Source organism: Bradyrhizobium sp., assembly GCF_035484855.1.
Classification (GTDB): domain Bacteria; phylum Pseudomonadota; class Alphaproteobacteria; order Rhizobiales; family Xanthobacteraceae; genus Bradyrhizobium.
Genome location: NZ_DATHOP010000154.1, coordinates 1 through 57,243, shown reverse-complemented (window position 1 = coordinate 57,243; position 57,243 = coordinate 1). Strand labels below are relative to the sequence as shown.

At 63.9% G+C, this 57,243-nt stretch carries 50 protein-coding genes and 1 tRNA gene (1 of these 51 only partly in view); 22 read left to right on the top strand and 29 right to left on the bottom strand.

All coding sequences use genetic code 11. The features are described 5' to 3' along the window. The 4 genes from VK804_RS17115 to VK804_RS17100 all read right to left on the bottom strand — a co-directional run. Positions 1–279, bottom strand: partial view of a hypothetical protein gene (locus VK804_RS17115; RefSeq protein WP_325372332.1) — the 5' portion only. Its footprint begins 99 nt before the window's first position; 279 of the gene's 378 nt are visible here — the first part of the coding sequence; it begins with the start codon at positions 277–279; its stop codon lies off the left edge, out of view. A gap of 96 nt (positions 280–375) precedes the next feature. Next, positions 376–451: transfer RNA gene (locus tag VK804_RS17110), tRNA-Lys, on the bottom strand. Positions 452–602: 151 nt separating this feature from the next. Continuing rightward, complete coding sequence (locus VK804_RS17105; RefSeq protein WP_325372330.1) at positions 603–3,275, bottom strand: glycosyltransferase; 2,673 nt, start codon at positions 3,273–3,275, stop codon at positions 603–605. A 183-nt stretch (positions 3,276–3,458) separates the two neighbouring features. Then, entirely contained in the window at positions 3,459–4,049 is a 591-nt protein-coding gene (locus tag VK804_RS17100) for a beta-1-3, beta-1-6-glucan biosynthesis protein (protein WP_325372502.1), read from the bottom strand. A 251-nt stretch (positions 4,050–4,300) separates the two neighbouring features. Between VK804_RS17100 and VK804_RS17095 the strand changes: the two genes are divergently transcribed. Further along, positions 4,301–5,926 carry a glycosyl hydrolase family 17 protein gene (locus VK804_RS17095; RefSeq protein WP_325372328.1) on the top strand — a complete coding sequence of 542 codons (1,626 nt, stop codon included), beginning with the start codon at positions 4,301–4,303 and terminating at the stop codon, positions 5,924–5,926. On the opposite strand, the gene VK804_RS17090 is transcribed toward VK804_RS17095, so the two are convergent. After that, the gene (locus tag VK804_RS17090; RefSeq protein WP_325372327.1) at positions 5,886–6,266 is read right to left on the bottom strand and encodes a hypothetical protein; all 381 of its coding nucleotides are present in this window, start codon (positions 6,264–6,266) and stop codon (positions 5,886–5,888) included. The two genes, VK804_RS17095 and VK804_RS17090, sit on opposite strands and share 41 nt — an antisense overlap. Before the next feature lie 173 nt (positions 6,267–6,439). Next, positions 6,440–7,774: a hypothetical protein gene (locus VK804_RS17085; protein WP_325372325.1), complete on the bottom strand. Its 1,335-nt coding sequence runs from the start codon at positions 7,772–7,774 to the stop codon at positions 6,440–6,442. A gap of 177 nt (positions 7,775–7,951) precedes the next feature. On the opposite strand from VK804_RS17085, the gene glmU reads away from it, so the two are divergent. Next, a complete protein-coding gene (gene glmU / locus VK804_RS17080; protein ID WP_325372323.1) occupies positions 7,952–9,307 on the top strand; it encodes a bifunctional UDP-N-acetylglucosamine diphosphorylase/glucosamine-1-phosphate N-acetyltransferase GlmU in 1,356 nt (451 codons plus the stop codon). On the opposite strand, the gene VK804_RS17075 is transcribed toward glmU, so the two are convergent. Continuing rightward, positions 9,308–10,489, bottom strand: a complete 1,182-nt coding sequence (locus VK804_RS17075) for a peptidase M15 (protein WP_325372321.1) — start codon at positions 10,487–10,489, stop codon at positions 9,308–9,310. A gap of 26 nt (positions 10,490–10,515) precedes the next feature. Between VK804_RS17075 and VK804_RS17070 the strand changes: the two genes are divergently transcribed. The 5 genes from VK804_RS17070 (at position 10,516) to VK804_RS33035 (ending at position 14,141) form a co-directional block, all read left to right on the top strand. After that, positions 10,516–10,689, top strand: coding sequence for a hypothetical protein (locus VK804_RS17070; protein WP_325372319.1), 174 nt, complete (start codon positions 10,516–10,518; stop codon positions 10,687–10,689). Positions 10,690–10,882: 193 nt separating this feature from the next. Further along, positions 10,883–12,709 (top strand): glutamine--fructose-6-phosphate transaminase (isomerizing), encoded by a 1,827-nt coding sequence (gene glmS, locus VK804_RS17065; RefSeq protein ID WP_325372317.1) that lies wholly within the window; start codon positions 10,883–10,885, stop codon positions 12,707–12,709. A 99-nt stretch (positions 12,710–12,808) separates the two neighbouring features. Continuing rightward, a complete protein-coding gene (locus tag VK804_RS17060; RefSeq protein ID WP_325372315.1) occupies positions 12,809–13,582 on the top strand; it encodes a DUF502 domain-containing protein in 774 nt (257 codons plus the stop codon). A 32-nt stretch (positions 13,583–13,614) separates the two neighbouring features. Further along, the gene (locus VK804_RS17055) at positions 13,615–13,854 is read left to right on the top strand and encodes a hypothetical protein (protein ID WP_325372314.1); all 240 of its coding nucleotides are present in this window, start codon (positions 13,615–13,617) and stop codon (positions 13,852–13,854) included. Next, positions 13,851–14,141 (top strand): type II toxin-antitoxin system RelE/ParE family toxin, encoded by a 291-nt coding sequence (locus tag VK804_RS33035; RefSeq protein ID WP_414642804.1) that lies wholly within the window; start codon positions 13,851–13,853, stop codon positions 14,139–14,141. The genes VK804_RS17055 and VK804_RS33035 overlap by 4 nt, the downstream gene beginning before the upstream one ends. A gap of 133 nt (positions 14,142–14,274) precedes the next feature. Here VK804_RS33035 and recG read toward each other — a convergent pair whose 3' ends face one another. Next, entirely contained in the window at positions 14,275–16,383 is a 2,109-nt protein-coding gene (recG, locus tag VK804_RS17050; protein WP_325372312.1) for an ATP-dependent DNA helicase RecG, read from the bottom strand. Between the two features lie 854 nt (positions 16,384–17,237). Between recG and VK804_RS17045 the strand changes: the two genes are divergently transcribed. Both VK804_RS17045 and mfd read left to right on the top strand, forming a co-directional pair. Further along, positions 17,238–17,525, top strand: coding sequence for a succinate dehydrogenase assembly factor 2 (locus tag VK804_RS17045; RefSeq protein WP_325372310.1), 288 nt, complete (start codon positions 17,238–17,240; stop codon positions 17,523–17,525). Beyond that, positions 17,522–21,040, top strand: a complete 3,519-nt coding sequence (gene mfd / locus VK804_RS17040; protein WP_325372308.1) for a transcription-repair coupling factor — start codon at positions 17,522–17,524, stop codon at positions 21,038–21,040. The genes VK804_RS17045 and mfd overlap by 4 nt, the downstream gene beginning before the upstream one ends. A 111-nt stretch (positions 21,041–21,151) precedes the next feature. Here mfd and VK804_RS17035 read toward each other — a convergent pair whose 3' ends face one another. From VK804_RS17035 to VK804_RS17025, 3 genes are all read right to left on the bottom strand, one after another. Further along, on the bottom strand, positions 21,152–22,384 hold the full coding sequence (locus tag VK804_RS17035; protein ID WP_325372306.1) for a GGDEF domain-containing protein: 1,233 nt from the start codon (positions 22,382–22,384) through the stop codon (positions 21,152–21,154). 91 nt (positions 22,385–22,475) lie between these two features. Continuing rightward, the gene (locus VK804_RS17030; RefSeq protein WP_325372304.1) at positions 22,476–23,978 is read right to left on the bottom strand and encodes a class I adenylate-forming enzyme family protein; all 1,503 of its coding nucleotides are present in this window, start codon (positions 23,976–23,978) and stop codon (positions 22,476–22,478) included. A gap of 19 nt (positions 23,979–23,997) precedes the next feature. Continuing rightward, a complete protein-coding gene (locus VK804_RS17025) occupies positions 23,998–25,884 on the bottom strand; it encodes an extracellular solute-binding protein (RefSeq protein WP_414642803.1) in 1,887 nt (628 codons plus the stop codon). 224 nt (positions 25,885–26,108) lie between these two features. On the opposite strand from VK804_RS17025, the gene VK804_RS17020 reads away from it, so the two are divergent. Then, complete coding sequence (locus VK804_RS17020) at positions 26,109–26,966, top strand: invasion associated locus B family protein (RefSeq protein ID WP_325372302.1); 858 nt, start codon at positions 26,109–26,111, stop codon at positions 26,964–26,966. A 189-nt stretch (positions 26,967–27,155) separates the two neighbouring features. Here the strand turns inward: VK804_RS17020 and hspQ are convergent, their stop codons facing one another. Together hspQ and VK804_RS17010 are read right to left on the bottom strand one after the other, a co-directional pair. Then, positions 27,156–27,488, bottom strand: a complete 333-nt coding sequence (gene hspQ, locus VK804_RS17015) for a heat shock protein HspQ (RefSeq protein ID WP_325372300.1) — start codon at positions 27,486–27,488, stop codon at positions 27,156–27,158. Positions 27,489–27,609: 121 nt separating this feature from the next. Then, a complete protein-coding gene (locus VK804_RS17010) occupies positions 27,610–28,809 on the bottom strand; it encodes a UbiH/UbiF family hydroxylase (RefSeq protein ID WP_325372298.1) in 1,200 nt (399 codons plus the stop codon). Positions 28,810–28,942: 133 nt separating this feature from the next. Between VK804_RS17010 and pcsA the strand changes: the two genes are divergently transcribed. The 3 genes from pcsA to VK804_RS16995 all read left to right on the top strand — a co-directional run bounded on the left by pcsA (position 28,943) and on the right by VK804_RS16995 (position 31,466). Beyond that, positions 28,943–29,677: a phosphatidylcholine synthase gene (gene pcsA, locus VK804_RS17005; RefSeq protein ID WP_325372296.1), complete on the top strand. Its 735-nt coding sequence runs from the start codon at positions 28,943–28,945 to the stop codon at positions 29,675–29,677. Beyond that, complete coding sequence (locus tag VK804_RS17000) at positions 29,674–30,396, top strand: TerC family protein (protein WP_325372294.1); 723 nt, start codon at positions 29,674–29,676, stop codon at positions 30,394–30,396. Before pcsA ends, VK804_RS17000 begins: the two co-directional genes overlap by 4 nt. 95 nt (positions 30,397–30,491) lie before the next feature. Further along, the gene (locus VK804_RS16995; RefSeq protein ID WP_325372292.1) at positions 30,492–31,466 is read left to right on the top strand and encodes a quinone oxidoreductase; all 975 of its coding nucleotides are present in this window, start codon (positions 30,492–30,494) and stop codon (positions 31,464–31,466) included. 131 nt (positions 31,467–31,597) lie between these two features. Here the strand turns inward: VK804_RS16995 and VK804_RS16990 are convergent, their stop codons facing one another. Beyond that, positions 31,598–32,794, bottom strand: coding sequence for an acetylornithine transaminase (locus VK804_RS16990; protein WP_325372290.1), 1,197 nt, complete (start codon positions 32,792–32,794; stop codon positions 31,598–31,600). Positions 32,795–33,028: 234 nt separating this feature from the next. Continuing rightward, the gene (rimO, locus tag VK804_RS16985) at positions 33,029–34,354 is read right to left on the bottom strand and encodes a 30S ribosomal protein S12 methylthiotransferase RimO (RefSeq protein ID WP_325372288.1); all 1,326 of its coding nucleotides are present in this window, start codon (positions 34,352–34,354) and stop codon (positions 33,029–33,031) included. A gap of 111 nt (positions 34,355–34,465) precedes the next feature. Between rimO and VK804_RS16980 the strand changes: the two genes are divergently transcribed. From VK804_RS16980 to VK804_RS16960, 5 genes are all read left to right on the top strand, one after another. Next, a complete protein-coding gene (locus tag VK804_RS16980; RefSeq protein ID WP_325372286.1) occupies positions 34,466–35,053 on the top strand; it encodes an ANTAR domain-containing response regulator in 588 nt (195 codons plus the stop codon). Then, positions 35,050–36,213: a CmpA/NrtA family ABC transporter substrate-binding protein gene (locus VK804_RS16975; protein ID WP_325372284.1), complete on the top strand. Its 1,164-nt coding sequence runs from the start codon at positions 35,050–35,052 to the stop codon at positions 36,211–36,213. Before VK804_RS16980 ends, VK804_RS16975 begins: the two co-directional genes overlap by 4 nt. A 329-nt stretch (positions 36,214–36,542) precedes the next feature. Further along, positions 36,543–38,327, top strand: coding sequence for a NirA family protein (locus VK804_RS16970; RefSeq protein WP_325372282.1), 1,785 nt, complete (start codon positions 36,543–36,545; stop codon positions 38,325–38,327). Then, positions 38,324–39,919: a sulfite reductase subunit alpha gene (locus VK804_RS16965; RefSeq protein ID WP_325372280.1), complete on the top strand. Its 1,596-nt coding sequence runs from the start codon at positions 38,324–38,326 to the stop codon at positions 39,917–39,919. Before VK804_RS16970 ends, VK804_RS16965 begins: the two co-directional genes overlap by 4 nt. Positions 39,920–40,103: 184 nt before the next feature. After that, positions 40,104–40,256, top strand: coding sequence for a hypothetical protein (locus VK804_RS16960; protein WP_325372278.1), 153 nt, complete (start codon positions 40,104–40,106; stop codon positions 40,254–40,256). Positions 40,257–40,307: 51 nt separating this feature from the next. Here VK804_RS16960 and VK804_RS16955 read toward each other — a convergent pair whose 3' ends face one another. From VK804_RS16955 to pxpB, 4 genes are all read right to left on the bottom strand, one after another. Continuing rightward, positions 40,308–41,114, bottom strand: a complete 807-nt coding sequence (locus VK804_RS16955) for a hypothetical protein (protein WP_325372276.1) — start codon at positions 41,112–41,114, stop codon at positions 40,308–40,310. 130 nt (positions 41,115–41,244) lie between these two features. Then, positions 41,245–42,012, bottom strand: coding sequence for a 5-oxoprolinase subunit PxpA (locus tag VK804_RS16950; protein WP_325372274.1), 768 nt, complete (start codon positions 42,010–42,012; stop codon positions 41,245–41,247). Positions 42,013–42,051: 39 nt separating this feature from the next. Next, entirely contained in the window at positions 42,052–43,104 is a 1,053-nt protein-coding gene (locus VK804_RS16945; RefSeq protein WP_325372272.1) for a biotin-dependent carboxyltransferase family protein, read from the bottom strand. Then, entirely contained in the window at positions 43,101–43,832 is a 732-nt protein-coding gene (gene pxpB / locus VK804_RS16940; protein ID WP_325372270.1) for a 5-oxoprolinase subunit PxpB, read from the bottom strand. Before pxpB ends, VK804_RS16945 begins: the two co-directional genes overlap by 4 nt. 144 nt (positions 43,833–43,976) lie before the next feature. On the opposite strand from pxpB, the gene VK804_RS16935 reads away from it, so the two are divergent. Then, on the top strand, positions 43,977–44,675 hold the full coding sequence (locus VK804_RS16935; protein ID WP_325372268.1) for a ribonuclease activity regulator RraA: 699 nt from the start codon (positions 43,977–43,979) through the stop codon (positions 44,673–44,675). Positions 44,676–44,707: 32 nt separating this feature from the next. After that, on the top strand, positions 44,708–45,118 hold the full coding sequence (locus VK804_RS16930; RefSeq protein ID WP_325372266.1) for a (R)-mandelonitrile lyase: 411 nt from the start codon (positions 44,708–44,710) through the stop codon (positions 45,116–45,118). A gap of 103 nt (positions 45,119–45,221) precedes the next feature. On the opposite strand, the gene VK804_RS16925 is transcribed toward VK804_RS16930, so the two are convergent. From VK804_RS16925 to VK804_RS16915, 3 genes are all read right to left on the bottom strand, one after another. Then, positions 45,222–45,725: a hypothetical protein gene (locus tag VK804_RS16925; protein WP_325372498.1), complete on the bottom strand. Its 504-nt coding sequence runs from the start codon at positions 45,723–45,725 to the stop codon at positions 45,222–45,224. A 61-nt stretch (positions 45,726–45,786) separates the two neighbouring features. Beyond that, on the bottom strand, positions 45,787–46,593 hold the full coding sequence (locus tag VK804_RS16920) for a DUF2147 domain-containing protein (RefSeq protein ID WP_325372264.1): 807 nt from the start codon (positions 46,591–46,593) through the stop codon (positions 45,787–45,789). Between the two features lie 195 nt (positions 46,594–46,788). Continuing rightward, positions 46,789–47,559 carry a transporter substrate-binding domain-containing protein gene (locus VK804_RS16915; protein WP_414642807.1) on the bottom strand — a complete coding sequence of 257 codons (771 nt, stop codon included), beginning with the start codon at positions 47,557–47,559 and terminating at the stop codon, positions 46,789–46,791. 174 nt (positions 47,560–47,733) lie between these two features. On the opposite strand from VK804_RS16915, the gene VK804_RS16910 reads away from it, so the two are divergent. Further along, positions 47,734–48,243: a DUF1993 domain-containing protein gene (locus VK804_RS16910; RefSeq protein ID WP_325372496.1), complete on the top strand. Its 510-nt coding sequence runs from the start codon at positions 47,734–47,736 to the stop codon at positions 48,241–48,243. A 6-nt stretch (positions 48,244–48,249) separates the two neighbouring features. Here the strand turns inward: VK804_RS16910 and VK804_RS16905 are convergent, their stop codons facing one another. From VK804_RS16905 to VK804_RS16875, 7 genes are all read right to left on the bottom strand, one after another. After that, entirely contained in the window at positions 48,250–48,654 is a 405-nt protein-coding gene (locus VK804_RS16905; protein WP_325372260.1) for a hypothetical protein, read from the bottom strand. Positions 48,655–48,752: 98 nt separating this feature from the next. Continuing rightward, complete coding sequence (locus VK804_RS16900) at positions 48,753–50,177, bottom strand: amidase (protein ID WP_325372258.1); 1,425 nt, start codon at positions 50,175–50,177, stop codon at positions 48,753–48,755. A gap of 64 nt (positions 50,178–50,241) precedes the next feature. After that, positions 50,242–51,231, bottom strand: a complete 990-nt coding sequence (locus tag VK804_RS16895) for a hydroxyacid dehydrogenase (RefSeq protein WP_325372256.1) — start codon at positions 51,229–51,231, stop codon at positions 50,242–50,244. A gap of 40 nt (positions 51,232–51,271) precedes the next feature. Further along, positions 51,272–52,372, bottom strand: a complete 1,101-nt coding sequence (locus VK804_RS16890; protein WP_325372254.1) for a sn-glycerol-3-phosphate ABC transporter ATP-binding protein UgpC — start codon at positions 52,370–52,372, stop codon at positions 51,272–51,274. 4 nt (positions 52,373–52,376) lie between these two features. Beyond that, positions 52,377–53,291 (bottom strand): carbohydrate ABC transporter permease, encoded by a 915-nt coding sequence (locus tag VK804_RS16885; protein WP_325372252.1) that lies wholly within the window; start codon positions 53,289–53,291, stop codon positions 52,377–52,379. Next, positions 53,291–54,229 carry a sugar ABC transporter permease gene (locus VK804_RS16880; RefSeq protein ID WP_325372250.1) on the bottom strand — a complete coding sequence of 313 codons (939 nt, stop codon included), beginning with the start codon at positions 54,227–54,229 and terminating at the stop codon, positions 53,291–53,293. The genes VK804_RS16885 and VK804_RS16880 overlap by 1 nt, the downstream gene beginning before the upstream one ends. 154 nt (positions 54,230–54,383) lie before the next feature. Next, on the bottom strand, positions 54,384–55,724 hold the full coding sequence (locus VK804_RS16875) for an ABC transporter substrate-binding protein (protein ID WP_325372248.1): 1,341 nt from the start codon (positions 55,722–55,724) through the stop codon (positions 54,384–54,386). Between the two features lie 485 nt (positions 55,725–56,209). Here VK804_RS16875 and VK804_RS16870 point away from each other — a divergent pair, with 485 nt between their 5' ends. Further along, entirely contained in the window at positions 56,210–56,923 is a 714-nt protein-coding gene (locus tag VK804_RS16870) for a Spy/CpxP family protein refolding chaperone (RefSeq protein WP_325372246.1), read from the top strand. Positions 56,924–57,243: the final 320 nt, after the last annotated feature.

Here is a 57,243-nt window from a genome sequence, read left to right as displayed (position 1 = left end):
CTCAGCAGCGGTCTGCTTGTCGCCGCCGACGAAGAATGCCGCCGGCCAGAACACCACGATCGCTGCAGCGGTAGCTAAGCCGTCATTTGTGCGTTGGTGATCTTGAGCACCAGAGAGTGCCGCGGCGCGGGTCGATATCGCCTGCGCCTCAAGCGCCAATTGCTGGCAGGTATATGATTGATACGCGACCGGCGAGACGTACGCGGGTGCAATGTCAGAAGAAGAAGACGCGCAGCCGCCCAACGCGGCGCCTAGCGCCACGATTCCCAATATACGCATTGTTAGTGATCCCCCGACCGAAGGTCACTGTTTAACAACCAGCACGCGAGAGCAAGAGCAATCAGCACAAACTCTTAGCGAAGTTATTGATTTACTTGGTGAGCGCGGAGGGACTCGAACCCTCGACCCCATGATTAAAAGTCACGTGCTCTACCGCCTGAGCTACGCGCTCACGTGAGGCGCTGTGTAGGGGGCGGCTTGGTGTGGGTCAATAGCGTGGCCCAAGGCCGGGAAGTCGTCGGAAAAACCCGGATTCGCCAAATACCGCCGTCCGTTAGCGCTGACTCTTCATGCTCGTAGGGCTACGGCAACGCGATTGCCCGTCAACGGGTTTCGCGGGGAATTTCTGACGCCACCGGCTGGGAGGTGCCGATCACCGTCGGCAGCGACACCGGGCGCAGGCCGATCAGTTCCGCAGTGCGGATGGCGGTGTTGCGCCAGAAGGCAAACGCGTTCATCCGGGAGTCTTCCAGGATCGCGATCGCGACTGCGGACAAAAACGGCAGGCTCTGCAGCACCAGGACGGCTGCGAACACATAGATTTCGCGCACCTGCTTGAAACTGTTGGTGGCCACCAGCACGGCCGCGCCGACCAGGAGCAGCACGCCGATCACGGCTTCCCAGAACGCCTGAAACTCGACCGAGACCAGCGAGAAGCCGCCCTTCGAGGTCCGCGAGAACGCCAAATGCTCGGTGATCAGCCCGTTGGCGACCGCGCGCGACACCGTCCATTGCACCGACATCGCCGCCACCATCGCGCCCAGCGTCTGGCCCCATTTCACGGGCACGCGCAGGCGATACAGCACCACGAAGTGCGTGAGCGAGACGATGAAGGCGGCCATGATCGGCAGCGTGAGGATCTTGTCGGGAATGGCGATGTCGGCAAAGGCCACGATCGGCACCCAGATCAGGTTGAGGATGGCGACCAGCACGCCGAGGCTTTCGGCCCCTAGCCAGTTCAGCCAGCCCAATGCGAATTCGCGCCGCTGGTCCGGCGACAGCCGGCTGCCTTGCGGCAGGAAGCGCCGCCAATGCTTCTTGACGATCTGGAAGCCGCCATAGGCCCAGCGGTGGCGCTGCTTCTTGAAGGCCTCGAAGGTGTCGGGCAGCAGGCCATGGCCGTAGCGGTGGTTGGTGTAATGCGTCAGCCAGCCGTGCTCGATGATGGCAAGGCCGAGATCGGAATCCTCGCAGATGGTGTCGCTCGACCAGCCGCCGGCCATGTCCATCGCCGCGCGGCGCAACAGGCACATGGTGCCGTGGACGATGATGGCGTTTTCCTCGTTGCGCTGGACCATGCCGATGTCGAAGAACCCGGCATATTCGCCGTTCATGATGTAGTGCATCAGCGAACGGTCGCCGTCGCGATGGTCCTGCGGCGCCTGCACCAGGCCGACGCGGGGATCGGCGAATACCGGCACGAGGTCCTTCAGCCAGTCGGGCTCGACCGCGTAATCGGCGTCGATGATGCCGATGATCTCGGCATCGACAGCGGTGCGTTCCATGGCGATGCGCAGCGCGCCGGCCTTGAAACCTTCGACCTTTTCGGCGTTGACGAATTTGAAGCGTTCGCCGAGCGCGCGGCAATGATCCTGGATCGGCTGCCAGAACGCCGGGTCCGGCGTGTTGTTGATGATGACCACGCACTCGAAGTTCGGGTAGTCGAGCCGCGAGACCGCATCGAGCGTTTGCTTGAGCATGTCCACCGGCTCGAAATAGGCCGGCACATGGATCGAGACCTTTGGAAACGCGATGTCCTCCCCGATGGTGGCGGGCGCCAGCGGCGCGGTCTTGGCGATCAGGCGACGCGGCTTCTGGCCGAAGGCAATCGCCGCCATTTCCTCGATCCGCGCCATCGCGATTAACACCAAGGGCACCAGCAGGATCAATCCCAGCGTCAGCGCAAACGCCGAGCCGAACACGAAGTAATGCCCGGCCCAATAGGCGAACACGGTCGCGGCCCAGGCGCCGACGCCGTTGGCCGCCAGCGACAGCATCAGCGCCTGCATCACCGTGGGCTGCGCCAGCCGCAGGATCGGCAGCGACATCAGGATGCCGACCAGGACGGCAATGGTCGCGAGCTTCCAGTAGTCCGGATTGACGATCGGTCCGGTCCAGGAGAATTTCGGCTCCCGCGCGGCATTGAGGATGCCCCAATAGGGGCCGACGCCGCCTTCGAAGAATTTCCAGGGCTGATCGATCGCCTCGACGATGTTGTATTCCATGCCGATGGCCTCGGCGCGGGTGACGAAGGTGCGCAGCACCTTTGCCTGCTGGAACGGGCCGGGTTCGGCATTGCGCAGATTGTAGCCCGCGCTCGGCCAGCCGAACTCGGCGATCATGATCCGCTTGCCGGGGAACTGATCGCGCAACAGCTGGTACATCGAGACCGCCTGGTCCACCGCCTGATCGGAGGTGAAGTTCTCCCAGTACGGCAGGACGTGGGCGGCGATGAAATCGACGGAGTAGCCGAGCTGCGGATTGTCGCGCCAGATATTCCAGATTTCACCAGTAGTTACAGGGACATTGACTGACTTCTTGACTCGCTTGATCAGCTCTATGAGGTCGTCGACCTTTTGCTCGCCGCGGTAGACGGTTTCGTTGCCGACGACGACTCCGATGACGTTGCTGTTGTGCCGGGCAAGCTCGATGGCGGCTGCGATCTCGCGATCGTTGCGCTCGGTGTTCTTGTCGATCCAGGCGCCGACGGTGACCTTGAGGCCGAATTCGGCGGCGATCGGCGGCACCAGTTCGGCGCCTTCGGTCGAGGAATAAAGCCTGACCGCCCGGGTCAGCGACGACAGCTTCTTCAGGTCGGCGCGTACCTTCTCGCTGTCGACGGCGATGTCGACGGTGTGCCCGGGTTCGAAGGGCGCATAGGAGGTGCTGGGCAAAATGCCGTTGAAGTCGGGGGCCTGCTCACGATCCCGCAGCGCGCCCCACATCGCAGCGTGAACCGCGGTCACGAACAAGAGTACAGCGACGACGGCACGCATCGCGACGGAACCATGAGGGGCAAGAGTGGCAGGGAAGCGGACCCGTCCCCGAGATCCGACCAAATCAGCGGCGAGCTATTACATAACTCTGCCACGCGATTTAACAACTGTTATGACGCGATGGTATTTTAAAGGCGCAAGCGGCGCCAACCGCAGCAATCCCGGTCGTTTCGCCGGAACCGATTATTTGGCGGGCGCAGGTGGGGGCGGTGCGGCCGCAGCGGGGGGAGCCGGCGAAGGCGCCGGCGCCGGTGCGGCGCTGCCTGCGGTGGTTGGCGCCGAAGGCGCCGGCGTGGCGGCCGCGGCCGCCTGCGGTTGCGCGGCCGGATTGATCCAGCAGGCATGGACACGGCTATCGAGCGTTGAAGCCACCTTCGGATCGATCTGGGCACCAAACCGGGTCAGGCAGCGGAACGTTGCCTGGACGTGACCGCCGGGGCAACCAAAGCGGTCGTAGAGATCGAGATGGCGAAGTGCGGTGTCGATATCGTCGAGAAACATCAGGCGGACTACGCGGCGGCCGAACCAGACGCATTCCGGGTTGCCGGCCGGGCCATTGATGGCCTGGGCTGCTTCGGCGAATTCGTCGGTCTTGCGCTGATTGTCCTTGGCGGCATCGGCCGGCTGGGTGCCATTGGCGGCCGGCTTGTCCTGCGCCTTGGTGTCGCCGCCGCTCTGGGCGAAGGCGCTTCCAACACCGATCAGCAGGATGAGCCCGGGGACGGCGAGGTGGCGCAAAACCTTGTTTTGAAGCTCCAGCACCCGTCGACGCATGAATTCCCCGATTTTGTTCCCGCCCGCGTCCAGCCAGGGCGCGCCGGTTTGATTGCCGTCCAAATGGGTCCCCAATGCGGCGGAGACTTCCAGCGGATTCCCATGGCGGACATTTCGAATTTTGTCCAGCAAACTCACAACTTTATCGTGTTGTGGTAAAGCCTGTGCCTCACCACCCCCGAGTTGCCGCCCGGCCTGCTCTTGGCAGACGGGCACTGACCGGCTAATCGACGATCCCGGCCGTTTCAAGGATGGAACCGATTTCGCTTCGTACGCCGCTGGCGCTTCTCCTGTTGTCCCTTGGTGCGATTGCCGCGGTCTGGTGGTGGCTGGCCACGCCGATCACGCTGTCGCGCGCGCCGATCGATCCCAACGACAAATTGCAATGCGTCTCCTACGCGCCATTCCGCGGCGCCCAGACGCCGCTGCTTCTGACCACGCATATTTCCCAGGAACAGATCGCCCAGGACCTAGCGCAGCTCGCAAAAATCACCGATTGCGTGCGCACCTATTCGATCGAGCACGGGCTGGATCAGGTGCCGGAACAGGCGGCCAAGGTCGGGCTGAAGGTGATCCAGGGCATCTGGCTCGGCAGCGACCGGCTGAAGAACCTCGCGCAGATTTCGACCGTGGTTGGTCTCACCAAACAATTCCCCGCGGTCATCACCGCCGTCGTCGTCGGCAACGAGGTACTGCTACGCGGCGAGATGACCACCGCCGACCTCGTCGCCACCATCCGTTCGGTCAAGGCGCAGGTCACCGTTCCCGTCACCTATGCCGATGTCTGGGAATACTGGCTGCGCAGCCGCGAGGTCTATGACGCCGTCGACTTCGTCACCATCCATATTCTGCCCTATTGGGAGGATTTTCCGATCCGCGCCAAATTCGCCGCCGATCATGTCGACGCCATCCGCAAGCGGATGGCGGTGGCGTTTCCGGGCAAGGAGATACTGGTCGGCGAGACCGGCTGGCCGAGCGAGGGGCGGATGCGCGACGGCGCGCTGCCGTCGCGGACCAATCAGGCCCGCGTCGTCTCCGAAATCCTCGATCGGGCGAAGGGGGAGGGTTTTCGGGTCAACCTGATCGAGGCCTACGACCAGCCGTGGAAGCGCGAGCTTGAGGGCACTGTCGGCGGCTATTGGGGCCTGTTCGATTCCGTCCACCGCATGCTGAAATATCCGCCCGGCGAGCCCATTAGCAACTATCCGCTGTGGAAGCTGCAGATGGGCGGCGGAATGGGTTTGAGCTTTATGGTGTTCGCGGTGGCGTTCCTGTCGCTGCGGCGGCGGCCCTGGACGCCGCGGTCGGCCGCGTGGATTGCGGTCGCACTCTGCGCGACCACGGCCGGAATCCTGTTCGGGGTCGCCGCCGACAAGCTGTATTATGAGAGCTACGGTTTCGGCGGCTGGCTGTTGTGGGGCGCGCTGCTGGCGGCCGCCATCGCCTCGCCCTTGCTTGCCGCCAACGCCCTGGTATCGGGACAGCCGCTGCCGACTTTCCTGGAACTGCTCGGTCCGCGCGAGGGAAGGACCCGCTCCGCCATTGCCATCGGCCTCGGCGTGGCGCTGGCCGTAACCACCCTGATCGGATCGCAGACCGCGCTCGGCTTCGTGTTCGACCCGCGCTACAAGGATTTCCCGTTTGCCGCACTGACCATGGCCACGGTGCCGTTTGCGGCCCTGATGCTGCTCAACCGCCCGCAGGCGGGTGCGCGGCCGATCACGGAGGCGGTATTTGCAGGACTCCTGGCGGTGTCGGCGATCTATACCGGCTTCAACGAAGGTTCTGACAACTGGCAGTCGCTCTGGACCTGCGCGATGTATCTTTTGCTCGCGGTCACGCTGTGGCAGGCGCGGGTCGCGCAAATCCCAAAATGAGCAGGCCTATCGCGATCCCCGACAGCACGACATTGTAGAGCACAATGCCGAAGCCGGCGGCGATCAGCCCGAGCGTCAACAGCACGATCGACGGCCGGATCACATGCAGCGCGGCGATGACCAGCGCGACCGCGCCGAACACCGAATTGCGGAACAGCGAGGTCGCGAGCGCCCGCGTCTTGCACAGTATGGTCGGCAGGCCGGCATCGCAGGCCAGCGCCACCGGGGAAAACTCGATCGCGAGATAGCGCAGGTAGAGCGCATAACCGACGGTCACGAAGCCGACCACCAGCAGCCACTGCACCTGATAGGGCGTCAGCCGAAACGGGTTCTTTTTCACAACAGCATTTTCCGGCTAAGTGGACCCCGGTTAGCCGCAAGAAAATGCGTCTAGCCCGGAGTCAATATGGTCGGGAACGACGACCGGGACAACCCGGCGCATTCAAATGAAACCGCGACCGCGACCAAACGACATGAGAGTCTGAATTCAAGATATTGGGATCACTGGTTTTTTTAATGCTTGCCGCCGCTGAAGAACGACGACAGCGTGGAAACAGTATCGGGTTTCTTGGCCGCGTCATCATTGGACGCCCGCTTGGCGCTGAAACGCCTGTGCAGGATGGGTTTGGCCTCCGGGGCAGGCTTGGCCGCGGCCGCCCCGGGTTCGCCGATCTGATGTTCGTCGGGCCTCATCGCCAGGCGCTGGCCGTCGAACACGGCGGTTTCGCAGGGACGTTTGTTTTCCATCAGGCCGGCACAGATTTTTGCCGCCGCCGCGGCGTCGCCGAGCGGACCTGCGACCAGCCGCAGCTGCATGCCGAGCCCGTTATTGCCTTCGCGGATCACGATGATCGGACGCAGCGTCGTCAGCGCCGCGTTCGATCGCGATTTGAGGAGACCACGCCACAGCGCGCGCAGGCCGGGAACCGAATTGGCGCCGCCGATATCGACGCCGAATTCGGTCTTCTGCACCGCGACGTCGGCGGCGGGCGCCTCGGGTGCCGCGGCTGGCGTGTCCTCTTCCGCCTTCTCGGCGGGCGGCGCCGACGCCACGACGTCCGCCATCGGTGCGGCAATGATGGCCTTCGCGGGCTGTTCGGGCTCGATCAGTTTGGTCGCGGCCGGATCGGGCGGGGCCATCATCGATTTCGCTGATACCAATGGGGCGGGCGGCGGCGGCGGTTGGGGTGGATCGGCCGCCTTTGGCACAACGGCTACGACCGCAGCCGAAGCCTGCTCGGCTGCGGCCGGCGGCTGTGGCTTGTCGACCGGTTTGGCGGGCAGCATGGCCATCGTCGTCGCGACCGGCGCCGCCACTGGCGGGGGAGCAGCCGGGGACGGAGAAGGCGTGGGGGCGGGAGCGGGGTTTTGCGCCGCCACCTTAGGCTCGGGTGCCGTCGGGGACGCGGCCGGAGACGGCGTCGCGGCGGCTTGAGGCTGGGGCGGCGCCGCCGGGGCCTTTTGCCGGGCAATCGCGCCGGTCACGGAATCCAGCCCCTGTTCCAGCACGGTGACGCGCGAATACAGCCGGTCGCGATCGCCGTTCAGCGTATCGACGGCGGAAGCGAGCCTGTGGGTCTCGTTGGTGGTCTCCTTGGCGAAGGATTGCAGCCGCTCGGCTTGGCGCGTCAGGTCGGCGGCGGCGACCTGTTCGCGCCGCATCGACAGCTGCGACTGGTTGGCGAGCACGGCAAGCACCACGGCGCCGACTGCGCCCACGCCCCACGAGCCGATCCGCCACAGCGCGCGGCGGTCGAAGACATCCTCTTCGGCCAACAGCCCGGACATCACCCCGCCGGTATTCCCGGTCTCGAAGTGGCCTGCGAGCTGGTCGCTATTCCTTGCCATACGAACGCCTTCGGCCCCCTGCGGCCCACCCGAATCATGTGGCAAACATTAACAGGAAATGCGTCGTCATCCTGAATTCGGGGCCCCAAAGCCTGCCAAACGGGGTTTCCATGCACGGCGAAAACGCTTTATGACGGCGGCGGCGGTGCTTCCGCCCGCAACGCCCCGGGGATTCGGATGACCGCTCGATCCAGCCTCACGATCGTGCTCGCGGCCGGCGAGGGCACGCGCATGCGCTCCAAACTGCCGAAGGTGCTGCATCCGGTGGCGGGCCAGTCGCTGCTGGCGCATGTGCTCGCCGCTAGTCCAAAGGGCAAGAACGATGCGCTGGCGGTGGTAATCGGGCCGGACCACACAGCGGTCGCCGACGAGATCAAGCGCCTGCGTACGGATGCGCGCATATTCATCCAGCGCGAACGGCTCGGCACCGCGCACGCGGTGCTGGCGGCGCGCGACGCGATTGTCAGCGGCGCCGACGATCTGCTGGTCGTATTCGGCGATACGCCGCTGATTTCGGCCGCGACGTTTGAGCGGCTGCGCGCCGCGTTGAAAGACGGCGCGGCGCTGGCGGTACTCGGCTTTCGCGCCGAAGACCCGACCGGCTACGGCCGGCTGCTGCTCGAAGGTGACCGGCTGATTGCGATCCGCGAGCATGCCGACTGCAGCGAGGCCGAGCGCGGGATCGATCTGTGCAATGCCGGCGTGATGGCCTTCGACGGCCGCAAGGCGCTCGAAATCATCGAAAAAATCGGATGTGCCAACAGCAAGGGCGAGTATTATCTGGTCGATGCGGTGGCCGTCGTCCGCGAGCTTGGATGGGAGGCGGTCGTGATCGAAACCAGCGAGGATGAAGTGCGCGGTATCAACACCAAGGCGCAGCTTGCCGAAGCGGAAAGCGTGATGCAGGCGCGGCTGCGCAAGCAAGCGATGGAAGCCGGCGTTACCCTGATCGCGCCGGAGACGGTTTTCCTTGCCGCCGACACCACATTCGGGAGCGACGTCATCATCGAACCGTTCGTGGTGATCGGCCCCGGCGTCTCGATATCGGACGGCGCGGTGATCCATTCCTTCTCGCATCTCGTGCAGGCCAGGATCGGCAAGAATGCTTCCGTCGGACCCTATGCACGGCTGCGGCCGGGCACCTCGCTCGGCGACGGTGCGCGGATCGGCAATTTCGTTGAGACCAAGGCGGCGACGCTCGATGCCGGCGTCAAGGTCAACCATCTCTCCTACATCGGCGACGCCCATATCGGCGCCAATGCCAATATCGGCGCCGGCACCATCACCTGCAATTACGACGGCTTTGCCAAGCACAGGACCGAGATCGGCGAGGGCGCCTTCGTCGGCACCAATTCCTCGCTGGTGGCGCCGGTGAAGATCGGCGCCGGCGCCTATGTCGGCTCGGGCTCGGTCATCACCAAGGACGTGCCGGCGGACGCGCTGGCAGTCGAGCGCAGCCCCCAGACCAACCGCGAGGGCGGCGCCAAGCGAATCCGCGAGATGAAGATGCGGGACAAGACGCCGAAGGCTTGATCAGCGCACCGCGTTCGCTGTTCTCACGCGTTTCGCCGCGCTCTGATCGGCGTGAGCGCGAGCGACGGCCGCGTGGCGTGGCTTCGCGGCAGCTTGCCGGGCACTGCTTGCACCACGGCGACTGACATATTCCGAGCCGTCGATCGGTCCGACATGCGGGGGATCGTGGTCGCGATAGGGCCGTCCGATCCCGAACTCTTGGCCATGCTTGTCGACCCAGTTCCATATCGTTTCGCTGGAGGCGTGTCGCTCGTCGCGCGTGGCACCCTTGACGCTGACGATGTCGGCCGCGAGCCCATGACCATAGCCGCCACGGAAACTGCCGCCATGATAGGAGCGGTCGTTGGCCGCCTTGAGGCCGCTGGCGATCGATTGGCGATAGTCGTCGCGGAAGGCGCTGGTGATGCCGGGCGACAGGCCGGCCTGTTCGGCAGCGTAAAGCAGATGAAACAGTCTCAGCTTGAAATTCCGGTCCATGCCGTCGATCACGTAGTCCGTCATCGACATGCCCATGTGCTCGGCGGCCTTCGGATCCTTCCACGCAAAGTCCTCATCGACCACCTGCGAAATGGTTCGTGTCACCGTCACCATCTTGCCCTTGCGCTTGACGGTTACCTCGCGCTGCGTTTGCTCCTTGACGGTGTCTTCCTTGGGCGTGCGCTGGTAGAGCGCCCACAAATAGCGGTCGACGCAGGCGTCGACGACGAAGCACTCGTCGAGGATTTCGGTTGAGCCGATGGACGGTTTGGTATCGGCAAGCGTCGTGTCGGCAGGCTTGACGCCGGCAGGCTCGGCGTCGGCGGGCTGCGCATTCGCCGGGCTCACGCTGGCGACCTCTGCGGGAGATGGTCCGGACGGCAGTGTTTCCGATGTGTCCGTCAACGCGGCCGTCACAATCGGCTTCGGCTGCGGTTCCGGCTCCTGCGCGGCCGTCGGCTCGGCGAGCGCCTCCGTCACTGGCGCGCTGGCGGCCACGACATCGGTCTTGTCAACGGCGAGCGGCTGTCTCTTGTCGGCGGAATTGACATCGGCGGTCAGGGCCGGGGCGAGGCGGCTGACGATTGGTGCTGTGCCGGTTTTCCCGCTTCCGGCAGAACCGAACGCAGCGAGCGACGCCAGAACCAAAACCGGTACTGTGAGTTCTCGGCACCAGGCGGCCATCGTTGCCAGTCGCGGGTTCATGGATCATCGTCCCCGATCGAGACGCCTTGCACGATCGCGCGCTTAACCACGACGGCCGTGGCATCACGCTGTCAACGCGCAAAGGCAAAAACCCCAAGCACTGGATTTTTAAGGGGATTGTCGCCCGAACGCAACGCGGCGCCCTCGAAAAGTTGCGCGATCCAGGCGAATACGAGGGGAAAATCGGCGGAACTCAGTGAAATCCTTCGTCCTGACCGATGCTATACTGGCCCTGGCAGCCGCTTCGAGGGGCTTGCCGCAAGCGTTAAGCCTTCCGTTTAACGCTGTTTCAATCCGCAATAATTATTGAGTATCTGGGAAGCTTCGATTCTCGTTAAGACGAACAGGCGCAGATTTGGACGATCTTTCGACGATTTGGGGATATTGATCCGCATGTGCGGCATTGTCGGCATTTTGGGGCGCGGACCGGTCGCCGATCAGATCGTGGACTCGCTGAAGCGGCTGGAATACCGCGGCTATGATTCCGCCGGCGTCGCCACGCTCGAAGGCGATCATCTCGAGCGCCGCCGCGCCGAAGGCAAGCTGAAAAATCTCGAGATCCGCCTGAAGGCCGAGCCGCTGGCCGGCCATACCGGCATCGGACACACCCGCTGGGCTACCCACGGCAAGCCGACCGAGAGCAACGCGCACCCGCATGCGACCGCGCGCGTCGCCGTCGTCCACAACGGCATCATCGAGAATTTCCGCGAATTGCGCGAGGCGCTGCAGAAGAAGGGCACGGTTTTCAAGACCGAGACCGACACCGAGATCGTGCTGCATCTGGTCGACGACTATCTGGTTCAAGGCCTCAAACCGGCCGACGCGGTGAAGGCGGCATTGACAAAACTTCGCGGCGCGTTCGCGCTCGGCTTCATCTTCGCCGGCGACGATAATCTGATGATCGGCGCCCGCAACGGCCCGCCGCTGGCGATCGGCTATGGCGAGGGCGAGATGTATCTCGGCTCCGACGCCATTGCGCTCGGCCCCTTTACCGACACCGTCAGCTATCTCGAGGACGGCGACTGGGCTGTCCTGACGCGCAGCGGCGCCGTGATCCACGACAAGGACAATGCGGTGGTGCATCGCGACACCCTCAAGCACAGCGCCGCGACGCTGCTGGCCGACAAGGCCAATTATCGCCACTTCATGGCCAAGGAAATCCACGAGCAGCCCGAAGTGGTCGGCCACACGCTGGCGCGCTATGTCGACATGGCCACCGAGCGCGTGGCGCTGCCGATCAAACTGCCGTTCGACTTCAAGGATATTCAGCGCATCTCGATCGTGGCCTGCGGCACGGCGAGCTATGCCGGCTTCGTCGCCAAATACTGGTTCGAGCGGCTCGCCCGCGTGCCGGTCGAACTCGATGTCGCCTCCGAGTTCCGCTATCGCGAGGCGCCCCTGCGCAAGGGCGATCTTGCGATCTTCGTGTCGCAGTCCGGCGAGACCGCAGACACCCTGGCCGCGCTGCGCTATGCCAAGGCGCAGGGTGTGCATACGCTGTCGGTGGTCAATGTGCCGAGTTCGACGATAGCGCGCGAAAGCGAGACCGTGCTGCCGACGCTGGCCGGCCCGGAAATCGGGGTCGCCTCCACCAAAGCCTTCACCTGCCAGTTGATGGTGCTGGCCGCGTTGGCGGTCGCCGCCGGCAAGGCGCGCGGCGAGTTGTCGGACGCGGACGAGGCAAAACTCGTTCATGGCCTGGTCGAAATTCCGCGTTTGATGTCGGCGGCGCTCGCAACCGAACCGCAGATCGAAAAGCTCGCCCGCGAGATCGCAAAATCCAGGGACGTGCTCTATCTCGGCCGCGGCACCAGCTATCCGCTGGCGCTGGAGGGCGCGTTAAAACTGAAGGAAATCTCCTACATCCACGCCGAAGGCTATGCCGCCGGCGAGCTCAAGCACGGACCGATCGCGCTGATCGACGAGAACATGCCGGTGGTGGTGATCGCGCCGTATGACCGGGTGTTCGAAAAGACCGTCTCCAACATGCAGGAAGTCGCCGCCCGCGGCGGCAACATCATCCTGATGACGGACGCCAAGGGGGCAACGGAGGCGACCATCGAGTCGCTGGTGACGATCGTGCTGCCCGACATGGGGTCGACCTTCACGCCGATGGTTTACGCCATCCCCGTGCAGCTTCTGGCCTATCACACCGCCGTGGTGATGGGCACCGACGTCGATCAGCCGCGCAACCTGGCGAAATCGGTGACCGTCGAATAGGCCGGGCAAACCGCCGCATGGTCGCTTCAGGTCTTCAAAAACCTGCTAAAAGACCCTAGCTGGCTAATGAGAAACCCGCCGGACCGACTTGGAACCCCCATGAACCGCGACAACACGCCTCCGCCCGTGCTCCCGGCCGAACTCCCACCGGATGCGCCTCGGGGCTTCATGGCCCGCTTCCGGAACTATTTCCTGACCGGCTTGGTCGTCGCCGGCCCGATCGCCATCACCTTCTATCTGACCTGGTGGTTTGTGACCTGGGTCGATGGCCTGGTGCGGCCGTTCGTGCCGATCGCCTATCGGCCGGAGACCTACCTGCCGTTCGGGCTGCCGGGCTCCGGCCTGATCGTCGCGGTGATCGCGCTGACGCTGTTGGGCTTCCTCACCGCCAATCTGATCGGGCGGACGCTGGTTGATCTCGGCGAGAAACTGCTGGGGCGGATTCCGGCGGTGCGCGCGATCTATCGCGGCCTGAAACAGGTGTTCGAGACACTGTTTTCCGGGCAGGGATCGAGTTTCCGCCGCGTTGGCCTGGTCGAGTTTCCCTCGCCGGGCATGTGGTCGATCGTGCTGATCTCGCAGGCGCCGAGCGAGGAGGTCGCCAACAACCTGCCGGGCCAGGAGGAGCACATCTCGGTGTTCCTGCCGTGTGCGCCGAATCCGACCACGGGCTTCTTCTTCTATGTGCCCAGAAGCAAGATCATCGAAGTCGACATGAGCGCCGAGGACGCCGCCACCCTGATCATGTCCTGCGGCGTGGTGCAGCCCGGCTCCGACGGCCAGAAGAAAGTCGCCGCGTTGGCCGGCATGGCCGAGGCCGCAAGGGTGGCGAATTCAGGCACGCTGCAGCCGGAAGCGGCGAAGGTGGAGTGAGAGCTTAGCGAAATCGGAAAAGCAGTGGTAGGTTGAACGCCATGAGTCCGGGGACAAAAACATTACTGGAGCGGGTCCAATCCTGGCCGGAAGAGGATCAGGAAGAGCTTGCTGAGGTCGCTCGTGAAATCGAATCCCGTCGCAGCGGCGTGTACCAGCTGTCCGATGAAGAGCGTATTGCAGTTCGTGCCGGCATGGACGCAGCGCGTCGCGGCGACTTCGCTTCCGATGAGGAAATCGACGAACTCTATCGCCTGCACCTTCGTGCATGAAGGTCCGCTTTACTCGACCCGCTCAGCGCGATCTCGCTCAAATTCACGCTTACATAAGCCAGGACAGTCCGGACGTCGCTGCCCGTGTCGTCGCACTTCTCATCGATTGTTCGCGAAAGCTCTCAGAGAACCCATTGGCGGGCAGGGCAACTGACGAACCGAACGCGCGCGTGATCGTGGTTCCACGGCTGCGCTATCTTATTTTCTACAGGGTCGCCGAAGAGGAAGTTCACATCACGCATATCCGTCATACATCACGGCCTCGTCCGCGCGGCTGGGGCCGATGAGCATCCCACGCAAACCCCAACGTCATTCCGGGATGGTCCGAAGGACCAGACCTCAGATGCGCAATTGCGCATCGGGGAATCTCGAGATTCCGGGTTCGATGCTTGCGCATCGCCCCGGAATGACGCGGTCGGCTTACCCCGCGCCGATCAGCGGGATCGCCTCGTCCCGCTCGAACAGATAGAGCAGGACACGCAGCGCTTCGCCGCGGTCGCCCTTCAGCTTCGGGTTGTCCTTCATGATGCGCAGCGCCTCGTCGCGGGCCTGCGTGATCAGCTGGGCATGGACGTCCGAGCGCGCGATGCGGTAGCCGGGCAGGCCGCTCTGGCGGATGCCGAGCACGTCGCCTTCGCCGCGCAGTTTCAGGTCCTCCTCGGCAATGCGAAAGCCGTCGGTGGTCTCCCGAATCACCTTCAGCCGCGCCTTGGACATTTCGCCGAGCGGTTCCTGGTAAAGCAGCAAGCAGGTCGAGGCTTCCGAGCCGCGGCCGATCCGGCCGCGCAGCTGGTGCAGTTGCGCCAGCCCAAAGCGCTCGGCGTTCTCGATCACCATGATGGTAGCGGCGGGAACGTCGACACCGACCTCGACCACGGTGGTTGCCACCAAAAGCCCGATCTCGCCGACCGCGAACTGCGCCATCACGCGGTCCTTCTCGGCACCCTTCATCTGGCCATGGACGAGACCGACCTGGTCGCCAAAGTGCTTTTGCAGGCTCTCGAACCGCTTGGTCGCATTGGTGAGATGTTCGATACCCTCGGCCTCGGATTCCTCGACCAGCGGACAGATCCAGTACACGCGCTTTCCCGCCGTCAGCGCGCGGCCGACGGCGTCGACCACCTCGCCGAGCCGGCTGTTCGGCACCGCGCGGGTATCGATCGGCTGCCGCCCGGCCGGCTTCTCGCGCAATTCCGAGACGTCCATGTCGCCAAAATAAGTCAGCACCAGCGTGCGCGGGATCGGCGTGGCGCTCAGCACCAGCACATCGACGGCTTCTCCCTTGGCGGTCAGGGCCAGCCGCTCGCGCACGCCAAAGCGATGCTGCTCGTCGACCACGGCCAGCGCCAAGGCCTTGAAGATCACGTCGTCCTGGATCAGCGCGTGGGTGCCGATCAGGAAATCGATTTCGCCTTGCTCGAGCCGCGCCAGCAATTCGCGCCGCTCCTTGCCCTTTTCGCGGCCGGTGAGGATCGCGACCCGCAAGCCCGCGCGCTCCGCCAGTGGCGTGATGGTCTTGATGTGCTGGCGTGCCAAAATTTCAGTCGGCGCCATCAAAGCGGCCTGCTTGCCGACCTCGGCGACGGCAGCCGCCGCCAGCAGCGCCACCACGGTCTTGCCCGACCCGACGTCGCCCTGCAGCAGCCGCAGCATGCGCACCGGCTGGCGCAGATCCTCGGTGATGGCAGCTGCCGCCTGGCGCTGCGAGGCCGTCAGCGCATAGGGCAGCGCGTCGATGATCCTGTTGCGCAGATGGCCGTCGCCGGCGTGGCGATCGCCGGCCGGCCGGCGCAACTGCGCGCGCACCAGTGCCAGCGCCAGTTGGCCCGCGAGCAGTTCGTCGAAGGCAAGCCGCGACCAGAACGGACCCTCGGGCAGGATGTCCGTGAGCTCGAGCGGCACATGGACGCGGTTCAGCGCCTCGGCTATGTCAGGAAACTTGCAGCGGCGAATGACTTCCGGGCTGATCCACTCCGGCAGTTTCGGCAGTTTTTGCAGCGCCTGCGCCACCGCGCGGCGGAGCGAGCCCAACGCCAGTCCCTCCGTGAGCGGATAGACGGGATCGATGCCCGACAATTTTGCAAATCCGGCTTCATCGACGACGCGGTCGGGATGGGTGATCTGCAGCATGCCGTCATACATCTGCACATGGCCCGAGACGTAGCGCTTGCTGCCAACCGGCAGCAGTTTTTCCACAAAACCCTGTGGACTGCGGAAATAGGTCAGCACGACGTCGCCGGTGTCGTCGCTGGCATAGACCAGATGCGGCGCGCGCGGATTGCGCGGCGGCGGCGGCCGATGCCGGTCGACCGTCACCTCCAGCGTGGCCACGGTGCCCGGCACGGCGTCGCGGACTTTTGGCCGCGCCCGGCGGTCGATCACGCTCGCCGGCAGATGCAGCAAGAGATCGACGATGCGCGGCGTGTCATCGCGGCCGAGCAGATAGCGGAACAATTTGTCCTGCTTCGGCCCGACGCCGGAAAGCGTGGTGATCGGGGCGAACAGCGGATTGAGCAGGGTGGGGCGCATGCGGGAAACTCAAAGCCTTTCGGGTAACGTCACACTAACGTATCCGAATGAAGGGGGCTGGCGGAACCCTCGGCTGATCTGCCAGGCGTCGGGCAAATCACCAACCTTCCAACGTCCTTATTCGACCCGCGTGTCAAGCCCTTCTCGAAAAAATATTCTTCTTTACCGAATATTCGGATTATCCTATATTACTTCCGTCCCACCCCACCAAAGGGGCGTTGCGCAACGTCAACAACGCGGGGCGGGATGCGGTGGACGCCAAGGGTGCTCTTGACGAAGGCGCTCGTGGCGGACGGAAAAGACGCGTGGTCCTGGCACCTCGACGCTGGTGTCAAGTCCGTGGAAGGACACTTTCACGGGTGACGGTGGCCAAAGAGCCCGAGCACCGGGGAGAGCGCGCCCATAATCCGTAAACCATTGCGTGGGGAATGCCGGGTGATTCCGGTGTGACCTGACAACGCGTGTGCGTTCTACCAATACCCGTTGCACACGTGACTATCGGGCGCATCGAGCGCCCGGCATTCCCTGCGCCCTCAATGGAGAGGGCGGGAAATAAAGGGATACCTCGCGCAAAAAGCATGCGGCGAGATCGCGAAGTCATGTCTCAACGTCATTGCGAGCGCAGCGAAGCAATCCATGGAGCAACAAGCAAGAAAGCAAGTAAGAAAGATGGATTGCTTCGCGGAGCCTGTCATCGGGCGCGCATTCGCGCGACCCGTTGGCTCGCTATGGCGGATTCCCGCAACACTGTCGATAAATCAGGCAACACAGGGCTGACATTCCCCATCCCCATCGCTATATCAACCTCGCCCGGCACCACGTCCGGGCTTTCTGCGTTTGCACTGGAATCTGACATGACGGGATCGACACGATCGAGCGGGGGCCTCGACGACCGCCGCAAGCGGCTGTTGTTCCGCTGCTGGCATCGCGGCACGCGCGAGATGGACCTCATTCTCGGCCGTTTTGCCGACGCCGAGATCGGAACACTGCCCGAGCACGAGCTGGCGCAACTGGAGCGCCTGATCGAGGTGCCCGATCCCGATCTTTATGCGGCGCTGACCGGCAATGCCGCGCTGCCGCCAGATCACGCCGGCGACCTGTTCGACCGCATCAAATCGTTTCGTGCGAGCTCCGAGGCATGAAAGCGCCCGCACGATCGCCCGCCGAATTGCTGGTCCCCGGCCGTCCCCTGACCTTTGCCAATGTCGCGGAGGGCGCCGAAGGCCTTGTCATCTCGGATTTGGCGCGCGCGGTCGCGGCCCGGCCCAATCCGCCGCCCATCAGCCTTGCCGTGGTTTGCCGCGACGGGCCAAGGATGCAGCAGCTCGCCCGCGCGCTCGAGTTCTTCGCACCCGATTTACCGCTACTGCTGTTTCCGGCCTGGGACTGCCAGCCCTACGACCGGGTGTCGCCGCATGGCGGCATCCTGGCGCAGCGCATGACCACGCTGGCGCGGTTGTCCCGGCTTGCCGGCAGCGACAGGCCGCTGATCGTGCTGACCACCGTCAACGCCATCGTGCAGCGGGTGCCGGCGCGCGAAAAGGTCGCAGCCCAGGCGCTGTCGGTGGCGCCCGGCCAGGTCGTACCGATGGATTCCATCGTCTCCTGGCTCGAGCATAACGGCTACGAGCGCGCCTCGACCGTGCGCGAAGCCGGCGAATACGCCGTGCGCGGCGGTATCCTCGATCTGTTTCCGGCCGGCCTCGACCAGCCCGTCCGCTTCGATTTCTTCGGCGACAGCCTGGAATCGATCCGCTCCTTCGACGCCGAAACCCAGCGCACGCTCTTGGACATGCGCTCGCTCGACCTGGTCCCGATCTCCGAATTCCAGCTCGTCACCGAAACCATCCGCCGCTTCCGGATGGGCTATGTCGCAGCCTTCGGCGCGCCGGATCGCGACGATGCGCTTTATGAAGCGGTCAGCGAAGGCCGCCGCCATCCCGGCATGGAGCACTGGCTGCCGCTATTCGCCGAGCGGATGGATACGCTGTTTGACTATCTCGACGGCACGACGATTGCGATCGAGCCGCAAAGCGAGGATGCTGCGCGCGAACGCTTCAAGCAGATCGAGGATTACTATGAAGCGCGGCGCGAGGCGCTCGGCCATCCCGGCGCCGGCGCGGTCTACAAACCCCTGCCGCCCGACCGGCTCTATCTGACCGACGACGAGTGGAACAAGCGGCTGGAGCAAGCCTCGCTGGCGCGATTGACGCCGTTCGCACTGCCCGAGGGCAGCACGCTAGCCGTCGACGCCGGCGCGCGGCAGGGACGCAATTTTGCGCCGGAACGCGCCGACACTTCCGTCAACGTGTTCGAAGCCGTGGTCGCCCATGTCCAGGCGTTGCAGGCCCAGCGCAAGAAAGTCGTGGTGGCGCTGTGGAGCGAGGGCTCGCGCGACCGCATGGGCAGCATGCTGCGGGATCACAAGCTCGACCATCTCACCAGCGTCAATACCTGGCGGACGGTGCTGGCGACGCCGCGTAACGAGACCATGCTGGCGGTGGTCGGCATGGAATCCGGCTTCGAAACCGACCAGATCGCCGTCATCAGCGAGCAGGATATTTTGGGCGACCGTCTGGTGCGGCCGCGCAAGGCGGCCCGCAAGCTCGACAATTTCATTTCCGAGGTCACGAGTCTCGCCAGCGGCGACCTCGTGGTGCATGTCGAGCACGGCATCGGCCGCTTCGTCGGCCTGCAGACGCTCGACGTCGCCGGCGCGCCGCATGACTGCCTGGAACTGCATTATGCCGCCGACACGAAGCTGTTTCTCCCCGTCGAGAATATCGAACTGCTGTCGCGCTACGGCTCCGACCACGCCCATGTTGATCTGGACCGGCTGGGCGGCAGCGGCTGGCAGGCGCGAAAGGCCAAGCTGAAAAACCGTATCCGCGAAATTGCGGGCGAACTGATAAAAATCGCCGCCGAGCGGCATTTGCACGAGGCGCCGAAATTGCCGGTGCAGCCGCACGCCTATGACGAATTCTGCGCGCGCTTTCCCTACGAGGAAACCGAGGACCAGCTCGGCGCCATCAATGCGACGCTGAAGGACCTTGAAAGCGGCCGGCCGATGGACCGGCTGATCTGCGGCGATGTCGGTTTTGGGAAGACCGAGGTAGCGCTGCGCGCGGCGTTTGCGGCATCGCTTGACGGCAAGCAGGTCGCCGTCGTGGTGCCGACGACGCTGTTGGCGCGCCAGCACACCAAGACATTCACCGACCGGTTCCGCGGTTTTCCGGTCAACGTCGCGCAGGCTTCCCGCCTGATCGCGCCGAAGCAAATGACGGAGGTGAGGAAAGGCCTCGCCGAGGGCGGCATCGATATCGTGGTCGGCACCCATGCGCTGCTCGGCAAATCCATCAAGTTCAGGGATCTCGGCCTCCTGATCGTCGACGAGGAGCAGCATTTCGGCGTCGGCCACAAGGAGCGGCTGAAGCAATTACGCGCCGAGGTGCATGTACTGACGCTTTCCGCCACGCCCATCCCGCGCACGCTGCAGCTGGCGCTGACCGGTGTGCGCGATCTCTCGATCATCGCCTCGCCTCCGGTCGATCGCCTCGCGGTCCGCACCTTCGTGGCGCCGCACGATCCGCTGATGATCCGCGAGGCGCTGCTGCGCGAGCGCTATCGCGGCGGGCAGGCGTTTTACGTGGTGCCGCGGATCGAGGATCTCGCCGGCGTCAAGGATTTCCTCGACAAGAACGTGCCGGAGATGAAGGTCGCGGTCGCCCATGGCCAGAAGGCGCCGACGGTCATCGAGGACATCATGTCGGCGTTCTACGACGGCAAATACGACATCCTGCTCTCCACCACCATCATCGAGTCCGGCCTCGATATCCCGAACGCCAATACGCTGATCGTGCACCGCGCCGACATGTTCGGGCTGGCGCAGCTCTATCAGCTGCGCGGAAGGGTGGGGCGCTCGAAGCTGCGGGCGTATTCGCTGTTCACGCTGCCGGCGCAGCAGAAGATCACGGTGCAGGCCGAGCGCCGTCTGAAGGTGCTGCAGTCGCTGGAAAATCTGGGCGCCGGATTCCAGCTCGCCTCGCACGATCTGGATATCCGCGGCGCCGGCAATCTGCTGGGCGAGGAGCAATCCGGCCACATCAAGGAAGTCGGATTCGAACTCTACCAGTCGATGCTGGAGGAGGCGATCCTCAACCTCAAGGCCGGCGTCGCCGAGCCCGCGGCCGACCGCTGGTCGCCGCAGATCACCGTCGGCATGCCCGTGCTGATCCCGGACGACTACGTCGCCGACCTCGCGGTGCGGCTGTCGCTGTACCGCAGGCTGGCCGATCTCGACACCGACGACGAAATCGCGAATTTCGCCGCCGAAATGCGCGACCGTTTCGGGGTGCTGCCCGACGAGGTGCGCTATCTCTTCAAGATCGCCGCGATCAAGAACTATTGCCGCAGGGCCAATGTCGAGAAGGTCGACGCCGGGCCGAAGGGCGCGGTCATCGCCTTCCGCGACAACAAATTCGCCGAGCCGGATCGCCTGGTCTATTTCATCCGGCAGCACGGCAAGGCGGCGCGGGTGCGGCCGGACATGAAGGTGGTGTTCTTCCAGGAATGGGAAACGCCGGAGGAACGGTTGGCCGGCACCACGCAAATCCTGCACCAGCTCGCAAGCCTCGCCGAGGACCGCAAGGCGGCGTGAGTAGCCTGTAGGGTGGGCAAAGGCGCCCCTGCGCCGTGCCCACCATCGCTAGATGTAATTGGTTGGTTGGTGGGCACGCTACGCTTTGCCCACCCTACGCGATCGACGCCGTCACGACGCCGCGCGCTGCTGCTCCTCATGCAGCCGCGCCAAGAGCGACTTCGCGCTGTCCCCGGGCATCAGCGTCGCAACCGTCACCGCCGGCTCCGAGCGGGTGTCGCGCTTGCCGTGGCTGGTTTGGCGCATCACGCTTGATAGCCGCCGCGCGATCCCGTGGGCGTTGCGCAGATCAGTCTCAGGGAAGGCCACGATGACCGAGCCGTCCTCCCGAGCCGTGCCAAAATCCATTTGCCGCATCAGGCGGCTGACGATCCGGGCGCCGTCCAGTTGCGCGCGCGGATGATCGGGATCGAAGGCAAAGCGCGCCACCGACAATCCGCCGCCATGGGACAGCGTCTGTTTGACGGCGGTTGCGAAATCGCGATCGAACGCGGTCGAAACCAGCAGGCCGGTTTTGGCATCGAGCAGCCCGCCGGCATCGATCGACTTGAGCACACGGCCGAGATGGGCCTCGAAGGCGTGCTGGCGGATCAGCGGCCGCGCGTTGGCGGCAACCCGCGCCGGCTCGCCCTGGATGATCTCGAGATTGGGCAGGTCGTAGCTCGGTGCCAGTACGTCCGAGGTCAGGACGACGGGCAAATTGCGGAAACGCGCATCCTCGGCCAGCACGGTGAGGAACGCGTCCTCGACGCGCGGGGAAAATCCCTCGCCGAGCACGATGCCGTCGATGTCGCGGGTGTTGAGGTGTTTGGCCGCGGCCTCCATCGAGAACGCACCGACCACGCCCATCCGGGCACCGAGCGCCACCGACAGCGCGGGATAGGAGGCGCCGCGGCCGATCAACAGCACAGTGGCGTCACGCGCGGGATCGCTGTCGTCGAGCGTGGGGCAGGCGTCCTTGTCGCTACCGAGCCTTCGCATGACGGTCGAATGCAGCGTCCTGACCCGGAGAGCGGCGCGGAGCCGCGCCATCAGGCGATCGAAATTGCCGGCGCTCTGCGCGAAGGGAATGGCGTTGTCGGGAAGCCACGTTGTGGGATCGACCGCAATCAACGGCAGATATGGCGTGATCGCGGCGATCTGTTTCGCCAGTGCTCCGAGGCCGGATTGGGCCGTGTTGGAAAAGGCGACCAGGACGGCGGCCGGCGCGAGCTCTCTGACCGCGCGCGAAACGTCGCCCCAGCCGGCGTCGATCACCGGAAACAATTTCGCTTCGTCCAGCGCAGAGGCAAACGCCGGCCGCCCCTCCGGCGATACGACGATGATCGGACCTTGCTGAGACATCTGACAAACCCGCCATCGACGCTTCGACGTCGAGCGCGCGATCCTAGGATGGCAGCCTTAATGGCCCGTCAACGCGGCCGCTCGACTTCAACTAGGTGGAACTGGTCCGATCGCGAAACGCTTCCACCATCAGCGGGTTAAGCCCGAGTTCGGCGAGCGCCTCGCGGGCGCGGGCATTGTCATGGGCGCGTCCGGCGAGCCTGTGGCCGCTCAACCGGTCGGGCAGCGCGGTCAGCAGCGCGCCCTGTCCGAGGCGCCGTGCCCACTCCAGCAAATCCGTCGCCAGGAACCGGTAACCGCCGACCGCCATGATGCCCGATGGCGGCGCGGTGATGCAGATTGCCCCGGTCGAGCGGTCGAGCCGCGCCGCATAGTCGGTATCGACGAAATCGCGCGGCGGCTGCGCCATCAGCGAGTCGCCGTGTGGCGCCGACGAGGCATAGGCCGCCGGCGTCACCATCGGTCCGCGCAAGGCCAATGTTCCCTTCGGCGTGAGGAATATCTCGCCCGATATCGAGGAGCCCGGAACTTCGCGTGGGGCGCCATGCATGCCCGGCAGCACCGGCGCCGGCGCCCCCTCGGCGTTGCGGCAGACAGCGAACAGGCCGGCTTCGCCGAACAGATAGACGTCGGTCAGCGCGGCCTGTCGATCGGTCCAGACCGGGCTGGCGAGGACCTGTTCCGGCGCGCGCCACAGCGCGATCACGTTGCGCAAGGTCGGCAGCCGCGAGGACAATTCGTTTTCACTCAACCGCATCGCCAGCTGCGCCGGCGCGATCAGCGTATCGCAGGATTGCTCGCTGATCTGCTGCTCCAGCACATTGCCGTCGAAGGGATGATGCAGCGCCAGCGTCCCGCCCGACAGCAGCCAGACCACCAGCGACGAGATCACGCCGGCAAACGACGAGGGCGCAAACGCCGACATGAAGACCGAACCTTGCGGCAGGTCGGCTTCCAGCGACAGCGCCAGCCCGCCGGCGATCAGATGCAAATGGGTGCGCGGCACGGGGCGAAAACCGTCGGCCGTGACGTCGAACGAGATGATCGCGGCCTTGCGACCATCCTCCACGACGGCGCGCCTGGTCGTCGCGTCGCCGGCAAGTGCCACGTCGAGCGAGGCCATGCCCTCGGGGAGATGATTGCCGAAGCCGCAGACATGGCGGATCGAAAACGCTTCGGCAGCCGCGTTCATCGCAAGGTCGGCGTGGTTGACGCCGTCGACCCTGCCCGAGGTCACGATCGCGCGCGCGCCGGTGCGATTGAGCGCCACCGTCAGTTCCGCCTGCCGCCAGAGCAGCGGAAACAGCGCAACCACGAGGCCCGCGCGGTGCGCCGCAAGCACGGTCAGGACGAACTCGATGGTATTCGGCAGTTGCACCGCGATGACGGAATTGTTGGGCAGGCCGGCTTCGATGAAATGCGCCGCAAGCGCCGTGATCGCCCGGTCGGCCTCAGCGAAGCTCAGACGCTTCGCCGGCTGGCCGGTGACGCGCGGCTTGTCGAGCGGATCGACCAGCGCCAGGGCGTCCGGCTTTCGCGCCAGGATCCGCTTGAACAGGACGTCGAGCGTCGGCGATGTGTTGGTCTGGATCACGGGATCACTTCGGTTGTCGTCACTTCGCTCGCGGGTCCGGCCGCTGCCACCAGGTTTCAGGGAGATATCCCGTCAAGGCGGTGGCCTGTGGCCGTTCTATCCGATTCCAGCGCGCGATCCATTGCTCTTGCGCATTAAACAACGGGATAGCGTAGAAGCCCGAGATCAGGGCACGATCGAGCGCGCGGACCGCCGAGACGAAAGCCGGACGTTCGCGCGCCTCCAGCAGCGCCGCGATCATGGCGTCGATCGCCGGATCCTTGGCGCCCATATAGTTGCGCGTGCCTTGGACGTCCGCGGCGCCGCTGCCCCAATAGAAATACTGCTCGTTACCCGGGGACAGCGACTGATCCCAGCGATTCCAGATCATGTCGAAATCATAACCGAGCCGGCGTTGCTCGAACTGCACCGCGTCGACCGAGCGCACGGTGGCCTCAATCCCCGCGCGCTTCAGATCGCGGAGATAGGCCAGCGCGATCCGCTCCTGGTCGCGCGTCGACACCAAAATCTCGAAGGTGAGGGGGGCTTTGGTCGACCGCTGCCGCAGCACCGTGCCGTCGAGATCGTAACCGGCCTGGGACAGCAATGTCAGCGCGGCGCGCAGCGTGGCGCGGTCGCGCCCCGAGCCGTCGGTAACGGGAAAGCGGTAGCTGCCGTCGAGAATATCGGGCGGGATCCGGGAGGCGAACGGTTTCAGCAATTCCAGCTCGCGGGCGTCGGCGGGCCGGCCATAGGCCGACAATTCGGACCCGGCGAAGAAGCCCGCCGAGCGGCCATACAGTCCGAAGAAGTAATTGCGGTTGACCCATTCGAAATCGAACAGCAGCGTGAGGGCCTCGCGGACTCTCACATCGGAGAATTTTGGAAGCCGCGTATTGAACACCAGAAACTCCGAAGGCTGCGGCATTCCGGTCTTGATGGCGTCGCGGATCACCTGGCCGTCCCTGGCCGCGGGGAAATCGTAGCCGTCATGCCAATACAACGGCTCGGTCTCGACGCGGAAGTCGTAGAGGCCGCGCCTGAAGGCTTCGAACAGTCCGTTCGACTCGCGGTAGAAGTCGAATTTGATTTCATCGAAATTCCAAAATCCCCGATTGATCGGCAGGTCGCGGCCCCAATAGTCGGGATTGCGCGTGAATGTGACGCTCACGCCCGGTTTGACCTCCGTGACGCGATAGGGGCCGGAACCCATCGGCGGCAGCATCGATGTCTCTTCGAAGGTCGCAACATCGGTCGCATGCCGCGGCAACACCGGCAGCAGGCCGAGGATCAGCGGCAGCTCGCGATCATTGGCGCCGGCAAGATCGAACCGTACGGACAGCGGGTCGAGCGCTTCGGCTTTGGTGACCTTGGAATAGGCTTGGCGGGAATTGGGACGGCCGTGGTCGCGCAACAGCGCCCAGGAGAACAACACGTCGTCGGCCGTTACGGGTTGTCCGTCCGAGAAGCGCGCCCGCGGATCGAGATGAAAGGTGACGAAGCTTCTGGCGTCGTCGGTCTCGACGCTTTTGGCGAGCAGACCGTAGAGCGTGAACGGTTCGTCGTCGCCGCGCGCCATCAGACTTTCGACGGTATAGCCTCGCTCGAAGTTGTAAGCCCTGATCTGCTGGACCGCGACCGCGCCCTTGACGATCAGGGGATTGAGGCTGTCGAAGGTGCCGAGAACACCCCATGTCAACCGGCCGCCCTTGGGCGCATCGGGATTGGCATAAGGCAGGTGGGTGAAATCCTGCGGCAGCGCGGGCTCACCCTGCATGGCGATGGCGTAGCTCTCTTTCGCCAATGCCCTGCCGCAGTCGATCGCCGACCAGAGGCCGAAAGCGAGGACGCTACCTGCCAACGCTTGAATGCAGCGCCGCAGCGATATCAGCGACACGGCACGCCGATTTGATTCGGATTTGCTCACCAAAAGATTCTAGCATGGCCCCGGCTGTGGACCACGACCGGCGCCGGCGATGCTTGTCGCCATTGATCTTTTCATCGGCCACTGTATGAAGGCTTGCAATTGACCTAGACGGCAGGGCCTGTCACTTAACCGCCTCATTTGGCGGGGAGACAGCCGCCCAAACGGCCAGGTGTCGGGCGCCTGCGGCGGTTTTGGGCGCTCCCGTTCAGAAAGGGCTTTCTGCAATGAATTTCCGTATCTTGGCCGCGTCGGTCTGGCCGCGTGGGCGGGTTTTCGCCCTGCTGGCGGCGGCCGCGCTGACCGCCGGTCTGCTGGCGCCGATCGTCCATGCGCAGCAGCCAACTCCAGCTCCAGCGCCCGGCGCACCGAAAGCCAAGGCGAAGGCCGCCCCGAAGGCTCCCCCCGCGCCCGCGCCTGCCCCGGCCGCTCAGGCACCGCCGGCGGCGGGTGCGCCACCTCCCGCCGCGGCGGCCCAGCAGCAGCCCGCGGACCAGCAGATTCCACAGCTGATCTACGCGCCCTGGACGAAATTCTGCATCAAGGGCCAGGGTCAGCAGGGGGCACCTCCGGATCCCAACGCCAAGCAGATTTGTTTCATCGGCAAGGATGGCCGGATCGAGTCCGGCCAAGCGGTCGTCGCCGCCGTCGTCATCGAACCGGAAGGCGAGCCGAAGAAGGTGCTGCGTGTCACGCTGCCGCTCGGCATGCAATTGGCTCACGGAACCCGCATCGTCGTCGACAACAACCCGCCGGCGCAGAGTCCCTTCTCGTTCTGTTATCCCAACGGATGTGTCGCGGACTACGAACTGACGCCGGAACTGCTTGCCAACATGAAGAAGGGGCAGACGTTGTACGTTCAGGCGATCCCGGCCAACAACGACGCGCTGACCCTCCCATTGCCCCTGCAAGAAGGTACCAACAGTTTCGCCAAGGCCTATGACGGTCCGCCGACCGATCCAAAGGTTTTCGAGGAAAACCAGAAGAAGCTGCAGGAAGAGTTGCAGAAACGCGCCGACGAAGCGCGCAAGCGGCTGGAGGCCACCCAGCCGGGCGCCGCTGCTGCCAATCCGGCGGCGAAGTAGGCCGCGTCGCTTCAGCGGCAAATCAAAAGGCGCCCGGGTGGGGCGCCTTTTTTCCGGATAGGTCATCCTGAGGTGCGAGCCCCTTCGGCGAGCCTCGAAGGATGACTAGCTCGGTGCCCGAGCCCCATCCTTGGAGACGCCGCGCAAGATGCGCGGCTCCTCAGGATGACGCATTGATCGCCGGTGAGCTCAGTTCAGCGAGGGATTGCGCGGGCGATAGCTGCCCGATTTGTCCTTCACGAAAATCTCGGCGACCTGGGAATGCCGGATCGGCTCGCCGGAATCGTCGGGCAACAGGTTCTGCTCGGAGACGTAGGCGACGTATTCCGATTCCGAATTCTCGGCGAGCAGGTGATAGAACGGCTGATCCTTGTGGGGGCGGACCTCCTCGGGGATCGACAGCCACCATTCCTCGGTATTGTTGAATTCCGGATCGATATCGAAGATCACGCCCCGGAACGAAAAGATCCGGTGCCGGACGATCTGTCCGATCTGAAACTTGGCGGTCCGCGTTTTTATCATGTCTCGTCGAATAGACCATGATTGTGGCCGATGCTAGAGGCAAAGCGGCGAATTAACCTTTGCCATGACAGGTCAGCCAGGCGCCGTGCTGCAGACCCACCAGTCGATATTTCCGTGAAATCTAGCCGGTCGGCCGCGTCGATCGCCAGGACGGCGCCAGCCCCTCGCGCATGGCGAGGCGGCGGAGCGGACCGAATGAGCCGAGCAAGTGCAGGCCCGCGGCGCGCAAACCTTGCGCGGGGAGGAAATCGCTGAGCAGCGAGCGGTTGGCGAGATCGATCGCAAGCGTACGGCTGAGGATATCGGGGCGGCGCGCCATGTCGTAGCGCTTCAATAGCTGCGGCGAGCCGGGGTCCTCGCCCGACTCAATCGCGCGGCCGACGATGCTAGCGAGATCGGCGGCGTCGCGCAGGCCCATGTTGAGGCCCTGCGCACCGATCGGCGGGATTACATGCGCGGCCTCGCCGACCAGCGCGATGCGGGATTTCGCGAAATGCCCGGGACGCTCGATCGCCAGCGGAAACAGATGGCGTCCGGGTTCGACGCGAAGACGGCCGAGGATGGAATGCGATTGCCTTTCGGCCGCGCCAGACAATTCATCATCGGAAAGCGCGATCAGCCGTTCGGCCTCTCTCGGCGCCAGAACCCGCACCACACTGCAGCGTTCGCCCGGCAGGGGCACGAAGACGCAGGGGCCCTGCGGGGTGTGAAACTCGGTCGAGACATTCCGGTGCGACCGGGAATGGCTGACGTTGAAGGTCAGCGCCGACTGATCGAGGTCGCGACGCGCGACCTCGATGCCGGCGGCCTGGCGGCACAACGAATGCCGCCCATCGGCGCCGGCGACGAGGCGTGCGGAAAGTGATTTTCCCTCCGCCGTATGAATGGCGACATGATCATCTTCCGGGCTGACCAGATCGGCCTCGTCGTCGAACCGGGTCAGCGCCGTCAACTCGTTTGCCCGTTGTTCCAGCGCCGCTATCAAAAGGCGGTTTTCGATGTTGTAGCCGAATTCGTTGAGGCCGATTTCATCGGCCGAAAACCGCACCTCGGGCGCGCGGATCAGGCGGCCGGTGTCGTCGACGAGCCGCATCGCCCGCAACGGCGCCGCGTCGTCGCGGCAGCGCGGCCAGACATCCAGCGCGTGGAGGAAATCAACGGAACCGCCCAGCAATGCCGTGGTGCGATTGTCGGCATAGGGCACACGGCGGGCGATCAGCGCCGTTCGCGCGCCGGCTTGCGCGACCGCGATCGCCGCTGCCAGTCCGGCCGGACCGCCGCCGATCACGGCGACGTCGCAGCTCTCCGATGCTCCGTTCATGTCAGGACAATTGACTTTCCCGGGGCCATTTTCAAGCCCGCCATCTGCGTCCCGCCATGGTCCGTTTGCGCGGCGGAACGCCGCAACGGCAGATGTGCAAGACGAGAGGATTCCTGATAGTGCTGCCGGGCCAATGGACCAGATCAACCAGCAGGTTTCCTCAACTGTATCGCCGGCGAAGCGCGTGGCCGCGTTTTCCGTGCATGTCTTCACGGCGCTGGGCGCGGGCATCGCGCTACTGGCGCTGCTCGAGGCCGTGCGCGAGCACTGGGCCGCGATGTTCTGGTGGCTTGGGGCAGCGCTCCTGATCGATGCGCTCGACGGTCCGATCGCGCGGCGGCTGGACGTCGCGCGCGTGCAGCCGAACTGGTCTGGCGACGTGCTCGATCTCGTGGTCGATTTCGTCACCTATGTGTTCGTGCCGGCCTATGCGATCACCGCCAGCGGGCTCGTGCTGCCGTTGGCGGCGCCGCTGCTCGGCATCGGCGTTGCCGTCTCCGGCGCGCTCTATTTCGCCGACCGCCGCATGAAGAGCGCCGACAATCATTTTCGCGGCTTTCCTGGGCTGTGGAACGTTGCGGCGTTCTATCTGTTCCTGCTGCATCCTGCGCCGGCGGTCTCGAGCCTCGCGGTAATCATCCTGATCGTGGCCACATTTGCGCCGTTCCATGTTGTGCATCCGGTCCGCGTGGCGCGGCTGCGCTGGCTGACATTGTCGCTGATGGCCATCTGGGCCGTTCTGACCGTCGTCGCAGTGGCGAATGATTTCGACGTCGGCGTGCCGGTCAAGTCAGCGCTCTGCCTGATCGCCGCCTATGTCGTGGTGAGCGACGCGGCGATCAAGCTGGTGCGATCGTTCAAGGCATGATGGCGCTGCTGACTAACCCGGAAGCCTGGGCGGCCTTGTTGACCCTGACGGTGCTGGAAATCGTGCTCGGCATCGACAATGTGATCTTCCTGTCGGTGATCGTCTCGCGCATCCCGGAGGCGCAGGCGACGCGCGCAAGGCAGATAGGATTGGCGCTGGCGCTGGTGTTCCGCATCCTGCTGCTTTGCCTGCTGGTGTGGCTGATCGGACTGACGCAGACCATCCTCCGCCTGGGCGGCATGGGGCTTTCGTGGCGCGACCTCATCCTGATCGGCGGCGGGCTGTTCCTGATCGCCAAGGCGACCCACGAAATCCACGGCGAGGTGGAGGCGCGCGACCGGGCGAGCGCGAATGCACGTGCCGGCCATGCCTTCCTCTGGGTGATCGCCCAGATCATCGTCGTCGATATCGTGTTCTCGCTGGACTCCATCATCACCGCGATCGGCATGGCGCAGGATCTCGCCATCATGATCGCGGCCGTCGTCATCGCCTGTCTGATCATGTATCTGTCGTCGGGTCCGGTCGCGCGATTCGTAGCGGCGCATCCCACCACCAAGATGCTGGCGCTGGCATTTCTGGTGCTGATCGGGGTTGCGCTGGTCGCGGACGGATTTCAGTTCCATATCCCGCGCGGCTACATCTATTTCGCCATCGCGTTTTCCGCAGTTGTCGAGGTCTTCAACGTGCTGGCCGGGCGCAACCGCAAGCAGGGCCGTTAACTTTTCTACGCTTGAGGCGACTTCGGGGTTGAGTTGACAATACCGCCATGATGGCTTCCGATTCAGCTGACGGAAATGCCAAGGGAGAAGCCGATATGACCAAGGCCGTACGGGTACACAAGGTGGGGGGTCCGGAAGCCCTGGTGTACGAAGCCGTCGACGTGCCCGCGCCGGCTGCCGGCGAGGTCCGTATCCGCCAGCATGCCGTCGGCCTGAATTTTATCGACGTCTACTACCGCAACGGCCTCTACAAGGCGCCCGGGCTGCCGTTCATTGCCGGCAACGAAGCCGCCGGTGAGGTTTTGTCGGTCGGTCCCGGCGTGACCAATTTTCATCCCGGCGACCGCGTCGCCTATTATTTCAATCTCGGCGCCTATGCCACCGAGCGCAACATTCCCGCCGACAAGCTCGTCAAACTGCCAGACCACATCACCTACGAACAGGGCGCGGTCCTGATGCTGAAGGGGCTGACGGTCTGGTACCTGCTGCACAAGACCTTCAAGGTCGAGCCGCACCATCGGGTGCTGATCCACGCCGCCGCCGGCGGCATCGGCCTGTTGGCCTGCCAGTGGGCGAGGGCGCTCGGCGCCCATGTCATCGGCACCGTCGGCTCCAAGGCCAAGGCCGATCTCGCGCTTGCCAATGGCTGCGATCACGTCATCCTCTATAACGAGGAGGATTTCGTCGCGCGCGTCAAACAGATCAGCCGCAACGAACTCTGCGACGTGGTCTATGACGGCGTCGGCAAGACCACCTTTCCGGGCTCGCTATCCTGCATCAAACCGCGCGGCCTGTTCGTGAGCTTTGGCAATGCCTCGGGTCCGGTGCCGCCGTTCTCGATCGCCGAACTCAACAATCACGGCTCGCTGTTCGCCACCCGCCCAAAACTCAACGACTACATCGGCAAGCGCTCGGAACTGCTGGAAGGCGCCGACACCCTGTTTGCCGCCGTCATCAACGGCAAGCTGCACGTGCCGATCAACCACGCCTACGCGCTGAAGGATGCCGCCAAGGCCCATATCGATCTGGAAAGCCGCGCCACGACCGGGGCGTCGATCCTGAAGCCGTAACTCGTCGTCCCGGCCAACGCCGGGACCCATACGGCGTGATCTCGCAGTTTGGCACCAAGGGCAGACGTAACGGTAACAACAAACGGGCGTGGTTATGGGTCCCGGCCTTCGCCGGGGCGACTCGCGGAGAGCTACGCCACGCGCCTTGCCGCGCCCATCCGCGTCAGGATCGCATCCAGCGCATCGATTATGGCAGCGATCTCCTCTCGCGTGACGTTGAGCGCCGGCATCAAGCGCAGCGTATCGGGGCGCGGAGCGTTGAGCAGAACTCCGTCCTCGAAGGCCTGCGCAACGATCGAGGCGGCGATTGGCATCCTCAAGTCGAGCGCCAGCAACAGCCCCCGGCCGCGGACTTCGCCAAGGCCGTGACGCGCCGACATCCGTTGCAACTCGCTTTCGAGATAAAGGCCGGTATCGGTAACCGACTTCAGGAAGCACGACTCCGCGACAGCCTGCAAAACCGCTAGTCCCGCCGCGCACATCAACGGATTGCCGTTGAACGTGCCACCCTGGTCACCGTGCTCAAAGCAGGAGACCGCTTCGGTGGCGAGCAACGCGGCCAGCGGCACGCCGCCGCCGATACCCTTGCCGAGCGTCATGATATCGGGCTCGATCCCGGCATTTTCATAGTCGAACAGCTTTCCGGTGCGGCCCATGCCGGTCTGAATCTCGTCGACAATCAGTAGCAGGCCGTGCGCCTTGGTGAGATCGCGCAGCTCGCGCAGGAATTTTGGCGTCGCGGGCCAAACGCCGGCCTCGCCCTGGATCGGCTCCAGCATCACGGCGATGGTTTTGTCCGATATCAGCCGCTCGACGGAAGCGAGATCGTTCAACTGCGCCTTGGGGAAGCCCGGGACCTTCGGCTCGAACAGCGGCTCGAACGCCTTCTTGCCGGAAGCCGACATCGTCGCCAGCGTCCGGCCGTGAAAGCCGCCCTCGAAGGTGATGATCTCGTAGGCGTCGCTCCGGTGCAGCGCGCCGTATTTGCGCGCGAGTTTGATCGCGCCCTCATTGGCTTCGGCGCCCGAATTGGCGAAGAACACCTGGTCGAAGCAGCTGTGATCTGTCAGCGCCTTCGCCAGCTTAAGGCTCGGACCGTTGTAAAACGCCGGGCTCGGCGTCAGCAGCAGCTTTGACTGCGCCGCAAGCGCTTCCGCCACGACCGGCGGAGAATGGCCGAGGCAATTGACCGCCCAGCCCTGGATGAAATCGAGATAGCGCTTGCCGCTGTCATCCCACAGGAACGAGCCTTCGCCGCGGACGAACACCGCCTGTGGGCGCGAGGTGATTTCCATCAAGGCGTCGAACGGATGGGTGGCGATATTCATGTCGAAACTCCCAGCGGTTGAATGAAAAAGCGCGCCAAAACGCGAGAAGGCCGCACTTTTTCGGGTGCGGCCTTCTCGAAAACGGTGCTGAGTTATCTATTCAGCGTTGTCGTCGGACACGGCGCGACCCATCATCGTCAGAGCGACGACGGAAAGTGGTGGCGCGGAGTTGGGTCCGGGTGAAAATCATGACGCACGCCCATACAGCCGAAGGGCGGGGAATGTCAAGCGGAGTTAGAAACCCGCGACGCTGCCATGAAGGTCGTACTCGTCGGCGCGCTCGATCTTCGCGGTGACGATTTCGCCGACGCGGAGCGGCCGACGGCTCGAGAGATAGACCGCGCCGTCAATCTCCGGCGCGTCCGCCTTCGAGCGGCCCTTCGAGACGGTCGGGCCGACTTCGTCGATGAGCACCTGCTGCCTTGTGCCGACCTTGCGCTTCAGCCTGCGTGCGGAAACCTTCTGCTGGCGGGCCATCAGCGCATTCCAGCGCTCCTGCTTGATCTCTTCGGGCACAGGATTGCCGATTGAGTTCGAAGATGCACCCGCCACCGGCTCGTATTTGAAGCAGCCGGCGCGGTCGATTTCGGCCTCATCGAGCCAGTCGAGCAGATAGGCAAAATCGGAATCGGTCTCGCCGGGAAAGCCGACGATGAAGGTGGAGCGCAAGGTCAACTCGGGACATTGCTCGCGCCATTGCTTGATCCGCCCCAAGGTCTTGTCCTGCGCGGCTGGACGCTTCATCGCTTTGAGGATTTCCGGGCTCGCATGCTGGAAGGGAATGTCGAGGTAGGGCAATACTTTGCCCTCGCTCATTAATCCGATGACTTCGTCGACATGGGGATAAGGATAGACGTATTGCAATCGTACCCAGGCGCCGAGCTCACCGAGCTCGCGCGCGAGATCGAAGAATTTCGCGCGAACCTTGCGATCCTTCCACGGACTCGCGGCATATTTGATGTCGACGCCATAGGCCGAGGTGTCCTGCGAGATGACCAGCAATTCCCTGACGCCGGCGGTGACCAGTTTCTCCGCCTCGCGCAAGACGTCGCCGGCCGGCCGCGACACCAGGTCGCCACGCAGTTTCGGGATGATGCAAAAGCTGCAGCGGTTGTTGCAGCCTTCGGAAATCTTCAAATAGGCGTAGTGCCGCGGCGTCAGCTTGATGCCCTGCGGCGGCACCAGATCGAGATGCGGATTGTGCAGCGGGGGCAGCGCGCGATGCACGGCATCGAGCACGCTCTCATATTGCTGCGGGCCCGTGATCGACAGCACGCCGGGGTAGGCGGCCTCGATCTGCTCGGGCTCCGCACCCATACAACCGGTGACGATGACCTTGCCGTTCTCGGCCATTGCTTCGCCGATTGCACCCAGCGATTCCCTTTTGGCGCTGTCGAGGAAGCCGCAGGTGTTGACGATGACGAGATCGGCGCCATCGTGCTTGCGCGCCAACTCATAGCCTTCCGCGCGCAATCGCGTGATGATGCGCTCGGAATCCACCAGCGCCTTGGGGCATCCCAGCGAAACAAAGCTGACTTTGGGCGCGGTGGCCTGTTGCATCTCTGGTTTGTCCTGATGATGGGCAGGAGCTAGTCCCAATTGCGTATAATTACAAGGCTTTGAGCGGGGGTGCGGCATGCTATGAATAATTCAAGGGAATGCGAGTGACCGATGGGCGAGTCGTCCCCCAAAATCGTGATTGTCGACGAAAGCCCGATCCGTGCCGCCATCCTCGAAGAGGGGTTGCGGGAGGCGGGTTTTACCGGCGTCGTCCACATCAGTGAAATGCAGAGCCTGCTGGCGCGTATCTATGCGCTCGATCCCGACGTCATCCTGATCGACCTGGAGAATCCCAGCCGCGACGTGCTGGAGCAGATGTTCCAGGTCAGCCGCGCGGTGCGCCGCCCGATTGCGATGTTCGTGGACCAGAGCGACGCGGCCTCGATCCAGGCTTCCGTCGATGCCGGCGTCTCCGCCTATATCGTCGACGGGCTGAAGAAGGAGCGCATCAAGCCGATCCTCGATCTCTGCATCTCCCGCTTCAATGCCTTCGCAAAGCTGCAGGACGAACTCGAGCGCACCAAGTCCGCGCTGGAAGACCGCAAGGTGATCGACCGTGCCAAGGGAATCCTGATGAAGCTGAAGGGGCTGACCGAAGACGAGGCCTATGTGCTGCTGCGCTCGACGGCGATGCGCGAGAAAAAGAAAATCGGCGAAATCGCGCAGTCGATCCTGACCGCCTCGGAGCTCTTGAAATGACCGGACCGCTTCAGATCGGTTTCATCCCGCTGGTTGATGCCGCGGCTCTGATCGTCGCCGTCGACAGGGGGTTTTGCGCCGCGGAAGGGCTCGACGTCACCCTGGTGCGGGAAGTGTCGTGGTCGAACGTCCGCGACAAGCTCAATATCGGCCTGTTCGATGCCGCGCATCTGCTGGCACCCGTCGCGATCGCCTCCAGCCTTGGCTTAGGCCACGTCAAGGTGCCGATATCAGCTCCCTTCAACCTCGGCCTCAACGGCAATGCGATCACGGTGTCGCCGGCGCTGCACGCGGCGATCATGGCCGAGATCGACGGCGACCGTTTCGATCCGATGGCGACCGCGCTGGCGCTGGCGCGCGTCGTGGCGGCGCGGCGCAAGAGCGGCGCCGAACCTCTGACCTTCGGCATGACCTTTCCGTTCTCCACCCACAATTACCAGCTGCGGTTCTGGATGGCGGCCGGCGGCGTCGATCCCGACGAGGACGTTCGCCTGGTGGTGCTGCCGCCGCCCTACATGGTCGACAGCCTCGCCAGCGGCCACGTCGATGCCTTCTGCGTCGGTGCGCCCTGGAATTCGATCGCGGTCGATCGGGGCGTTGGCCTCATCCTGCACTTCGTCTCGGATATCCTGGTGCGGGCCGCGGAGAAGGTGCTCGCTGTCAGGCAGAGCTGGTCCGACAGGAACCCGCAAGTCGTCGCTGCGCTGGTTCGTGCAGCATCAAACGCTGCCGAATTCATCGAGCAGCCGCAAAATCGCCTCGAGGCTGCACATATCCTCAGCGCACCGGAGCGCATCGGCGTCGACGCCGACGTGATCCAGCGTACCCTCGACGGGCGGCTCAAGATTTCGCCGGACGGAACCATGCGCGAGAGCAGCCGCTATCTCCTGGTGGGAAGGGAGGGCGCCGCGCGGCCCGATCCGGTGCAGGCCGCCTGGCTCTACGCGCAAATGGTGCGCTGGGGGCAGGCCGCCTTCAGTACCGACGCGCTGCAAACCGCCATGGCGGTGTTCAGGCCGGACCTCTATGACGCGGCATTGGGAAGCGTGGAGAAGGCCGCCGACGCACCCGGCAGGATCGGTGCCTTCGCCGGGCCCGCCTTCGCTGCCGAAGACATTGCCGGGCATCTGGCGGCGTTCAAGATCGGACGCCGGATCTAGCCGGCGAACTCTGAAACAATATTGGGCAGCTGATTCGATGGTCTAATTTTTAGGCTTGCTGGTCGAAATTTATGGCGATCGGCATTGGAAGATTCCCGTCGTCAAACCGCAAGCATCTGAATTATCTATATATTTCTTGACCGGCCGGGTGGCACGCAACTTGAATGTTGCAGTGCAGCCAGCGGTCGCCGATGTCCGCTGGCCACCGTCAAAGATGGAATTCCGCAGCAACGAGGCTGGTCGGACCGCTCTCCGGTTTGAGCGCGGTCGCATTCCCAAATCCCGTTGGGGCCACGTGAAGCGTGGCCGCAGGAGCTTCGTCGCAACGCATGAAAATCGAAACCCTCTCTGTCGATTTCACCGACGAGCAGAAACGCTACCTCGAAGGCTTTGCCACGGGCTTGCAGATCAGCAAGGTCGGGCGCGGCCTCGGCGTCGGCGCCGCCAAGGCGAACGCCGAGCCGAGCGGACCTGATGCCGCGCACATCAAGGCGCAGGACAAGGTCATCGCATCGGGCAGAAAGCTCGTCGATCAGGAGAAGTTCAAGCGCGAACAACATCCGTTCGACGCCTATCCGCGGCTCAAGCAGCAGGCGCTGGACAACGCGCCGCCGACGCCGGCGGACAATTTCCGCTGGCGCTATTTTGGCCTGTTCTATGTCGCGCCGGCGCAGGATTCCTACATGTGTCGGTTGCGGCTTCCGAACGGCATCCTGAAACACTGGCAGTTCGCGGGGATAGCCGATCTCGCCGAGCGCTATTGCGGACCGTTTTGCCATGTCACCACCCGCGCCAATCTGCAGGTTCGCGAAATTCCGCCGAAAAATACGGTCGCGATGATCGAGGGCATCCAGGACCTCGGCCTGTGCTCGCGCGGCTCGGGCGCCGACAACATCCGCAACGTCACGGGCACGCCGACCGCCGGTATCGATCCGCAGGAGTTGATCGATACCAGGCCATACGCCCGCGAGTGGCATTTTCACATTCTCAACGACCGCTCGCTGACCGGACTGCCACGCAAATTCAACGTCGCCTTCGACGGTGCTGGCAAGATCGCGGTGCTCGAAGACACCAACGACATTGCCTTCGCTGCGGTCGAGGTCAAGGACGGCTTTGGCGTCGAATCCGGCGTCTGGTTTCGGCTCGGAATCGGCGGCATCACCGGCCACAGGGATTTTGCGAAAGAGACCGGCGTGGTGGTCAAGCCCGAGGACGCGACCAAGGTCGCCGACGCCATCGTGCGCGTGTTCATCGATCTCGGCGATCGCACCAACCGGCTCAAGGCGCGCCTGAAATACGTCATTGACGGCATCGGCATGGAGAAATTTTTGGTGCTGGTCGAGGAAAAGCTCGGCCACGCCTTCACCCGCGTGCCGGCGGAAGCGCTTGGCCCGCGGCCGGCGTTCGACCGCATCGCGCATATCGGCGTGCACAGGCAGAAGCAGGAAGGCCTTAACTGGATCGGCGTCATGCTTCCCGTCGGCAAGGTGACTTCAGATCAGATGCGGGGACTTGCGAAAATCGCGCATGATCTCGGCGACGGTGAACTCCGTCTCACGGTCTGGCAGAACCTTTTGATACCAGGCGTGCGCGATGAAAATGTCGCGCTTGCCGTTGCCGCCATCGAAGCCACCGGGCTTGCCGTAAAAGCCTCGCAGATCCGCGCCGGCCTGATCGCCTGCACCGGAAATGCCGGCTGCAAATTCGCCGCCTCCGACACCAAGCGCCATGCCGCCGAGATCGGCGACTGGTGCGAACCGAGGGTCGAGATCGAGACGCCCTTGAACATCCACCTGACCGGCTGCCACCATTCCTGCGCGCAGCATTACATCAGCGACATCGGCCTGATCGCCGCCAAGGTGCCGTTCGGCGAGAGCGATGACACGGTCGAGGGCTATCATCTGTTTGCCGGCGGCGGATTCGGTCCCGACGCCGATCTCGGGCAGGAGGTGTTTCACGACCTTAAGGCGAAGGACACGCCGAAGACGGTCGAGAAGCTTCTGAAGGCCTACCTCGCGCATCGCGCCTCGCCCGACGAAACCTTTCTCACCTTCGCCCGCCGTCACGATGGCGAAACGCTGCGCAGGCTTGCCGAGGCGGAGACTTCCACATGAACCAGATGACGCCGCCGCCGAAAATCGAAATCATTCCCGCAAGCGCGCCGTTCTCGGAGGCGCAGCGCTCCTGGCTGAACGGCTTCTTCGTCGGGCTGTTGTCGGACGGGCCTGCGCCATTGTCGGCCGAGCAGGGCGCCGCCGTCCTGCAAGGGCCGGCCGGCGATGCCGATGACGGCGAGGCGCCCTGGCACGACCAGACCATGCCGATCGCGGACCGCATGAAGCTCGCGGAAGGCCGCCCCCTGCGGCGGCGGATGATGGCGGCGATGGCGCAGCAGGATTGCGGCCAGTGCGGCTATAACTGCAACGACTATTCCGAGGCGATCGCAGGCCGAGCCGAAGCACGGCTCAATCTCTGCGTCCCCGGCGGCAAGGAAACCGCCCGCATGCTGAAGGCGCTGCACGAGGAGCTGGAGAAGGCGCCGGCCGCCTCGGTGATGAGCCCGGCGCTGGCTCCGCCGGCGGTTACCGCCGAGCCGGGACGTTCGCGCGATAATCCCGTGTTGGCGACCTTCGTGTCCCGCCGCCTGCTGAATAAGCCCGGCTCGGAAAAGGAAACCTGGCATTTCGATTTCGATCTCTCCGGTTGCGGCCTCGACTATGTCGTCGGCGATTCCTTCGGCGTTTTTGCGCGCAACGATCTCGGCCTGGTCGACCAGATCATCGCCATGCTCGGTGCTTCCCATACCACGCAAGTCAGAGGCAAGACGCTGCGCGAGGTCTTGACCTCGGACGTGTCGCTGTCGCCGGCACCGGATACCCTGTTCGAACTGTTCTCGTTCATCACCGGCGGCGCGCAACGCGAGAAGGCCCGCGCGCTGGGGCGCGGCGAGGATCCCGACGGCGATGCTGCAACCCTGGACGTGATGGCGGCGCTGCAGAAATTTTCCAATGTCCGCCCGCACCCCGAAGCCTTCGTCGAGGCGCTGGAGCCGCTGCAGCCGCGGCTTTATTCGATCTCTTCGTCGCACAATGCGACGCCGGGAAAACTGTCGCTAACGGTCGATTGCGTGCGCTACGTGGTGGGAAAACGCAGGCGCCTGGGGCTGGCCTCGACCTTTCTCGCCGAACGCATCCAACCCGGCGACGAGGTCATGGTCTATGTGCAGAAGGCGCACGGCTTCGCGCTGCCGCAGGATCCGAAGATACCGATCATCATGATCGGACCGGGCACCGGCATCGCCCCGTTCCGCGCCTTCCTGCTTGACCGCAAGGCGACCGGCGCGCAGGGCAAGAACTGGCTGTTCTTCGGCCATCAGCGCAGCGGTTGCGATTTCTTCTATGCCGACGAGCTGAACGCCATGAAGACGCAAGGGCTCCTGACACGGCTGTCGCTGGCGTGGTCGCGCGACGGCGACAAGAAATTCTACGTGCAGGATCGCATGCGCGAGGTCGGGCGCGAGGTGTGGACCTGGCTTGCCGAGGGCGCCAACGTCTACATCTGCGGCGACGCCAAGCGGATGGCGAAGGACGTCGAGCGCGCTCTGGTTGACATTGTCGCGCAGTTCGGCGCGCGCTCCATCGACGAGGCGGTCGCCTTTGTCGGCGACCTCAAGAAGAAAGGCCGGTTCCAGCAGGACGTGTACTGACACGTGGAACCGGTTCCATCTGCATCAAATCCTGCCGAATAAAATTCTCGCGCGAATCCGTTCCGGAGAATTTTTGAGCAGGCTTCTATTCTCACGAAGCTTTCATATCGCTATTTCGCGCTGCGGCTTGAATCCGCGCGCGAATGGTATTTGATTCCAGCCGATGGGGCGTTGGAGATCGACCATGCGCGAATTATCGGCGGAAGCCCGCCTGCATCTTTATGCGCGCTCGCTGTCGCGGCGAACCGGAACCGGACTCCATGCGGCCGCGCTGTACGGCGCGTTTGCCGTCATCGCGGCCATCGTGTTCGGCACGCTGTCCGTGCATCCGTTCTGAGACGCCTCACGGCATAGGAATATGGCGCAGGGCTGGGGTAAGGCACGTCGCCTATTGCGGCGGGTATGGAGGTTCGACTCCGCGAGTTCTCACCACCGCCGTCCCCGCGAGCCGGTCGTAGACGGGATCTCTCTTGGTCGCGACCTGAAAAGTCAACACGACGCCCCATAAGCCCCCCAGCACGGCGGCGTACCAAAACCAGCGAAAGAAATCTCCGGTGAACATGGCGTCGGCGCTGCCGCCAACGGCGACAAGCTGGTAGACCAGGACGGCAAACATCGGCAAAAACCCGATGGTCATGACAAGATAGCGGATCACCAGCTTGCGGACGGGAACACCCGATGCCGCTGGGTCCGCGCTGTCGATAATCCTCACGCCGAGGATTCGGGCGCCCACGGTTCTTCCGGTTTTCCAGGCCATGCCGACCAGATAGATCAGAAACGCAAGCGCAACGATCCAGTCGATGGATGTTCCATGGACCGGCTTTCCGTCCGCGTCCAACATGTAGCTTTGGCTGACGGTTGTCGTCGTCGTGCCTTCGCGCGTGATTCGCCCAACCCTCAGGATCGCGCCGGTTGGCGCGCCGAAAAAGGAGATGCGACAAACCTGAGCGAAATTCGAATCATGCGGCGGCGCCGGATCGAGTTGTTCCGGGACGGTCTTGGTCGGAGCACAGAAACTGAAAAACCCGTTATCCATTTGCACTATTCCAGCCGTTGCCGTGAACAGAATGGCGGCCAGGATCTGGAATGGGAGCGCCACGACGATCCAGTCGATCAGCACCGCCGCCCACCTCCGCCAAAACCCGGCTCTGGGAAGAGCGGCGGTCCGCTCGATGCGCGCGGCGTAGGCGTCCATCGTGTCAATCCAGTGCAACTGAAATATTGACCAAGAAACAGAACATGATCGATACGTGCTGAAACCTGAATATGCAAGCATAGCGAAACGGGCGTCCGCCCAAACCCCAGGGTTCATTACAGTTGAAGATTTAGCTCACCCTGAACGGCGCGACTGCAATGCCGGCATCCTTCAGTGCCTGCCGCACGCCGCGCGCGATGTCGACGGCGCCGGGCGTGTCGCCGTGAATGCAGACGGTGTCGGTGCGCATCTTGATCACCTTGCCGGTAACTGAGACCACCGCGCCGTCCTGCACCATCCGCACGACGCGGTCGGCGATCGCCTTGGCATCGTGCAGCACCGAGCCCGGCTTTTTTCGCGACACCAGCGAGCCGTTGTCTTCATAGGCGCGGTCAGCGAACACCTCGTGCACCATCGGCAGGTTGGCGGCTTCGCCCGCCTGCACCAAGCTGGAATTGGCCAGCACCACGAACACCAGACTGGGGTCGACCGCCTTGATGGCGGAAGCAATCGCCTTGGCGGTCGCCGGGTCCTCGCAGGCGACATTCGATAGCGCTCCATGCGGTTTCACGTGGGTCACCTTGTGGCCGGCTGATGTCGCGATCGCCTGCAACGCGCCGATCTGGTAGGCGACGAGGTTTTCGATTTCGGAAACCTTCATGCCGGGAAACGGCCGGCGGCCAAAGCCGTGCAGGTCGCGGTAGCCGGGATGCGCGCCGACATTGACGCCGCGCGCCTTCGCCAGCTCGCATGTCCTGCGCATGATGTCGGCGTCGCCGGCGTGATAGCCGCAGGCGACGTTGACGGAAGTGGCAAGCTCGATCATGGCGGCGTCGTTACCCATTTCCCAGGGGCCAAAGCTCTCGCCGAGATCGCAATTCAGGTCGATGGTCGTCATGTCCGTCCCCTTTAAGCGAGTGGATCTTCGTCTCTGCCGTCAGTCTTGCGCCAGCGCATCGGCGGAAGGCGTTTGCCAGGTCCCGATGTCGACGGCGCTGACGGCGCTTCCGGCGACGTTAGCATCTCTCAGCGCCTCGATGTTCAGATCAAAATTGTCGATGGCTCGGAGGCGTTCGGGCAGGCTCTGCAAAAGGGTCGCGAACTTGCGCGCTTCGGCCTGCGCTTCCTTCATGCTGATGGCCTTGAAGCGAAACGCCTTGCCTGCCGGCATTTGCGCGAACCGGCCGATATCGGCGGAAATCACGGTCGCGATCTTGGGATAGCCGCCGCTGGTGCCGCGATCCGGCATCAGCACGATCGGTGCGCCATTGCCGGGCACCTGGATACTGCCATTGACGGTGCCGTCGGAGACGATGTTGTGGCCGTGCAGGTGCTTGATGACGGGGCCCTCCAGCCGGTATCCCATGCGGTCGCTGGTGGCCGAGACCTTCCATTCGCTGGCCAGAAACAGCGCCCTGGCATCGTCGTCGAATTCGTCGTCCTGCGGGCCCAGCACCACGCGGATCGGGCCGTCGAGAGCAGGCGGAAGCTCGATCCGCCGCTCGGCAGCCGCACTTGCGGTTTTGGCCTGCAGCTCATCGCCGGGCTGCAGCGGACGCGGATAGGGGCTGCCGAGGCCGGCCCGCGCATTCACCGCAAGGCTGCCGAACTCAGGTTCGCCTGCGATGCCGCCCTCGATCGCGAGGTAGCTGAACGCGCCGCCGCGCGCAAAGCCAAGCGTCAGGGCTTCGCCGTCGGCGAGCGTCATCGAGCTATCGAACGCAACCGTTCGCCCGGCGATATCGGCGCTGCGCGGCGCTCCCGACAGCGCGAGGCGTACCGCGCCGTCGCGCGCGGTGAAAGCTGCGCTAAACGGACCGATTTCGATCGCGGCCGCAAACGGCGCGTTTCCAACCAGGACGTTGGCTGCGGCCAGCGCCAGCCGGTCCATGGCGCCGCTTGGCGTCAGGCCATAGCGCTGGGCGCCGGGCCGGCCGCCATCCTGCACCGAACTCGCAGGCCCAATGGCTGAAATGACCAGTTTGCTCATGAGGCGATCTGCTCGGCGATGATCTCGCCCGCTTCGGCGGCCCGGTCCTGCTCCGCAAACGTCTTGGCGTCGATGGCAGAAAACGTAATGCGATCACCGGGTTCGAGCAAAAAGATGGGATTGCGGTGTAACTGATAGGTCCTGACCGGGGTGCGTCCCAACAGGTGCCAGCCGCTGGGGCCGGCCAGGCACTGGACGCCGGCCTGCACGCCGCCGACCGAAACCGTGCCGGCCGGGGTCAACAGCCGCGGATTTTGCCGCCGCGGCATGTGCAGGGATTTTTCGAGCCCGCTCAGATAGGACCAGCCCGGCGTAAAGCCGATCATGGCGACGCGATAGTCGCCGGCGACATGGCGGCCCACGATCTCGTCCGGTGTGGTGTTCAGCGTCCCGGCGACATCCTCGAGATCGATGCCATGTTCGCCGCCATAGTTCACGGGAATGCGCCAGCGCCGCGTTTTCGTCAGGGCTGGAACCGGCCGCTGCGCCATAGCGGCAAGCTTCGCGCCAAGCGTATCGAAATCGATCGCTACGGGATCGTAATGCACCAGTAGTGACCGATAGGTCGGTACCGTCTCGGTCACGCCGGCGACCTGCTCATCGGCCAGCACGCGATCGAGCGCCAGCACCCGCTGGTTGGCGGCATCGTCGATATTGCGGCTGAATTCGACCGTGATGGCGGCGTCGCCACTGGGTAGAATGCGGGGCGGGGAGAGCGTCGCGGCCATGGGCCTCACAAACTTATCGCATGCTGTTTTTGGCTCAATATCTCGTGCTTGTCACGCTGTCTTCGGTTCCCCGCCCTTGACGGGATGGCCGCGCCCCGCAAGATGCGCCCGCCCGATCCACCCCCTGCCGGAGTTGCAGTTTCGATGCCCTTGACCCCAGACGCGATCAAGACCCTTTCCCACGTCTCCACTGCCACCATCACCACGGTCCTGCTCAAAAAGGGTCTGCGGAACGTCTGGATGCGAGGCTCGCGGCCGTTGCGGCCAGGACAGAAGCGGCTGGTAGGATCAGCCTTCACGCTGCGCTTCGTGCCGGCGCGGGAGGATCTGGCGACGCCGGAATCCTGGTCGTCCCCGATTTCCACCCGCACCGCGATCGAGGCGATGCCGGAAGGCTGCATCGCCGTGGTCGACGCCATGGGCATCACCGATGCCGGCATTTTTGGCGATATCCTGTGCGCCCGGATGGTCAAGCGCGGGGTGGCGGCGCTCGTCACCGACGGCGTGGTGCGCGATCTCGAGGGCGTGCTTGGCACCGGCTTGCCGGTGTGGTGTGACGGCTATGCCGCACCGCCCTCGGTCGCGGGCCTGACCTTCGTCGGCTGGGGCGAACCGATCGGCTGTGGCGGCGTTGCGATCTTTCCGAACGACGTCATCGTCGCCGACCAGGATGGCGCCGTGGTGATCCCGCAGGCATTCCTCGATCTGATTCTGGCCGAAGGCGCCGAGCAGGAGCGCATGGAAGCCTGGATCGTCGAGCAGGTGAACTCCGGCGCGGTTTTGCCGGGTCTCTATCCCATGAACGCCGAGACCAAGGCGCGCTACGCGGCGTCGAAGAAATAGGTTTGCGTCAATAACAAAGGGAGTAGCACGCCATGGAGATCCATCTCGCCGGCTCACGGCCAACCCGCCTGGCGCCGAAGGAATATTTTACCGGCACGGTCTGGCAGGACCCGATCATCACCGCGGCGGCGCCTGCGCGGGTCGTCGCCAACCGGGTGGCGTTTGAGCCCGGCGCGCGAACCGCCTGGCACACCCATCCGCTGGGTCAGACGCTCTATGTCGTGTTCGGGGTGGGGCGGGTCCAGGCCAAGGGCGGACCGGTGCGCGAAATCAAGTCAGGCGACGTCGTCTGGATTCCGCCCGGCGAAAAGCACTGGCACGGCGCGGGACCGAGCACCGCGATGGTCCACGTCGCCATGCAGGAAGCGCTGGATGGAAGCCCGGTGACCTGGATGGAATATGTCACCGACGCCGAATATGCCGTGGCGGTGGGCGCGGCCTGAGGCTAGTCGAGTAGGGTGGGCAAAGGCGCAGTTCGCGCCGTGCCCACCAGCGAATGAAGGAGGTGGGCACGCTTCGCTTTGCCCACCCTGCGATTTCTGCCAATCAAATCCGCTGCGCGGTCCAGGTACCGGAGCAGAGCGCCCCGCGCCAGGTGCCGGAACCAGAGGAGGCGCTGAGGTGGCCAAATCCGGTCGCGCGCTTGATGCCGCTGACCAGCGTCACCACGATGTTGCCGGCTTCGGCGACGCGACCGGAGGCCGACATCATCGCATTGGTGGAAGCGACCTGGCCGTTGTTGATCCCGATCGACACGCTGGCGCCGCCGCCGCAAGCGCTGCTGGTGGAGGCGATCTGGACATTCCATTCGCCGTCAAAGGTGGCGGCCGCGGCCGGTGTGGCGGCGGACATTCCTGCGAGCATCAGGATACGAGCGGCGATAACGGCTTTGCGAAAGTGTCCCATGACGTGCCCCTGTTGTTGGACGCGCTCAAGGTCCCACATCGTTGCACCGGCGGATGTGATGGGTGTCACGCTGACGACCGCAATCGAAATTTTGCCGAGAATCCCGTCGCATCGGCGTTCGACGCGACCGGCGCGCTCCACCATCAGCAAAAAAAGCCCCGCCATATCGACGGGGCTTCTGGCCAAGGTTGTTTGACGGCGCGGGCTAGTTCACCCGGGTCCAGGTCTGGCCGCCGCAGAACATGCCGCCGAAGGCGCAGCCCTGGATCCGCAAGGTATCGGTGCCTTTCAGCGCAATGGTCGAATCATAGGTGCTGCCGGTATTGGGATCGAGAATCCTGCCGCTCCATTTGGAATCCTTTCCGGGCTTCATGTTGATCAGCACCTGTTCGCCGTTCTGGTTCGACTTGGCGTCCACCGAATAGCCGCAGAGATTGACGCCGCATTGCTCGATTCTGACCTTGCCTTCCTTTTCCTCCGTCAGCCACACGCCGAGCGGCGAATTGCCCGCCTGAACCGCGGAGGCCGGGGGTTTTGGTGCAGGGGCGGTGGTCGCGACGATCTCGGGCGGCGCGGGGCGGACGACCGGCGCGGCGGCATCCTGGAGGATTTGCGGCGCGGGCGCGCTTGCCACGGGCGGGGCCGCCGCGGACGGCGTCGACGCCGGCGGCGGCGAAGCTGCGGTATCGGCGGGCGCAACGGTTGCGGTGGCCGTCGAAGGCTCCGGCGCGGCGTTGGTCGGCGCGGGCGCCGCCGCAGCCGGTTCGGCCTGCGCGGGATCCGCCGGCTGCGCCTGCGGATCGCCCTTGGCCTGTTGCGGCTTATGCTGGTTGTCCTGGTCGCCGTGCGAGCGCTTGGATCGCCGACCGCTGTTGTCGTAGACCCCGGGGATCGAAACCGTTCCGCGATCCGGATCAATCCGAATGGTGCGTCCGCCATATTCGAAGCTGTACTGGGCCTGCGCAGCGGTGCTCGCCAGCAGCAACGCGGCGACAGCCAAAAGCTTTTTCATGATGACCTCCTGGGCAGGCGGGATTCAGTCCCGACCCTATGCTCCGGCAGTTCCCTGCAACGTGATCTACATCACTTTCATGGTATGAGTTGTAGGCTAGCGGCTTCGGTTCAATGCCAACGCCGGGCAGTCTAGTTTAGGTCCGCAAGCGCGGTCAATTTGCCGGATAAGTCGTTTGTTCCGAAGGCCGAATTGTCATTCGAACCAGGCGGCGTAGATTTTCCGGTAGCTGCCATCCTCGAACGCCATGTGCAGCCACTGGTCGACGAAGGCCTTCAGCGCCGGATCGCGCTGCAGCCAATAGGCCTTTTCGGCGAAATCGAACGGCTTGTCGGGATGCACCGCGCAGAGCACGCCGGGGTGAAGCTTCTGCTGGTAGCGCGTCTCCGAGGCATCCGTCATCATCAGGTCGGCGTCGCCCTTGGCGATCTCCTCGAAGATCGTGACGTTGTCATTATAGGTCTTGATCTCGGCACTCCTGATGTTCGCTTTGGCAAAGCGCTCATTGGTGCCGCCGGGATTGACGATCACGCGCGTGCTCGGTTTGTCGATCTCGGCAAGCGTCTGGTATTTGTCCGCATCACTGCAGCGCGCGATCGGAGTCTTGCCCTCGCGCATAATGGGGGTGGAGAAAAATCCCTTCTTCTGCCGGTCGAGCGTGATGGAGATGCCGCCCATCGCAATATCGAAATTGTCGGCCTCGAAATCCCTGGTCAATTGCGGCCAGGCGGTGTGGACATATTCGATTTTGACGCCGAGCGCCTTGCCGAGAGCCTCCGCCATGTCGACGTCGAATCCGCGAAATGTCGAGGTCGCCTTGTCGAACGAGCTGAACGGCAGATAATCGCCGGTCAGGCCGACCCGCAACGTGCCACGCTTGACGATCTCATCGAGGCGGGAAGATTCCTGGGCCTGCACCGAGGCCAAAGTCAGCAACAAGGCGGCGAGACAGGACAGAATTCGCATCATCAAAGCTTTCTCCAGAGAGCGTCGCCGGTGGATCCCAAATCCCCGGTACTGGCCCGTGCGTTTGCACAGAATATTGCGGTGGTGCAAGATGGACGGACCGAAAAGCGAGAATGAAATCCGACGGCCCGGCGGGCGCGTCGCACGCAGAGGATCGTGATCGTGACGATATCGATGTACCGAGCCTCGGTCGGTGTTTTCACCCAGTTCCTCGGCAGCCTGACCGACCTTCTCGATCGCGCGGCCCTCCACGCCGAGGCGCGCAAAATCGATCCCGCGATCCTGCTCAATGCGCGGCTCTATCCCAACATGTACAGCTTGACGCAGCAGGTCGGCGAGGCGATCAGGCATGCGGTTCTCGGCTCGGCGCTGCTGGCCGGAGTGGAGCCGCCGACCTTTTCGAATAGCGAACCGGACATTCCCGAACTGAAGCGGAGAATAGCGACCACGATCGGTTTCATGGCGGCGCTGCGACCCGCGCAGATCGACGGCACCGAAGCCAAGCAAGTGGTCTTCACCTTCAAGAACGGCACGACGCGAAAATTCACCGGTCAATCGCTGCTGTTGACGCTCAGCCTGCCACAGCTGTTTTTTCACGTCACCACGGCCTACGACATCCTGCGCCATAACGGCGTCGAACTCGCCAAGAAGGATTTTCTGGGAACGCCGCCGCCGGAAGATTAAGGTTGGCTATATTTCGCCGCCGTCCCTGCGGACCATGCCGACGGCCGCACCACGGCCGGCCATTTCGCTGCGCAGCGCGTCGAATCGCTGCCGCGCCTCGGTCTCGCGATCGTCCACCAGCCTGACGGCTTCTTCCGCCGACATCGGCCCGCTGACGACGGGCAGGGAATTCTCGCCGATGGTCTCGTCGACGTAATATTCGCCGTCATCGTCGCGGCGCACCGACCATTTGAACCGGATTGCGGCCATCGGCCCGGGCCCGAGCTTGTGATAACCATCGGCGGAACTCCGCTCGGGTGCGAGCGGGGTGCTTTCGGCCGGCGGCCTTTCCGGCGCGCGAGCAGGTTCCGGATGGTCGAGGATACTGGCGATCGTCGCCAGCGCATGATCGGTCGGATCGCTTTGAGTCAAAACGTGGGTTCTCCGGATATCGAACAGTCAGCAGCAAACGTGTCCCCGCTGCGCTGATAAGCAAACCTCGCGCTCGAATAAGGCTGAGTTTTGTCGAATTACGCGCAAACTGGCGGCAATTTGTGGCGCCATGGGCGCGCCTGCTCGAGCTGGGCCGCCAGCCGGAACAGCGTGGCCTCGTCGCCGAGCCGGCCGGCGAACATCATGCCGAGCGGAAGCCCCGCCGAATTCCATGCCAGCGGGACCGACATCGCAGGCTGACCCGACATGTTGAACATCGAGGTCGCCGGCATGTAGCGCCGCAGGGTCGGCGCAATATGCGACAGATCTTTCGACATCGTGTTGAGTTCACCGATCCGCAGCGGCGGCGCGCAGAGTGTCGGGCACAGGAAGACGTCGCAGGTTTCGAGAAAGGCTGCCAGTGAGCGGGCGATCTGGAAGGCGCTGAGCTGCGCGGCCACATAGTCGGTCGAGGTTGCGTGTTGCGCGTTGTGGGCGGATGCCAGCGTCAGGATCTCGAAATCGTTTTCTGTCATGGCGCGGCCGAAACGTTGCGCGGTAGACTGCACCGTCAGCGCGGTGTTGGCGGCGACGATGGTCGCCATGACGGCGGCCGGATCGGCGGCGAGCGCAGGAGCATGCTCCTCGACTTCATGGCCGAGCGAGGCCAGCAGCGCCGCGATTTCGCGCGTCGCCGCCGCGATCTCGGGATCGATGGCGTCGCCATAGGGCGACTTGTCGGTAAAGGCGATCCGCAGGCGGCCTGGATCGCGGCCGACCTCCTCGAGGTACGGCCGCTCCGGCGGCGGCGCGATATAGGGGCTCGACATTTCCGGGCCATGGATCGCATCCAGCATCGCCGCGCTGTCGCGCACGCTGATGCTCACCGCATGAGCGCAGGTGAAACCGCCCCAGCCTTCGCCGCGATCGGGACCGAGCGGCGTGCGGGCGCGGCTTGGCTTCAATCCGAATACCCCGCAGGCGGACGCCGGAATCCGGATCGAGCCGCCGCCATCAGAGGCATGCGCGATGGGCAGGATCCGCGCGGCAACGACCGCGGCCGCGCCGCCCGACGAGCCACCTGAGGAATGATCCAGATTCCAGGGATTGCGGGTCGGGCCGTGCAGGCGGGATTCGGTGGTCGGCATCAGCCCGAATTCGGGACTGGAACTCTTGCCGAAGATGGTGACGCCGGCCTTGAGGAAGCGCTGGACCAGGGTGCTGCTGGAGGCGGCGACAATGTCGTTAAAGATGCTCGCGCCCCACGTGGTCCGCGTGCCCTGCAGAACATCGAGGTCTTTCACGAGAAACGGCACACCCGTGAACGGGCCGTCGGGAAGTCCCTTTTCGATCTGCCGCTCGGCATGGTCGTAATGCTTGACGACCACCGCGTTGATCTGCGGATCGACTTTTGCGGTGCGGGCGATCGCCTCATTGAGCAATTCACTTGGGGTGACCTGCTTGGTCCGGACCAGTTCGGCGAGCCCGATCGCGTCGTAGCTGCCAAATTCCTTGAAGGCCATCTTGATACCCGCGGTGACGATGCAATGATGCCGGCGATGTCGGCGGCGAAGGCCTATGAGGCAATCAGCCGAGCACGTCCTGGTTGATGACGTTCTGGCGGATCGGCTCGCCGTCGAGCGCGCTCAGGATATTGCGCGCGGTCTGCTCGCTCATGCGGTCGACCGCTTCCCGGGTGACGCCCGCGACATGCGGCGCCATGATGACGTTGGGAAGCGCAAACAGCTGATGGCCCTTCGGCGGCGGCTCCTGCTCGAAGACGTCGAGGCCGGCACCCGCAATCTTGCCCGCAACCAGCGCGTCATGCAGCGCCGCCTCGACCACGATGCCGCCGCGCGCGGTGTTGATCAGATAGGCTGAAGGCTTCATGCGGGCCAGCCGCGCCGCGTCGAACATCCCGACCGTCTCCGGCGTTTTCGGACAGTGGATGCTGACGAAATCGGCGCGCGGCAATGCGGCGTCGAGATCGCCGACCGGCTCGCAGCCGGCCTGCTTGATCTCGGCGGCGGATTTGTAGGGATCGTAGATCAGGACGTTCATTTCCATCGCGAGGCAGCGCTTGGCGGTACGCGTGCCGATCCGGCCGAAGCCGATGATGAGCACGGTCTTGCCGAAGAGATCGTAGGGCAGCATGCCAAGGCGCGCGGCCCATTTGCCGTCCTTCACGCAGGAATGCATTTCGGTGGCGCGCTTGGCCAAGGTCAGCATCATGAACAGGGCTTGTTCTGCGACCGAGGGCGAATTGGCGGTGCCCGCCACCATCAACGGCACCTTGCGGCGGGAGAGCGCGGGAACGTCAACGGCGTCGAAGCCGACGCCGATCCGGGTCACCACCTTCATGTCCATGGAGGCTTCCAGCTCCGGTTCGCCGAACCGGGTGCCGCCGAGCGCCACGCCATGGACCGGCGCTTGCGCCTTCAGCATGGCCTCGAAATCGGAGGCCGAAATCATGTTGGGGAATTCGACGAGTTCGATGTCGTCCCGCTCCTTCAACAAAGCCCGTCCTGGCTGCGACATCGATTCGGTGACGAAAATTTTCTTCTTGTTGGTGGCCATTCCCTTGTTCCCAGCCCCTGGCTTTTGTTGGTTGCGGCCGTCAAAGGACGACGCCGGTCACCTCGTTTAGCAGGTGCATATTGTTGAGGTCTACTGCCAATCGCAGCGGGGCGCCGTCGCGCGCCCCGGCGTTGGGATTGACACGGCCGCAGATCTGGCTCCCTTCCAGGGTGAAGTAGATCAGCGTCTCCATCCCCATCGGTTCGGTGACGTCCAGTACCGCGTCAAAGGCCTCGATGCCGGCCTCCGCATGCTGTTTCGCCTCGGTGAGATGTTCGGGCCGGACGCCGAGCAGCAATTTCTCGTTTCGCGCGACGTTTTGATAGCGCGCCGCGCGGGCGGGCGGCAGCGCAAATGCGATGCGATCGGTCAGCCGGATGTTGAGCTTGCCGTCTGTCTCCTCCAGCCGGCAGGGCACGAAATTCATCGCCGGCGAGCCGATGAAGCCGGCAACGAAACGCGTCGCCGGGTGGTGATAGAGCTCGTTGGGCGTGCCGATCTGTTCGATCCGGCCGTGATTCATGACCACGACACGGTCGGCCAGCGTCATCGCCTCGACTTGGTCGTGGGTGACGTAGACGGTAGTGGTGCGGACCTTCTGGTGCACCTTCTTGATCTCGATCCGCATCTGAACCCGGAGCTTGGCGTCGAGGTTGGACAGCGGCTCGTCGAACAGGAACACCTTTGGGTTGCGCACGATGGCACGGCCCATCGCCACCCGCTGGCGCTGGCCGCCGGACAATTGCTTCGGCTTGCGATCGATCAGTTCGGTGATGTCGAGCATGCGGGCGGCTTCGGTAACCCGGCTCTTGATCTCGGCCTTCGGGTAGTGCTTCAGCCGCAGGCCGAACGACATGTTTTCCGCCACCGTCATATGCGGGTAGAGCGCATAGTTCTGGAACACCATGGCGATGTCGCGGTCCTTCGGCGGCACGTCGTTGACGACGTCGCCGCCGATCATGATGTCGCCGTCGGTGATGTCCTCGAGCCCCGCGATCATCCGCAGCGTGGTCGATTTTCCGCAGCCCGACGGCCCCACCAGCACGACAAATTCGTGGTCGGCGATGTCGAGATCGATGCCGCGCACCGCCTCGACCTCGTCATATCGCTTGATCACCCTACGCAACGTCACGTCAGCCATGAGTTCAACCCTTTGTCGCGCCGGCGGTCAGGCCGGCGATGTAATAGTCCATCAGGAATGCGTAGATGATCAGCGGCGGCGCGGCGCCGAGTAGGGCGCCTGTCATGATCTGGCCCCAGTTGAACACGTCGCCCTTGATCAGGGTGGTGATGATGCCGACCGGCAGCACCAGCTGATCGGTCGAGGTCGTGAACACCAGCGGATAGAGGAATTGCGCCCAGGACGCGGTGAAGGCGAAGATGGTGGCTGCGATGATGCCGGGAAGCGCCACCGGAATGAAGATCCTGGTCAGGGTCTGGAACCAGGACGCGCCGTCGATGATGGCGGCCTCGTCCAGTTCCTTCGGGATCGATGCGAAATAGCCGATCATGATCCAGGTGCAGAACGGCACCGTCAGCGTCGGATAGACGACCAGCAAGACGTACCAGTGGTTGATCAGCTCGATGCCGGTCCAGTCGCGGAACGTCACGAACATCTTGAACAGCGGCAGGAACAGCAGCGTGTCGGGGATGAGGTAGGTCAGGAACACGCCGGTGGCGAGCGTCGCCGAGCCCCAGAACCGCATCCGCGACAGCGCGAACGCCGCCGGCACGCTGATCAGCATGGTGAGGGTCACGACGAAGACCGAGACCATCGCCGAGTTCAGGAAGAACCTCATATACTGGCTCGACCCCAGCAATTCGCGATAGTTGGCAAGCGTCGGATGAAACACCCACCACGGATTGGTCGCCGCCGAAATCTCCGCGCTGCCCTTGAGCGAGGTGATCAGCATGTAGATCGGCGGTACCAGCGAGAAAATCGCAAAGATCGTGAGGAAGAAATACGCCCACCGCAGCGCCCAAATGCGGTCGCGGCTCATGCTGCCGTGCCTCACGTTGCGGGTCGGCGCGCCCTTGTCGAATACGACGGTGCTGGTCATCAGGCTTCATTCCCGCGTTTGTTGATGTCGCGCAGGATGAAGATCGCCGCGATTCCCAGGATCGGGAACATGAACAGCGAGACACTGGCGCCAAGCGGAATATCGCCGCCCTCGATGCCCAGGCGGAACGCCCAGGTCGCGAAGATGTGGGTACGATCCAGCGGTCCGCCGGCGGTCAGGATGCGCGTGATGTCGAAATTCGCGAACGTGACGATCAGCGAGAACAGCGTGGTGATGGCGATGATGTTGCGCATCATCGGCAGCGTGACGTACCAGATCCTCTGCCACCAGTTGGCGCCGTCGATTGCCGCGGCTTCATAGAGTTGCTCCGGCACCGATTTCAGCGATGCCAGGTACATGATCATGAAGAACGGCGCGCCGAACCAGACGTTTACCAGGATGATGCAAAAGCGCGCCCAACCGGTCTCGCCAAGCCAGTAGATCGGTCCGATGTTGAAGAACGAAAGGGTATAGTTGAAGGCGCTGTAGGACGGGTCGAACAGCCACAGCCAGGCCAGCGTGCTCATCGCCGGCGGGATCACCCAGGGCACCAGCAGCATGCCGCGCCATTTGCGCTGCTTTTTGGAGGGAATGTTGTGCGCGAGATGCGCGACGATGAAGCCGATCAGCGCCTTGAAGAAGACGGCACTGATGGCAAAGATGCAGGATTGCTTCACCACCATCCAGAAGGTTTCGCGCTTGAACAGGAACTCGAAATTGCCGAAGCCGATGAACTTGGTCATCGCCTTGTTCAGCGTCGCCAGATGGATCGAATAGAACGCGGGATAGATGACCATGATCGAGATCAGCAGGATCAGCGGCAGCGTCATCAGAAAGGCCGAGGTCGACTTGCGCTTGAGCGCTGCCCGCAAACTGGCGCGCTTGCGCGTCGATCGCGCCTGGGGAAGGCCGGTCGGCTGAAATGCGACATCAACCATGATGCAGTTTCCTCGCGCGGTTCATCTCAGAGCAACGGATTTTCCGGCGAACCGGCATGCTGCCGACCCCCGAAGTCCTGGCGCAACGGCGCCATCGCGAACTTTCGCCGCGGCGGGCATGCAATCCTTGCACGACCGCCGCGGCGACTGACGGCTAGCTTCGCATGAAGCCTTCGCACTCGCCTTCGGCCCAGGCGAGTGTTTCTTCCATCTTCTCGCCCTTGCCGAAGCGCAGCGCCATCTTGGTCATCGTGGCCTGCACGTAGATCTGCTGCGCCACCTTCGGTGGCGCCGGCGAGGCGGCAATCGACAGTATCTGGTGGTTGTAGGGATTGGGGTAATGGTAGAGCGTGCCCTTCGGCGGCCCTTCCTCGGCCCAGACCTTCAGCGTCGTCAGTTTTTCGTACGCCGGCAGGTCGTAGCCGCCGCTCGCCTCGACCAGCTTCTCGACCGCTGCCGGTTGCGACAGATAAAGGATCAGGCTCTTCGCCGCTTCCTTGTTCTTGGAGAAGTTCCAGGTCGCGAGGAAGTAGGGCAAATACGGCGCAAAGCGGCCCTTCGGTCCCTTCGGGAAACCATGTGTCCAGCACTGCTCGGCGACTTGCGGCGCGTCGCGCTTGGCGACCGCCCAGGCGCTCGGCGGATTCATGATCAGCGAGGCCTTGCCCGACACCAGGTACTTGTTGTTGCCGGCGTCGTCCCAGGACGCGACCTCGGGAGGCAGCCACTGGATCAGCTTCTTGTAGTATTCGAGTGCCTGCCGTACCTCGTCGGTCTTGATCGTGAGGTTGCCCTTGGCGTCGACGAGCTGCGCGCCGAACGACTGAAAGATCGCGCCGGCGGTATCGACGGAGTCGGAGGTCTCGCCAAGGCCGATACCGAAGGGATTGCCACCCTTGAAGCAGGCCTCGGCCGCCTTCAGGAAGGTATCCAGGTTCCAGTCGTCGGCCTTGGGCGGGCTGCCCGCGGGATACATCGCCTGGATGTCAATTCCGGCGTACTTTTTCAAGTAGTCGATACGCGAGCACGGACCCTTGATCTGGCTGCCGATGCAGAAGGGAACCGCGTGCCACTTGCCATTGAGTTGGCCGAGATATTCGACCGTACCGTTGACCTTGCCGTTCAGCGCGATCAACTGCGTCATGACGTCGTTCATCGGCTCCAGCAATTCGGTCTGGGCGTGTGGCCACCAGGTCGGCATCGCCAGGATGTCGTGGCCTGATTTCGCCTGCGATTCCGCGACGATCGTGATCTCGTTCTTTCGGCCGTTGCTCGTGATGTAGTCGATCGAAACATCGACCTTTTCCTTGGCGGCCCACTCATTGACGAGATCGGTGGAGGCCTTGTTGGCGCCGGGAACCCAGTGGTCCCAGAAGCCAATCGAGAGTTTACCGGCGGCATAGGCGCCACGAACATAGGGCGCGGTAATCAGTGCGGCGGATGTAAGTGCAGTGGCAGCTACGAATTGTCGACGAGAAAGCTTCTTCCGTGACATGGCGTTCCCTCCCTGGTGGGCTAATCGGTGAGCTCGGGAAATCTCGTTGTTGTTTTTATCTTCGCCGCCTGGCAGGGCCGAAAGTTTCGTTGCGGGGCGCTTGCGGAGATTTCTTTGTGGGCGATCAGAACAGAATTCCCGGCAGCTGTCGAGAAAGCAGGTTGGTCAGGACCCTAGAACTAACGTTGTGTGCAATTTGGTCGCAGCAAGTGTTCCGCTGTTCCCCGCCGAGCCTGCGCCTGGCCGATATTGCGGTGCACACATCGATGTCCGCTATGCATTGAGCGGGGTGCAGTAGCGCCGCAGGCCGGATTCATTTTTGTGTAAACAGCTCGCACGGCAAGGCTTTCTTCGCCATGGCGAAAGCGGCGGGAAGGTAGACTCGCACGGTGCGAAAACGATAGAGTCGCGGCACGGCCGGATATCCGCCGCCCCGCAAAATCCAAAAAGCCAGCCAGATCAAGATCGACCATGGAGCCCAAATAATGATCAGCCCGACATCGAGCGCGCGTGCGCATTTCCGATTGCGTTTCGTGCTGGGGGCCCTTGTCGTCATGCTTGTTGGCGCGCCATCGGCGGTCGATGCGCAGGTGGCTCAGGGCGTGCAGAAGGGCGCGGAGGCCGGCAACAAGGCCGCCGGACCGGTCGGCGGCGTGCTGGGCGGCGCGATCGGCGGCGTGGTCGGCGTGTTCACGGGCGTGTTGGGTGTAGCGAAGGGCGGGCAAGCCGCTCCAGCCGCGAACGACACCAAGCAAGGCGGCCCCGCAAAGGCAGGGACCAAGACGGCGAAGGCCGCCAAGGGGACCCGGACGGAAGTCATGACCCAACCGGGTGAGCCGCAACTGACCGCCGAGCAAATCGTTACCAACAGCGACGCCAACATCGCGCGGATCAAGGCCGAGCTGAACCTGACGCCGGAGCAGGAGAAGAACTGGACCGCGTTCAACAGCGCGATGCATTATCTCGGCCACAACGGCGCCGACCGGCTCAACCTGCGCATCGCGCGCGCCAAGCGCGATCCGCCGGACGATATCATCGAGCAGATGCGCAACGAGGCGCAGTTTCTCGACGACCGCGCCGTCGATCAGCGCAACGTCGCGGATGCGGCCGACCCGCTCTATGCCAGCCTCAACGACAAGCAGAAGCAGATCTTCATCGACGAGATGGTGCGCCTGAGCCACGAACGCGGGCTCGATTAAGGCGGGAAGGGCGCGAGTACGGAAACCTCAAGCACCGCCGGCGAGTAACCGGACACGCGTGCCCTGGGGTTGAGGTACAGGCCCGGCGTCCGGCTACCCTGCCGCGACGGCGCGGCTCTCCAACTCGCCATGCGAAGGTGGGCGAACGCGGACGGATTCGCGACCGAGAAATGGCCGCGCGGTGACTTTATGGGGAACCGGCGTTCACCGACGGCAAAGCACCCCGGCCAGCGCGCTGCGGACCGGGGTGCAGGATGAATAACCGAGCGTAAGGCTTGGTCTGTTTTCCTAGCCTTCTTTTGGGAAATTCAATTCCACGC

Coding starts and splice junctions, on each gene's coding strand:
- glmU (WP_325372323.1), top strand. CDS start 7,952: ATGACCGCTCGATCCAGCCTCACGATCGTGCTCGCGGCCGGCGAGGGC.
- VK804_RS16910 (WP_325372496.1), top strand. CDS start 47,734: ATGTACCGAGCCTCGGTCGGTGTTTTCACCCAGTTCCTCGGCAGCCTG.
- mfd (WP_325372308.1), top strand. CDS start 17,522: ATGAAAGCGCCCGCACGATCGCCCGCCGAATTGCTGGTCCCCGGCCGT.
- VK804_RS17020 (WP_325372302.1), top strand. CDS start 26,109: ATGAATTTCCGTATCTTGGCCGCGTCGGTCTGGCCGCGTGGGCGGGTT.
- recG (WP_325372312.1), bottom strand. CDS start 16,383: ATGCGCCCCACCCTGCTCAATCCGCTGTTCGCCCCGATCACCACGCTT.
- VK804_RS17095 (WP_325372328.1), top strand. CDS start 4,301: ATGGAACCGATTTCGCTTCGTACGCCGCTGGCGCTTCTCCTGTTGTCC.
- pcsA (WP_325372296.1), top strand. CDS start 28,943: ATGGACCAGATCAACCAGCAGGTTTCCTCAACTGTATCGCCGGCGAAG.
- VK804_RS16890 (WP_325372254.1), bottom strand. CDS start 52,372: ATGGCTGACGTGACGTTGCGTAGGGTGATCAAGCGATATGACGAGGTC.
- VK804_RS16875 (WP_325372248.1), bottom strand. CDS start 55,724: ATGTCACGGAAGAAGCTTTCTCGTCGACAATTCGTAGCTGCCACTGCA.
- VK804_RS16950 (WP_325372274.1), bottom strand. CDS start 42,012: ATGACGACCATCGACCTGAATTGCGATCTCGGCGAGAGCTTTGGCCCC.
- VK804_RS16900 (WP_325372258.1), bottom strand. CDS start 50,177: ATGGCCTTCAAGGAATTTGGCAGCTACGACGCGATCGGGCTCGCCGAA.
- VK804_RS16970 (WP_325372282.1), top strand. CDS start 36,543: ATGAAAATCGAAACCCTCTCTGTCGATTTCACCGACGAGCAGAAACGC.
- VK804_RS16880 (WP_325372250.1), bottom strand. CDS start 54,229: ATGGTTGATGTCGCATTTCAGCCGACCGGCCTTCCCCAGGCGCGATCG.
- pxpB (WP_325372270.1), bottom strand. CDS start 43,832: ATGGCCGCGACGCTCTCCCCGCCCCGCATTCTACCCAGTGGCGACGCC.
- VK804_RS17045 (WP_325372310.1), top strand. CDS start 17,238: ATGACGGGATCGACACGATCGAGCGGGGGCCTCGACGACCGCCGCAAG.
- VK804_RS17085 (WP_325372325.1), bottom strand. CDS start 7,774: ATGGCAAGGAATAGCGACCAGCTCGCAGGCCACTTCGAGACCGGGAAT.
- VK804_RS16920 (WP_325372264.1), bottom strand. CDS start 46,593: ATGAAAAAGCTTTTGGCTGTCGCCGCGTTGCTGCTGGCGAGCACCGCT.
- VK804_RS17060 (WP_325372315.1), top strand. CDS start 12,809: ATGAACCGCGACAACACGCCTCCGCCCGTGCTCCCGGCCGAACTCCCA.
- VK804_RS17105 (WP_325372330.1), bottom strand. CDS start 3,275: ATGCGTGCCGTCGTCGCTGTACTCTTGTTCGTGACCGCGGTTCACGCT.
- VK804_RS16930 (WP_325372266.1), top strand. CDS start 44,708: ATGGAGATCCATCTCGCCGGCTCACGGCCAACCCGCCTGGCGCCGAAG.
- VK804_RS16990 (WP_325372290.1), bottom strand. CDS start 32,794: ATGAATATCGCCACCCATCCGTTCGACGCCTTGATGGAAATCACCTCG.
- VK804_RS16965 (WP_325372280.1), top strand. CDS start 38,324: ATGAACCAGATGACGCCGCCGCCGAAAATCGAAATCATTCCCGCAAGC.
- VK804_RS17100 (WP_325372502.1), bottom strand. CDS start 4,049: ATGCGTCGACGGGTGCTGGAGCTTCAAAACAAGGTTTTGCGCCACCTC.
- VK804_RS16885 (WP_325372252.1), bottom strand. CDS start 53,291: ATGACCAGCACCGTCGTATTCGACAAGGGCGCGCCGACCCGCAACGTG.
- VK804_RS17035 (WP_325372306.1), bottom strand. CDS start 22,384: ATGTCTCAGCAAGGTCCGATCATCGTCGTATCGCCGGAGGGGCGGCCG.
- VK804_RS16955 (WP_325372276.1), bottom strand. CDS start 41,114: ATGGACGCCTACGCCGCGCGCATCGAGCGGACCGCCGCTCTTCCCAGA.
- VK804_RS16915 (WP_414642807.1), bottom strand. CDS start 47,559: ATGCGAATTCTGTCCTGTCTCGCCGCCTTGTTGCTGACTTTGGCCTCG.
- VK804_RS16945 (WP_325372272.1), bottom strand. CDS start 43,104: ATGAGCAAACTGGTCATTTCAGCCATTGGGCCTGCGAGTTCGGTGCAG.
- VK804_RS17075 (WP_325372321.1), bottom strand. CDS start 10,489: ATGAACCCGCGACTGGCAACGATGGCCGCCTGGTGCCGAGAACTCACA.
- VK804_RS17000 (WP_325372294.1), top strand. CDS start 29,674: ATGATGGCGCTGCTGACTAACCCGGAAGCCTGGGCGGCCTTGTTGACC.
- VK804_RS16870 (WP_325372246.1), top strand. CDS start 56,210: ATGATCAGCCCGACATCGAGCGCGCGTGCGCATTTCCGATTGCGTTTC.
- glmS (WP_325372317.1), top strand. CDS start 10,883: ATGTGCGGCATTGTCGGCATTTTGGGGCGCGGACCGGTCGCCGATCAG.
- VK804_RS16960 (WP_325372278.1), top strand. CDS start 40,104: ATGCGCGAATTATCGGCGGAAGCCCGCCTGCATCTTTATGCGCGCTCG.
- VK804_RS16995 (WP_325372292.1), top strand. CDS start 30,492: ATGACCAAGGCCGTACGGGTACACAAGGTGGGGGGTCCGGAAGCCCTG.
- VK804_RS16980 (WP_325372286.1), top strand. CDS start 34,466: ATGGGCGAGTCGTCCCCCAAAATCGTGATTGTCGACGAAAGCCCGATC.
- rimO (WP_325372288.1), bottom strand. CDS start 34,354: ATGCAACAGGCCACCGCGCCCAAAGTCAGCTTTGTTTCGCTGGGATGC.
- VK804_RS33035 (WP_414642804.1), top strand. CDS start 13,851: ATGAAGGTCCGCTTTACTCGACCCGCTCAGCGCGATCTCGCTCAAATT.
- VK804_RS17010 (WP_325372298.1), bottom strand. CDS start 28,809: ATGAACGGAGCATCGGAGAGCTGCGACGTCGCCGTGATCGGCGGCGGT.
- VK804_RS16975 (WP_325372284.1), top strand. CDS start 35,050: ATGACCGGACCGCTTCAGATCGGTTTCATCCCGCTGGTTGATGCCGCG.
- VK804_RS16925 (WP_325372498.1), bottom strand. CDS start 45,725: ATGGTGGAGCGCGCCGGTCGCGTCGAACGCCGATGCGACGGGATTCTC.
- VK804_RS16935 (WP_325372268.1), top strand. CDS start 43,977: ATGCCCTTGACCCCAGACGCGATCAAGACCCTTTCCCACGTCTCCACT.
- VK804_RS16895 (WP_325372256.1), bottom strand. CDS start 51,231: ATGGCCACCAACAAGAAGAAAATTTTCGTCACCGAATCGATGTCGCAG.
- hspQ (WP_325372300.1), bottom strand. CDS start 27,488: ATGATAAAAACGCGGACCGCCAAGTTTCAGATCGGACAGATCGTCCGG.